Below are 57,671 nucleotides of genomic sequence, written 5' to 3' on the forward strand. Positions count from 1 at the left end.
GCTCACGAACCCCAGCCGGGCCGGCTCATGCCCCAAGAACACGTTCTCGGCCACACTCAGCCCGTCCACCAGGTCGAGCTCCTGATAGATCGTGGAGATCCCGAGCCTGATCGCCGCGATCGGGCTCGACAGCCGCACCTCCTCGCCGTTCAGCGTGATCGTCCCCTCGTCGGGCTGGTGGGCACCGGCCAGGGTCTTGATCAGAGTGGACTTCCCGGCACCGTTCTGGCCGAGCAGACAGTGCACCTCGCCGGCACGGACCTCCAGGTCGACGCCGTCCAGGGCGCGCACTCCGGGGAACTGCTTGACGATCCCTCGCATTACGAGGAGGGGTGCCGAGTCGGTTGACGGCTCGGGCATGGGGGGCCTCCGTGGATCTTTACGACTGAATCTCGATGGGGACTTCGCTGGGAACTCGATAGAAGGGGACGATTGGGATCCCGCCCGTCCGGCCGGGCCGGACAGCACCAGCGTGGCGCCGCCGAGGTCGGCGTGAACGACGGCGTCACGAATCCGGTTCTCCAACCGGACGGACGGGATGTTCGTGGGGGCGATACCGGGTCTCACGAGATATGGCGTCTCATTCGCGCTCCTTCTCGGGTGCCGGTGCCGCCAGGCGGACGTCGATGGCAGTGGGGTTGGAGAGCACCCTCTCCGTGACGATCCCGGCGGCGCCGCGCGAGGCGGCGCCGAAGCCGAGATCGGAGGCGACGAATTCGCAGCGGGCGGCGGATCCCTCCACGCCCAGCCGCTTCAACTCCGCCTGCGCCACCGGGATGAGCCGGTCGGCGAGCTTGGCGAAGTAGCCGCCGATGACGATGACGCGCGGGTTGAAGAGGTTGACCAGGGTGGCCGATCCCCGCCCGAGCCAGCGTCCCACCTCGCCGATGGCCAGGTCGACCCGGGGGTCACCCGCGGCCCACCGCAGCTCGATCTCGGCCAGCCGCTCCTCCGGGTCGCGCATCACCCCGTCGTGCATGCCGTAGGCGTGGTCGGGGGTGGCCATCCGGACCAGCGCGGCCAGGCCGACCTTCGTCTCCCAGCAGCCGATCCGGCCGCAGCCGCAGCGCTCGCCCGAGGGGTCGACCATGACATGGCCCACCTCTCCCGCGAAGCCGTCGGCGCCGCTCAGCAGGCGTCCTCCGGAGATCACGCCGCCGCCGATGCCGACCTCGCCGGTGAGATAGACGAGATCGGACGTACCGGAGGCGATTCCGCCGGTGAACTCGGCGAGGGCCGCCAGGTTGGCGTCGTTGTCCACGCTGATCGGTACGTTCGGGGGAACTCCGGCGCGTACCAGCCACTCCGCCACCGGGACGCCGTACCAGCCGAGGTTGGGGGCGACGTCCACGGTGCCGGTGGCGGTGTCGACGAGACCGGGAACGGCCACGGTGATTCCGGCGACCTTGACCTCCAGGAGGTCGAGTTCGGCCATGGCCTCCCCGATCACCCGGGCCAACTCCGTCAGGGAACGCTCGGAGTCGCAGCCCATCGCGTCGAAGCTCACCCGCCGGTCGATCAGCACCCTGCCGCCCAGATCGGTGGCGAAGGCGGCGATGTAGTCGACGTTCACCTCAAGGCCGAGGGCTCCGACCCCCGCCCCGTCCAGCGCGAGGGCGAGCCCGGGGCGGCCGACGGCACCGGCGTGCTGGGGCCCGATCTCCTTGAGGAGGCCTCGGGCCTGCAGCTCGCTGACGAGGCTGGTGACCGTGGTCTTGTTCAGGCCGGTCTCCATGGCGACGACCGACCTGGACCGCGGACCGTACTCGCTGACGTGACGCAGCACCAGGGACAGGTTGGACCGGCGCACGGTGGCCTGGTCGGCGGGTGTACCGGCCGACCTGTTCGAGCTCGTCGAACCGCCGTTGCGACTGCCGGTCCAGCTACGGTGCACGTCACTCCCCTCAATTAATTTGCATGACTGGCCGAATTAAAGGCTCAGTCCAGGTTGGGGCGCAAGGTCCGAAACGTTTCGATCTGCGTAACGTTTTCGTAACACGGTCGCGCGTTTACGCGTGTACGTCACACGAACGACAGATACCGAGTCGTTACCGTCCCCCCCGGTGCGCGACAGGACACCTGTGTGTTACAAATCCAATTAATTTCTATCCGAGACAAATAAAAGCCAGGTGGCCGTGTGACCCAGGAGCAGCACCAGGCCCGCACGGTGGGCGGCACGCCTCAGGCCGCGGGTCCCGCCCTGCTCCGCAGGACGAACCTCTCCCTGGTCCTGCGCCACCTGCGCGAGCACGGGTCCACCTCCCGGTCCGACATCGCGGAGGCCACGGGCCTGCACCGGGCCACCGTCTCCAACCTGATGGTCGAGCTCCTCGACCGGCGGCTCGTCCAGGAGGTGGGCGTCGACCACGCCGGCACGGTCGGCCGCCCCCGGCGGGCGGTGGCGCTGCACGGCGCGCACATCGGTGCCCTCGGCCTGGAGATCAACGTCGACTACGTCGCCGTCCACGGCGTCGACCTCGGCGGCAACGTCCTGGTCGACCGCCGCCTGGGCTTCGACGCGGCGGGCAGCGGCGCCAGCCGCTCGCTTCGCGAACTCGGCCTGACGGCCCGCGAGGCCATCGAGGAGATGGCGCGCGCCGGGGCCGCGCCGGCGGGCATCGGAGTGGCGGTCCCCGGCCTGGTCGACGTCGACCACGGGGTGGTCGCCTTCGCCCCCAACCTCGACTGGCACGACGTGCCGCTCGCCGCCCGGCTCTCCTCCGCCCTCGGCCCGCTGCGCGTGCCGGTCACGGTCGACAACGACGCGAACCTCGCCGCTCTGGCCGAATACACCTCGGGAGTCGCCGCCGGTACGGCCGACATGGTCTACCTCACCGGCGAGGTCGGCGTGGGCGGCGGCATCGTCGTGAACGGCAGGCTGCTGCGCGGAGCGGACGGCTTCTCCGGCGAGGTCGGGCACCTGCCGGTCGACCCGAGCGGCGGGCGCTGCGGCTGCGGGCGGTTCGGCTGCTGGGAGACGAAGGTGGGCCTGGCCGCGCTGGTGCGCATGGCGACCCCCGAGCGGGCGTACGGGCTGGAAACGGTCCCGGTGCCCGATCCCGAGGAGCGGGTGGCCGAGATCGCCCGCGACCTGGCCGCCGGCGACCAGCAGACGCTGGTCGCGGTCGCGGAGGTCGGCCGCTGGCTCGGGCTCGGCGGCTCGATCCTGGTCAACCTCTTCAACCCGCGCGTGATCGTCGTAGGCGGTTACTTCGCCACCCTGGCCGCATGGCTGCTCCCCTTCGCCCAGGCGGAGCTGGAGCGTCTGGTCGTCGCCGGCCCCGCGGCCCGCTGTCGTTTCATCGCCTCCGACCACGGCTTCGGCGCCGCCTCCCGGGGCGCCGCGAACGTGGTGATCAACCAGATCGTCAACGACCCGGCCGCGATCATGCCGCCCGCCGGAGCCTGACAGCCCCGGCGGGCGGGCGGTCTCTTCTACGATCGAGGACGTGACCGCCCCGATCTCACGTCCCAGTGCCCGGATCCTGCTGGTCGACGCCGACGAGCGCCTCCTGCTGTTCCGCTGCCCGGCCCCCGCGCAGTGGCCCGCCGAGCACTGCTGGATCACCCCTGGCGGAGGGGTGCACGACGGCGAGACACTGACCGCCGCCGCGGTCCGCGAGATACGCGAGGAGACAGGGCTGGAGATCACGGAAGAACGCCTGGGGCCCGTCGTGGCCCGCTCCTCCGGCCTCACCTGGTTCGGAGACGTCCGGATCGCCGCGATCGACTCGTTCTTCTTCCTGCGTGTCGGCGAACACGCCGTCGACGTCTCGGGACAGGAGGAACTGGAGCGTTCGCTGATCTCGGCGCACCGCTGGTGGACCCGTCACGATCTCCTCACCACCGATGAGACGATCTTCCCCCTCAACCTTGGAGCCCTGTTGTCCGATCTCCTGGACGGAGACCTCCCCGCCGAACCCGTCCCGCTGCCCTGGCACCACGACGAGTAGTCCCCTGCCGACGGTGACGGGCGGGTGTGCCCGCCCGTCACCGTGTACGTGCCGCCCCGGGGATTCGAACCCCGAACCTCCGGTTCCTGAAACCGGCGCCTCTGCCGTTGGGCCAGAGCGGCCGGGCGTGCCGTACGCACGCCGATGTCACCGATGTCACCGATGTCACTGTGTCGCCTGTGTCGCCTGACCGTTCTCGCTCGACGTCCCGGAGCACTGCGCGTGGTGAGTGGTCGCGCCTCAGATCGTCGCGTCCGGGGTCGCCTTCGCTGGAAGTCACCGCTTCGTCGGAACGGCAGGGCTCGAACCTGCGGCCTTCCGGTCCCTGACCGGATGCTCTTCCTGCTGAGCTACGCTCCGTCACGCGTCCGGTCCGGTTGGCGTGGGCCGTACCGGACGCGCCGCGGGCCTGCGAACCGGGCGGGGGTCGCCACTCCCGTCGCCGAGTCCCAGTCCCATGCCCTTCTCCTGCCAGGGCAGAGCCGCAGCGGGGGTTCGAACCCCGTCCTGCCGGGTGGAAACCGGCTGCCTTACCGATTCGGCCTCTGCGGCGTGTCTTCCGAGATGAATCCTTTCCCCTTCCCACGAGAAGGCGTGAAAGCGTTAAACGTGCTGCGCCGTGAATTTATGGAGAGCGGGGAAACCAGCTTCCGCGCACGCTGGTCGAAGCAGCCTCCCATGGTTCAGGAAATGAAGAAGCCGCCTGGACCGATGTCTTGGGCGGCTCGGCGGTTTCCCTCGCAAGGACTAGCCGCCTGCCCCCTCGGGAGCCGGAGCACTGTCATTGAGCAGCGAAAACATCTCAAGGCTTCCCTGCCGCACCGATGACGCGCCGTACTTCATCGTCGATCCTTTCCGAGGTGCGGAGCGGATGCCCCGGCCTTTTCTCCATTGAAGTACAAAGGCGGCCTTCGATGCCAGTGGTTTTATCCGCGCTTTCCTCCCCCGAGGTTTTCGACGGCCGTTTTCCGCGGCTCGCGGAGAATTCGTCGTTCGTCGCGCGCCGGGCTTGCCGGGCCCGTACTCGCGTTCTTTCCGCCGCGAATCCGGGTGGCCCGATCCGTCCCGCCGATGCCCGGCCGCCCGAACGTCACCTCCTCACCGGGCTCCCACCGCGTGGGTGGCAGGCCGCGGAGCCGGGTGACGGCCTCTCGTCGCGACCACCTCGCGGTTGTGCGGCTGCGCGGGATCCCGTGTGATCGATGAGAGAGCCGATCGCGTGAACCGGCGTCCCTCGTCTTCTGGTTAGGTGAGCGACATGGCACTTCACCCCAATCTCGATCCCGGACTGGCCGCCGCCCTCGAGGCGAGTCCCCTGCCCGCCGCCGATTTCGGCGCCATGCGACTGGAGGACCTGCCCGACGTCCGTCTCCAGCTGGACGCGGCGCGTGCGGCGATGCCCCCGCTCGCTCCGGACGAGCGAGTCGTGATCGAAGACCGGACCGTACCCGGCCCCGAGGGCGATCCCGACATCCGGTTGCGGATCTACCGGCCCGCCGGGCAGGAGGGCGCCGTCCCCTGCCTGTACTGGATCCACGGCGGCGGGATGATCCTCGGCGACGTGGAGACGGAGGACGCGCGCCTCAACGAATACGTCGCGGCGCTGGGATGCGTGATCGTCTCGGTCGACTATCGACTCGCGCCGGAGAACCCGGACCCGGCTCCGGTCGAGGACTGCTACGCGGGTCTGCTGTGGACCGCCAAGAACTCCGCCGAGCTGGGCATCGACCCTGAGCGCCTCGCGGTGGGCGGGGTCAGCGCGGGAGGCGGGCTCGCCGCGGGCACCGTGCTGCTGGCACGCGACCGCGGCGGCCCGGCCCTCGCGTTCCAGCTCCTGATCTGCCCGATGCTGGACGACCGCAACACCACTCCTTCCAGCCACGAGTTCGTCGAGGCGGTCGTGTGGAACCGGTCGGCGAACCTCTTCGGATGGAGGGCACTGCTCGGCGAGCGATCGGGCGGCGACGATGTCTCCCCGTACGCGGCCCCGGCGAGGGCGACCGACCTGTCGGGGCTGCCCCCCGCGTACATCGACGTTGGCGAGCTGGAGGTCTTCAGGGACGAGTGCTTCGACTACGCCCTGCGGCTGGTGCGGGCGGGTGTCTCCACCGAGTTCCACCTCTACCCGGGGGCCTTCCACGGCTTCGACGGGATAATCCCCGAGGCGGAGATCAGCCGCAGGGCCGCCGCCGAACGGGTGGTCGCGCTACGCCGGGCCCTGCTGCGCTGACCGGGCCGGGGATCGAACGTCCCGCTCAGCGCAGCACCGGGTAGTTGGCGCGGATGAGGCCGTGCGGGTCGCGGGAGCGCTTGAGGTCGCGCAGCCGGGCCAGCACGTCGACGGGGAACGCGGCCGTGGCCCGCTCACCGGGACTCAGCGAGGTGTAGGGCTTGCGTCCGCTGCTCCACGGGACCAGGTCCGCTGAGATCTCGTCCTGGCGGGCCCGTACGGCGGTGGCCGCCTCGGGTGAGGGGGCGAGGCCCAGCATGGCCAGCATGTAGGGCTCGGCCAGGTGGCCGCAGGCACCACCGTTCGCGGCCGGGCGGGACAGGGCGCCGCCGAGGTGGCGGATCTGCACGCTCAGCAGCGGAGCGATCGGCGCGGTGAGCAGCGTCGCCACGACCTCGTCGGCCAGGTCGGTCAGCAGCTCTCCCCGGTTCACCCCCGCTCCGGGGGCGGTGGGCTCGGCGCAGACGGAGTCCAGCTCGGCCACCCGCAGCGGGCCCCTGCTGTCCGAGATCACTCCGTCGATCTTGTCCAGGCGGCGCAGCAGGTCCTGGGCCTCCCCTGTCTCTCCCAGGAACGTCGCGTCCACGGCGACCATGGGCGCCGCTCCGGGAAAGTGCAGCAGGTCGAACCAGACGCTCAGCTCGTCGGGGGCGTCGGCGGTGATCTCCCGGAACGCCTGGAGCACCAGCGGGGCGCTCTCACCGGGCCACATGACGCGTCCCCCGTACAGGTGCGGCGCCGGGTGCAGGTCGAACTCGACGGCGGTCACCACGGCGAAGTCGCCGCCGCCTCCTCGCAGCGCCCAGAACAGCTCGGCGTCGGACTCGGCGCTGACCGTGGCCCGCACGCCGTCGGCGCCGACCACGTCGAAGGCGCGCACGCTGTCGGCGGCGAAGCCGTGGCGGCGGCCGAACCAGCTCAGGCCCCCACCCAGGGTGTAGCCCACCACGCTGGGGCCCGAGGAACTGCCTGCCAGCCCGGTCAGCCCGTGTGGTCCGGCGACGGCGAGCACCTCGCCCCACCTCACCCCCGCCCCGACCCGCGCGGTGCGCTGCCGCGGCCGTACGTCCACCCCGCCCAGCCGCCCGGTGCGCAGCAGGATCACTCCCTCCACGTCGCCGCTCGCGCCGTGCCCCAAGGGCTGGGCGGTCACGCACAGCCCGGCGAGGCGCGCCCAGGTGACCAGCGCGGCCACGTCGTCGGCGTCCTCCGCCTCGACCACCGCCGCCACCGGCTGGTCGACCGCGAGGTTCCACGCCCGCCTGGCCTGCTCGAACCCCTCGTCTCCCGCCGCCAGCACCGGCCCCCTGACCGCGCGCCGCAGATCGTCCCCGATCGTCATGATCGCCTCTCCCCTTTCACCGTTACCGATCCCCACTGTCGAACGAGTCGGCTGAGATCGAGCTGAGGTCGAGTTGAGATCCGGGATCCGCTCGCACCCGAGCGGATCCCGTGCAACCTTCCGTCTCGTCGCAGCGTCTATAGGGGTCAAAGCGGGGCATGCGCCACGGGGAGAGACAGGCGTGTGAGCCCGGAAGCCTGCGAGAAGGGGACCCCCACAGGTGCGTGCACTGACGGGCAAGGCCAAGAAGGCGATCTACCGGCTGTTCGAGGCGAGGAACCGAAGGCGTGAACGGACCGCGCCACCTCCGTCCACACACCAGATCAAGATCCTGATCCTGCACGCGTACGGCATGGGCGGCACCATCAGAACGGTCTTCAACCTGGCCGGCTACCTGGCCTCGACCGGACACGACGTGGAGATCGTCTCCATCCTCAAGGAGGCGGAGGAACCGTTCTTCCCCATCGACCCGAGGGTGAGGTTCCGCTTCCTCGACGACAGGCTGGTCCCGCCGACCGGCCTGCGCGGCCGGCTGTCGAAGATGCCGAGCAGGCTCATCCCGCCGCAGGAGGCCGCCTACCACCGCTTCAACGTGTGGACCGACCTGCGACTGGCCCGCTGGATCCGCTCGGTCGACACCGGCGTCGTCATCGCCACCAGACCCGGGCTCAACCTGGCCCTCGCCCAGCTGGCCCTGCCGAGCGTCATCACCATCGGCCAGGAGCACGTGGCCCTGCGGGGACAGTCACAGGAGGTACAGAAAGTCATCAGACGGCGTTACCGCAGGTTCGACGCCCTCGTCACCCTCACCAAGGCCGACATGCGCGACTACCGCGCGACGCTGCGGCGAAAGCCCCGGAAGCTGGCGAGGATTCCCAACGCCGTACCGCCCATGACCGGCGGGATCTCCAAGCTGGAGGACAAGGTCGTGGTCGCCGTCGGCCGCATGACCAAGCTCAAGGGGTTCCACCGCCTCATCGCCGCGTGGGAGACCGTGGCGGCCGCCCATCCCGACTGGACCCTGCGCATCTTCGGCGCGGGACCGCAGGAGGACAACCTGCGCACCCAGATCGCCGAGGCGGGACTGCAGGGGAGGGTCGAGCTGCCCGGTCCCACCTCCGACATCGGCGCCGAGTTGGAGAAGGCTTCGATCTTCGTACTCAGCTCCCGCCACGAGGGCTTCCCCATGACGATCCTCGAGGCGATGGCCAAAGGGCTGGCGATCGTGAGCTTCAACAGCCCGCACGGCCCCAAGGAGATGATCACTGACGAGGTCGACGGGCTGCTGGTCACGCCGCGCACCGAGGCCAACCTCGCCGCCGCCCTCAGCCGCGTCATCGAGGACGGGGAACTGCGTCGCCGGCTGGCCGAAGGCGCTCTGGCGACCGCCGTCACCTACGACGTGGAGTCGGTCGGCGCCAAGTGGGACGCCCTTTTAGCGGAGTTACTGGCCCGCCGAGACGGCACCTACGAACGGCCCTCCTGAGTCTTCGACCGATACGGTGCGGCTCGGATGCTCCTGGACTCGGCACGGCGGACGGCCGCACCGTTCCCGGCCTCCTCGGCACCGGGTACCCCGAGACCTGGTCGACATCACGCTCGGAGCCTTCCCTCCCCGGCGGGCCTGGGGAAGAGCGGAACGGCTCACTGCCTCTCGGGGCCGTGGGGCCCGCCGGTCACCGGATCCACCGGCCACGAAATTGACGGTGGGAGAACGTAGGCTTCCGGCTGCCATGAAGAAAGAGGACCCACCGACGCACCTGACCTTCCGGCTGCTGGGCCCGCTGGAGGTCACCGATGAGACCGGTCACCCACTCGACCTCGGCACCAGGAAGCAGCGTGCCCTGGTGACGATGCTGGCGCTGGAGCCTGGCAGGGTGGTCTCGCTGGACGGCCTGATCGACAGGCTGTGGGCGGGCGAGCCGCCCTCCGCCGCGACGAGGACCCTGCAGTCCTACATCGCGCACCTGCGCAGGGTGCTGGAGCCCGGCCGCAGGCCGCGCACCCCGCCGAGGGTGCTGCTCACCCGCGAGCCGGGATACCTGCTGGCCGTCGCCCCCGGTCAGGTCGACCTGGCGCGCTTCGCCGCGGGCGCCGAGGAAGGCAGCAGGGCACTGGCGCGCGGCGACCACCGGGAGGCACTCCGGGTGCTGGAGGAGACGCTGGCGCTGTGGCGAGGTGAGCCGCTGGGCGAGTTCGCCGATCAGGAGTTCGTCCGGCCCGTCCTCACGCGGCTGCGCGAGCTGCGGGCCACCGCCGAGGAGGACGGATTCGAGGCACGGCTGGCGCTGGGCGAGAGCGGCGCGTGCGTGCCGGACCTGGAGGCCCTGGTCGAGGCCCACCCCTACCGGGAGCGGCTCTGGGAGCTGCTGGTGCCGGCGCTGTACAGGAGCGGCAGGCAGGCCGACGCGCTCGCCGCGCTACGCCGGGTCCGCGCCCTGCTCGCCGACGACCTCGGCATCCAGCCGGGGCCGCGGCTGCGGCGCCTGGAGCGGGCGGTGTTCGAGCAGGCCGTCGAACTGGAGACCTCCGGCCTCGCTCCCGGCCCGTCTCCGGGGGCGGACCCGGTGCCGTCTCCCGCCGCGCTCATCCCGCCCGCACCGGCCCGCGCCGCGACGGGAGACGGGAGCGGTGACCTCGTGACCGCCGAGACACTGGTCGCCAGGGATGCGCAGCTGCGCCTGGTGGCCGAGCGGCTGGCCTTGGCGAGGCGCGGGGAGGGCGGGGTGGTGCTGGTGACCGGGGAGGCCGGGATCGGCAAGACCCGGCTCGCGCGGGCCGCGGCCGACGAGGCCGCCGGACGGGGTTTCCGGGTGGCCTGGGGGCGCTGCGTCGACGGCGCGGCCCCCGCGTTCCGGCCCTGGATCCAGGTGTTGCGCGAGTGCGGCGGAACGAACCCGTTCCACGGCGAGGCGACGTCACCGGTCCGCGGCCCGAGCCCCGAACCCGGCCCGGACCGTCCGGGCCCTGAGCCTCGCCCGGCCCTTCCGAGTTCCGGACCCGGTCCGGGCAGCGCGGGCTCCGATGCTCCCCTCTGTCTCGATTCCGGCCCCGGTCCCGACGGTGATGTCTCCGCGGGCTCCGATGCTCCCCCCGGTCTCGATCCCGACGCCGCCCTGTTCGAGCTGTACGAGCGGGTGACGGCGACGCTGACCTCCACCGGCGGCCCGCTCCTGGTGGTGCTGGAGGACCTGCACTGGGCCGACGCCTCCTCGCTGCGGCTGCTCACCTTCGTCGCGGGCGAGCTGGCCCGCCACCCGGTGCTGGTGATGGCGACGCTGCGTCCCGAACCGGGCGACCACCCCGCGCAGCTGCGCGACACCCTCGGCGCGTTGTCCGGGGAGCCGGGGACCACGCACCTGGAGCCGTCCCCGTTTCGCGCGAAGGACGTGTCGTCCTATCTGCGTCTGCGGCGGATCCCCGACGATCCCCTGCTGGTCGACGTGCTGCTGGAGCGGAGCGGCGGCAACCCCTTCTACCTGGGCGAGCTGCTGCGGCTGCGCGAGGGCGAAGGTGAGCACTGCCTGGTGGCGGGACTGCCCGCCGGAGCACGTGACGTCATCGAGCGCCGGGCGGCGAGGCTTCCCGAGGAGACGCGGGAGCTGCTGCGGGCTGCGGCGGTCACCGGGCGCGAGGTGGACATCGACGTGCTCGAAGCCGTCACGGGCATCCCCGCCGAGCGGGTGATGGCCCTGCTGGAACCGGCGGTGGCGAGCGGGCTGCTGGCCGAGCCGCCCGGCGGCCCCGACTACCGTTTCTCCCACGCCCTGGTGCGCGACGCGCTGCTCGCCGGGCTCGGCCGCCTGGCGCGGGCCCGGCTGCACCTGCGTACGGGCGAGTGCCTGGAGGCCAGGCCGAGCGCCGAGCCCGCCACCCTGGCCCATCACTTCGCCTCGGCCGCCAGGGTCGGCGGCGCGTCCAAGGCGGTGGAGTACGCCTCCCGCGCGGCCCGGCGGGCCGCGGCCCAGCTCGCGTACACCGAGGCCGTCGAGCTGTGGGAGCTGGCTTTGAACTCACTGCCCGCCGACGGCGGCCGTGGCGACGACGGCAGGTCCAGGTGCGCGTTGCTGACGGAGCTGGGACAGGCTCGCCGTACGGTCGGTGACGCCGTGGCGGCCCGCCGGGACCTGGAGGAGGCGATCGAGCTCGCCCTGCGGCTTGGCGACAGGGAGGCCCTGATCTCCGCGATCACCGTCTCCGGCGGACTCGCCCTGTGGTTGTGGCGCCCCTACGGGGTGGTCGACACCGCGATGGTCGCCGTGCTCGAGGACCTGCTGGCCGGGCCGCTCGACGACCGCGACCGGGCCGCGCTGCTGGGCACCCTCGCCGTCGAGCTGCACTACGGCCCGCGTCGCGCCGAGAGCGAGCGGCACGCGGCGCGAGCCGTGGAGATCGCCCGCGGTCTGGACGACCCCGCGCTGCTGGCGCGGACCCTGAACAACTACCTGCTCGCCTGCTGGGTGCCGGGCCGCAACCCCGAACGGCTGCGGGCCGCGAAGGAGATGCTGTCCCTGCCGCACCTGCCGCGCGCCACCGAGTTGGTGGCCCGGGTCTTCCGGATGGCCTGCCTGATGCGCGCCGGCGACCTGACCGGCTGGGATCTCGATCTGGCCCGCTGCGAACGGCTGGTCGAGGAGGTACGCCGCCCCGAGCTGGAGGCCATGGTCCGCATCGCCCAGACCGCCAGGTGCACCCTCGAAGGCCGTTGGGCGGACGCGGAGTCGCTCGTCACCCGTTTCGGGAAGATGGGCTACGGCTCAAGCGTCTGGGGGCAGGAGTTCCGGCTGCTGCTCACGATGTTCACCTGCGACCGGGGGCGCGGCCGGGTCGCGGAGACCCTCGACGGGCTGCTCGCCTCGGCGGAGGACCCGTCGCTGGTGCCGCTGCGCCCGATCGCGGTGCTGGCCGCCCTCGACTCCGGCCGTCCGGATCTCGCCCGCGAGCTGGTCGCCCGCTGGGGCACCGAGGTCGCGGACGACTGGATCGCCGACTTCCTCATCCCCGTCTGGGGCCTGGTCGCCGCCGGGCTCGGCGTCCCCGACCCCGAGGAGCTGTACGACAGGCTCGCCCCGCACGGCGACCAGCTGATCGTCGCCGGGACAGGCAGCACGGCGTGGGGCTCCACCCACCTGGTCCTCGCCGAGCTGGCGGCGCGGCTGGGCCGCGCCGGCCGGGCTCGTGAGCACGCCCGCGAGGCGGTCGAGACGCACCGGCGGCTCGGCCTCTCCCACCTGGAGGAGCGGAGCCTGCGATTGCTGGCCCGCCTGAGCTGATCCGGCCGGTCACGGTCAGGTCACCGGCCACCGGTTCACCAGCGCTGGTGGACCTGCGGGCGGATCAGCTCGTCGTAGATCTCCCGCACTCTCGCGAGGGTCGTCTCGGGCAGCGCGTCCACGGCGGCGGCGGCCGCGTTGGCGCGGGCCTGCTCGGGATTGCGGGCACCGGGGATGACCACGGAGACACCGGGCTGGTCGATGATCCAGCGCAGCGCGAACTGCGCCATGCCGGCCTGCGGCGGCACCAATGGTGCCAGGCGGCGGACCGCCTCCAGGCCGGTGGCGAAGTCGACCCCGGAGAAGGTCTCGCCGACGTCGAAGGACTCGCCGTGCCGGTTGAAGGTGCGGTGGTCGTCCGCGCCGAAGACGGTGGACTCGTCGTATTTGCCGGACAGCAGGCCGCTGGCCAGCGGGACCCGGGCGATGATGCCGACCCCGGCCTTGGCCGCCGCCGGGAGCACCTTCTCCAGCGGCTTGAGCCGGAAGGCGTTGAGGATGATCTGCACGGTGGCCACGCCCGGCCGGGCGATCGCGGTGAGCGCCTCGTCGCAGGTCTCCACGCTCACCCCGTAGGCGGCCACGCGGCCCTCCTCGACGAGCGTGTCGAGGTCGTCGAAGACCCTGTCCGTCGCGTAGACCGGGGTGGGCGGGCAGTGCAGCTGCACCAGGTCGAGGGTGTCGACGCCGAGGTTGGCGCGGGAGCGGTCGGTCCACGCCCGGAAGTTGTCCAGGGTGTAGGCCGAGGGTTCCTGCGCGACACGGCGGCCCATCTTGGTGGCCACGGTCAGCCCGGGCCTGGCCTTGATCAGCCGCGAGACGATCCGCTCGCTGCGCCCGTCACCGTACACGTCGGCGGTGTCGACGAAGGTGACCCCCGCCTCCACCGCGGCGTCGAGGGTGGCCAGGGCCTCGTCCTCGCCGACCTCACCCCAGTCGGCCCCCAGTTGCCATGCGCCGAGTCCGACGACGCCGACCTGCCTGCCCGTTCTTCCCAATTCGCGCTGTTCCACATCAGTGATCGTAGCCCGCACGGCGCGGCGGGAATCACCCCGGGCGGAGCAGGTCGGCGGCGCGGTGTCTCCCTTCTACCGCGACACGCTCGGTATCACGTGGGCGTCGGGACCGGGGAAGACGAGGCTTTCGTGCTCGTCGCCCTCCCAGCGGACCATGTAGGGCGGGCTTCCGTCCTCGTTGCGCAGTTCGATGATCAAACCGACCTTGCGAGGATCGCCGTTGCGGGTGCCCTCCACGATCAGTTTGTCGCCTATGGTGGCCTTCATAGTGTCCTCCGGATGGGAGGATGCTGCCCCCGTGGCCATCCTCCCTTTCCATGGGATCACTCTGCGGCGCATTCGTCCAGGTGGCAGGCGCATTGAAGCCTGCCGGAGCATCCCGTCGGCGTCAGACTTTACTTATATAAGTCGATACTGAGACAGTGAGGCCATGCACGCGCTCGACGTTCTCGGCGACCCGGTCCGGCGCCGGATCCTGGAGTTGCTCGCCGACGGCGAGCGGGCGGCCGGTGAGATCAGCGCCGTGGTGCAGGAGGAGTTCGGGATCTCGCAGCCCGGCGTCTCGCAGCACCTGCGCGTGCTGCGGGACAACGGGTTCGCGACCGTACGCGCTCAGGGGACCCGAAGGCTGTACGCCGTCGACCCCGCCCCGCTGCGGGAGGTGGACAGGTGGCTCGACCGCTACCGGCACTTCTGGAACCAGCACCTCGACGCCCTGGGCACCGAGATCGCGCGGGGTAAGCGGGAGCGTCGTGTCAGGGAGGCAGAGTCCCCGCCGTCCCCGCCGTCCTCGCCGTCCTCACTGACCTCGCCGTCCTCACTGACCTCGCCGCCTCCGGGCGCCGGCGCCGACACCGGCCCGTGAGACCGGCCGCGCCGCTCCCGCCGTCCCTGCCGCCCGGGGGCTCAGGGTGAGCCACGCTCGAAGGGGCGTCCCAGCGCCCCGGGTTCGCGGCTCCGGTTCGTGAGCAGCAGCATCGCGAGCAGGGCCAGCAGGTACGGCGCCGCGATGAGCAGTTGCGCGTTCAACTCCACCCCCAGCGCGGGCAGCGCCAGGCGCATCGCGTCGGCGAGCCCGAAGATCGCGCAGCCGAGCAGGGTGCGTCCCAGCCGCCAGCCGCCGAAGATCACCGCCGCGACGACGATGTACCCCCGTCCGGCCGTCATGTTCTGGTTGAACGAACCGACCTCGCCGACCGCGAGGTACGCGCCGCCCAGCCCGGCCAGCGCGCCGCACCACAGCAGTGCCTGACGGCGGCGCGCGTTGACCCGGATGCCGGTGACGTCGGCGGCACGCGGCCGCTCGCCGACCGCCCGCAGCTCCAGGCCCCACCTGCTGCGCTCGACCAGCCACCAGGTCAGCGGGACGACGACGACCAGCAGGTAGGCAGGCCAGCGCTCGACGAACAGCGGGGGGCCGATCAGCGGTATGTCGCGCAGCCAGGGGACGCTGACCTGTGACACCTGGTGGGAGTCGAAGTCGCTGACCGTGATCAGGTAGCCGGTCAGCCCGAGGACGAGGGCGTTGAGCACCAGACCGGCCACGAAGGTGTCGATCTCCAGCCGGTGGGAGAGGTTGCCGTGCACGAGGCCGATGAGGAGACCGACCAGCACGCCCGCGACCAGCCCCGCGGTGGCGCTGCCGGTGGCACTGGCCACGGCGATCGAGCCGAACGCGGCGCCCAGCATCATCGCCTCGACGGAGATGTTCATGGCACCGGCCCGCTCGGCGAGATACTCCCCGCACGCCGCGAAGGCGAGCGGCACCGTGAGCCGTATCCCGCTGGACAGGATGGTGGAGACGTCGTCCGTGCCGATCATGGGGCCGATCATGGGGCCGATCATGGGGCCGTCCTCTCCGCGACGGGCGCGGCCCCGTGCCCGTCGCGTGCGACGCGGACGCCGGTCCCGCGGCGCCGGAGCGCGGCGATGACAACGGGCGGGGCGACGAAGGCCAGCACCAGCAGGGCCTTCACCACGTCCACGACGAACGAGGGCACGCCGGTCGCGGCGAGGAAGCCGCCGCCGGAGCGCAGCGCGCCGAACACCAGGGCGACCGCCACGGCCGGCACCGGCCTGTTACGGGCGACGAGAGCGACGAGCAGGCCGTCCCAGCCGATGTTCATCGCCATGCCCGGCTGCAGCCGGTGGACGCCCACCGGGCTGGTCAGCAGCACGGCCCCGGCCAGCCCGGCGAAGGCACCGGAGACGGCCAGCGCCGCGCCGCCCAGCGCGCCGGCGCGTACGCCCGCGTGCCTGGCGGCGAGCGGGTTGAGTCCGAGCACGGTGAGCCGGAACCCCCAGCGGGTGCGGGTGATCGCCGTCGCGATGATCGCGGCTCCGGTCACCGCGATCAGCAGGCCACCGTTGACCTGCAGGTCCGGGTATTCCCCGATCGAGCCGAGCAGCGCGCTCGCCGGCAGCGGGTTGGACTGCGGCGCGACGACGGCGTCACCGACCCGCGACTCCTGCAGCAGCCACGGCGTGTTCACCGCGAACGCGACGAGCTGCTGGGCGACGAAGGTCATCAGCAGCGTGCTGACCACGATGTTCACGCCCCGCAGCCGGTACATCAGCGCGCTGAGGCCGGCCCACGCGCCACCGGCCAGCGCGGCGACCGTGAGCACGACCGCCAGCAGCGCCGGGCCGGTGACCGCGAGGCGCAGTCCCACCCAGGCGGCGAAGAGCGCCCCGACGAGCACCTGGCCCTCCTGCCCGATGTTGAACACGCCGGACCTGGCGCTGACGCACGCGCCCACGGCGACGAGCAGCAGCGGCGCCGTGTACAGCAGGGTGGAGGTCCAGGCCGTCGGGTCGGCCACACTGCCCTGGAAGAGTGCCCGCACCGAGGCGAGCGGGGAGCCACCGGTCACGGCGATCAGCAGCGACGACAGGGCGAGCGCCACGACCACGCCCGCGACGGTCGCCACGCCGGTCCTCCAGCCGGACGCGCCGGGACCGAGGGGGAGGAGGGCGAGCAGGCGCCCGGACGGGTCCCGGCCGGCGTTCGGGGGGGTTTCTCTCACGCGCCCGCCCCGCCCACCAGCATTCCGAGCCGCTCGGCCGTGGCCTCCCCGCCGGCGAGGACGCCGGTGATCCTTCCCGCGGAGATCACCGCGATCCTGGAGGCTAGGGTCATGACCTCCTCCAGTTCCGTGGAGATCAGCAGTACGGCCACCCCTTCGGACGCTGCGTCGCGTAGCCGCCGGTGCATGTCCTCTACGGCGCCCACGTCCAGCCCCCGCGAGGGCTGGGCCACGACCAGGACGGCCGGGCGGGCCGAGAGTTCGCGGGCGAGCACGACCCGCTGCCGGTTTCCTCCGGAGAGGTCGCGCACCGGGGTGTCCGTCGACGGGGTGACGATGCCGAACTCGGCCACCATGCGGCGGGCGACGGCGTGCATCCTCCTCCGGTCGAGGAACACCCGGCCGCTCACGGCGTCCAGCGACTTCATGACCAGGTTCGCCGCGACGCTCATGTCCAGCACCAGCCCGAAACCGTGCCGGTCCTCGGGCACGATGCCGAGCCCGGCGGCGTGCAGCGCACCCGGGCGGTTCGGATCGACCGGTCTGCCGGAGATCTCGACCGTCCCCGAGTCCGGTACGGCGAGCCCGGACAGCAGGTCGCCCAGGCTCGACTGGCCGCTGCCCTCGGCCCCGTACAGGCCGACGATCTCACCGGGGGCGACGTCCAGCCCGAGATCGGACAGGACGGGCACTCCGTCGACGGTGAGGGTGAGGCCGCGCAGCCGTAGCGCGGGCGCCGGGGGGTCCTGGACGCCCGTGCCCGCCTCGTCCGCCTTGATCTTTTCTGCCCTGAGCTCCTCGGGCCTGAGCTCGGTCATCGTGGCTTTTCCCGGCCCGGCCTCCCCCGTCGCGGCTTCTGTGGCTCCGGCCTCGGGAGCGGTCTCGGTCATCGTGGCCTTCCCGGGTCCGTCACCCCTCGCGGCCCCGTACGTTCCCGGCAGCACGCCGAGGGCGGCCTCGGCTCCCGGGGAGACCTCCCTGCCGACCATCCACCTGGCCAGCTCCCGGGGACCCGTCCGCGCGGTCGCGCCACGGAAGACGACCTTTCCCCCGCGCAGCACGGTCACCCGGTCGGTGGCCGCGGTGATCTCGTCCAGCTTGTGGCTGATCAGGATGACCGCGCGGTTCTCCGAACGGACCGCGCGGCGCAGCACGCCGAACAGTTCGGCCGACTCCGCCCGGGTCAGCACGGACGTCGGCTCGTCGAGGATGAGCACCGACGGGTCCCCGCGCAGGCACTTGATCAGCTCGACCCGCTGCCGCTCGCCCGCGGAGAGCCCCGCGACCCTGGCCAGTGGGTCGACCGGCAGACCGTAGCGCCGGGAGACCTCCAGCACCTGGTCACGGGCGGCGGCCCTGTCGATCCTCCCGGTGTCGCCCAGGACGACGTTCTCCCAGACCGTGAGCGGTTCGATCAGGCTGAAGTGCTGGTGCACCATGCCGATGCCGAGCGCCGCGGCCTGTCTCGGGCTGCCGATGTCGACGGGCTCGTCATCGCGCAGGACGGTTCCGGCGTCCCGCCGGACGAGTCCCAGCAGGATCTTCATGAGTGTCGACTTGCCGGCCCCGTTCTCACCGAGCAGGCCGTGGATCTCTCCCCGGTACACGTCGAGATCCACGGTGTCGCAGGCCACCACCTGGCCGTAGCTCTTGCTCACTCCCCGCAGCCGCAGCGCGGGCACCGGCGGTGGGGAGAGCTCCCCGGCCTGTTCGTCTTCCCGCATCTCAGGAGCCGAGCCTCCGCACTTCCGCCTTGGGGTCGATCTTGCCGCTGCCGACGTCGGCGATGAACGTCTCCAGCCTCTCCCTCTGCTCGGGGGTGGGCTCGCAGATCCTCACGGTGGGGAACGGGTCGACGCCGAGCTTCCAGACCTTCTCCACGCCCATCCGCAGCTTCGCCGCGGCGAATTCCTCCAGCGCGGCCCTGAAGTAGTCTCCGGGACTGAAGAGCACCGAGATGTCGAAGGTGGGCGCGGTGGAGGCGCACCGGTCGGTGCCCGGGGTGAGGGTGAGCACGCCGTTGGCGTCGGCCAGCTCCGCCGACGCGTCGGTGGCGCCGCCCAGGTAGGGGTAGACGACCTTGACGCCCTGGCTGATCTGGGCCTGGGTGGCCTCCTTGGCCTTGGCCGAGTCGTTGAGGTCGCCGCTGTAGGTGACCGTCAGCGTGGCCTCGGGGACCACCAGCCGGATACCCGCCCTGAAGGCCCTCGCCGCCGCGGTGGTGAAGTCGACCTCCGGCCCGGTCACGAACCCGGCCTTGGTCTCGCCTTTCTCCTTCATCAGCAGGCCCGCCGCGTATCCGGCGGCGAGCAGGCTCTGGTCCGCCTCGTCGGTGGAAAGCATGATCCTCGGGGTCTGCGGGACGTTGTCCGAGGAGGGTACGTACCAGGCGGTGTTCGCGCACACCGGCTCCTCGGCGGCGGGGATCGCGTCCCTGAGGTCCGCGGCGCCCAGGGCCACCATGTCGACCTTCTGGCGGCACAGCGCTCGCGCGGCGTTGAGCGCCTCGCTGGTGTTGACGCCACCGCGTTTGATGATCGTCCAGCCCTTCGAGGTGGCGAACTCCTCCGCCGTGTCCACGAAGCTCTGGTAGTAGCCCTTGTCGTTGATGTCACCGGGGCTCAGCACCCCGATGACGACCCGGCCGTCGCCGTTGACGTCCGGCTGGCCCGGGAGCACGGTGCCGCCGTCCGTCCCGGCTCCCGTACCCGCCGGGACGGGGGTGGCCGCGCGGGGCGCCGTGGCGTCGCCGCTCGCGCATCCGGTGAGCGCCATCGCGGCGAGACAGGCGGTCAGCGTGGCCGTGACCCGGCCCGTTCGATGGTGTGCGGACATGACGATCCTCTCGATCCGATGCCCACGGGGCGCGGGTGGGGAACGAACCTTGGTCGCGGACAGGGGGTACGGGCTCGTTGGGGGGCAGGTTGGGACGCTGCCATGTGGACGCTGCCATTTAACCGCCGTCGGCGTCCATCGTGTTCACCGCCTGCCCAAGACCGCCTGCCCGAGAAGGGAGAACTCCCCGGCAGAAAAACCTCCCGTTCCGTCCCACCCGGCCCGTGCGCATCCCCGGCAGGCGAGCCACGCGCTCGTCGACACCCTCTTCGCCCGCCCCACCGCCGCCCCACGCCGCCCGCGCGGATCCTCGGGCAGGTGGGCCCGACGCTCCTCGGCACCCTCTTCAGCCGACCCGTCATCGCCTCGCACGACCCGCGCGGATCCGGCGTACGATGCGGGCATGCCGAACATCGGGCCCACCGAGCTGCTGATCGTCGCCGTCCTGCTCGTGGTGGTCCCGGCGATCGTCGTCGGTGCCGTCATGGCGGCCAGGAAGGGCGGTCGCGCGGTCTCCGGCGGGGTGCCCGCCGCGCCGCTGACGCCCCAGGGGCTGCATGAGACCGTCACCGGGCTGACCCGCCAGGGGCAGAAGATCCAGGCGATCAAGGAGCTGCGCCGATACACCGGGCTCGGCCTGAAGGAGGCCAAGGATGTCGTCGACGCCGTGGCCATGGGGCGCGACCTGTGGAGCCATCCCCTCATGGCGCGCGCTCGCGCCGCCCATCCCGTGGAGTCCCCGCGCACCGTCGCGATCACCGGGCCCGACCTCGCCACTCGCGTGCGCGAACTCAAGGCCGCCGGCCGCGCGGAGCAGGCGATCCACCTGGTGCGCGGCGAGACGGGCATGGGCGAGCGCGAGGCCGAGCTCTTCGTCGAAGCGCTCTGACCCTTCCCGAGCCCTTCAAGCCTCCTTCCCCGGGTCCCTCCGGCCCTCTTTTTCCGGCCGCTGCGAACCGGGGCATTCCGCGGTGAAGCCCTCGGCCCAGGCCGGCGAACAGGATTCGGGCGCTGTCACACCTCAGGGTGTGGTGCGGGCGGTCAGCCGGATGTTCCGAGCATGCCGTTCGGGTCGAGCACGAACTTGGACGCGGCGCCCTGGTCGAACTCCTCGTACCCCTGGGGAGCCCGCTCCAGCGGGATCGGCACGGCGTTGACCGCCTTGGCGATCTGCACCCTGTCGTGCAGGATCGCCTGCATCAGGTAGCGGTTGTAGCGCATGACGGGGCACTGTCCCGTGGTGAAGGCGAGCGACTTGGCCCAGCCGAGGCCGAACCTGATGGACAGCGACCCCTGCTTGGCCGCCTCGTCCGGGGCACCCGGGTCCCCGGTCACGTACAGGCCGGGGATGCCGAGCGCGCCGCCGGCGCGAGTGATGTCCATGAGCGAGTTGAGCACGGTGGCGGGCTGCTCCCTGTCGGCGTCGCCACCGTGGCCGCGCGCCTCGAAGCCGACGGCGTCGACGCCGCAGTCGACCTCGGGCTCGCCGAGGATCTGCTCGATCTGGTCCTTCGGGTCGCCCAGCGACACGTCGACGGTCTCGCAGCCGAAGCTGCGGGCCTTTTCCAGCCGTTCCTTGTTCAGGTCGCCGATGATGACCACGGCGGCCCCGAGGAGGAACGCCGAGACGCCCGCGGCGAGCCCGACCGGTCCCGCGCCCGCGATGTAGACGGTCGATCCCGGCTTCACCCCGGCGGTGACGCAGCCGTGGAAGCCGGTCGGGAAGATGTCGGTGAGCATGGCGAGATCGAGGATCTTCTCCATCGCCTGCTCTTTGTCGGGGAACGTGAGCAGGTTCCAGTCGGCGTAGGGCACCAGGACGTACTGCGCCTGCCCGCCGACCCAGCCGCCCATGTCGACGTAGCCGTACGCCGCGCCTGGCCGGCCGGGGTTGACGTTCTCGCAGACCCCGGTCTTGCCCTCCTTGCAGTTGCGGCAGCGGCCACAGGCGATGTTGAAGGGGACGGAGACGAGGTCGCCCTTCCTGACGAACTCCACGTCCCGGCCGAGTTCGACGACCTCGCCGGTGATCTCGTGCCCCAGGACGAGGCCGATGGGCGCGGTGGTGCGGCCACGGACCATGTGCTGGTCGCTGCCGCAGATGTTCGTCGCGACGGTCTTGACGATCGCGCCGTGCTGCACCTTGCGGCCCACGTTCGCCGGGTTCACCCCGGGGCCGTCCTTGAGCTCGAACCCGGGATAGTCGATGTCCCGGACCTCCACCTTGCCTGGCCCCTGGTACGAGACGGCCCTGTTGCTCGGCATGGCGTCCTCCCTGTTCGTTTCCTCGTGGTGTGCCCTTCCGCGTGACGCCGGCGGAGCGGCCCGCCACCGTCGGGGGGACGTGAGGGGAACGGTGACCACCGCATCCGAACCGAAGATGATTTTTCGCCTTTTTTCACCATATACCTGCTGGTTGCAGCGATATCAGGAGCCATCCCCCTCCGAGATTCGCCTCCCGATTCCGCCGGATCCGGTGACCGGCGTGATACCGCGAGATCCCTGTCCCGCGTGGGGCCGGCAGCGGCGGTGGATCTCGTCGACCCGCTCGGTGAGTCCTCTTTCGTCGAGGTGTTCCAGGAGCGGCACCGCGACCCTGCGGCTGGTGCCGAGGGCCTGCCTGGCCTGACTGACCGTGAACGGCTGCGGCAGCCGGGCGAGCACCCGGCCCGCCAGGACGTCCGCGCCGGGCAGCAGCACGATCCCGTCGGCCACCCGGAGCAGCGCCCCCGCCCGTACGGCGGCCGCCAGCTCCCGGGGCCCCAGCCCCAGCTCGGCCAGCCTGCCCGCCTCCGGGGCCAGGAAGGGGTGCGCGGACAGCTCGGCGCCGAGCCGCTCGACGGCCCGGACGACCGGCGCGGGCAGCACCGGGCGAGCGGAGGAGCCGCTCACGATCCGCCCGGCATCCAGGGCGAGCGGCGGGCGCAGGAGCGCCGCGACCAGCCGACGGTCGGGCAGGGCCAGCTCGTGGCGGGCCGCCTCCACCGGCATGCCCGGCTCCAGCGGATGCGCCGAGGCGTGGCGCCGCACCACCTCGGGGAGACGCTCCTCCAGCATCGACCAGTGCGCCGGATCGGCGTGCCAGTCACCGCACACCGGCCTGCCCGGAGCACACCCCATCGCCACCAGATCCCTCGTACGCAACAGCAGGTGGGTCCGCAGCAGGGAGGCCGCGTCCGGCGAGGCCGCCGCCAACTCGGCCGCCCGTTCCCGCGCCGCGCCCCGGCGGCGCAGGGCGGGCGGGCGAGGATCGAGCACGCTCGCCCGCGCGAGGACCCGCACCCCGCCCCGGTCGCGCCCGGGATCGCGCAGCAGCAGCATGTCGCCCGCGTGCAGAGGGAGCCGTCCTGCCAGGCGCAGCCGGGCGATCCGCCCACCGAGCGGCCGCACGTCGCACACCACCGCCGCGGAGCCGATGTGCGCGGTCAGCCGCCCCGGAAGATCACCGGCGTCCCAGCCCTCGGAACGTCCTTCGCCTCCGAACGCCCCCGGGATGTGTTCCCAGGAGCCCTCCGGCCCGGTATCCCCGGCGGGCACGCGCGAGCCACCGCCTCCGAGGCCGTCCACCTCGGGCTCACCAGGCCACCGCGGGCCGTCGCCCTCGGGTCCCGACGGGTTGAGGCGCACGTCGACCAGGTCGGTGTACGTCCACGCGTCCGGGGTGACCAGGGCGAGGCCACGGCGGGGATCGCCCCGGCCGCGCATCCCCCGCAGGTTGAGCGCCACCCTGGCCACACCGGTCACCGAGGCCACCGGCTCCTTCAGGCACTCCAGCGCCCGCACCCGCGCGGGCACGCCGTCGAGGTCCAGCTCGTCCCCCACGGCGATCGTGCCCGCGGGCAAAGTCCCGGTCACGACCGTGCCACTGCCGCGTACGGTGAACGCCCGGTCGATCCACAGCCGAACCGGCGCCCGGTGATCGGGTACGGGCAGTCCGGCCACCAGCCGGTCCAGTGCCCGGCGCAGTTCGTCGAGGCCCTGCCCGGTGCGCCCGCTCACGACCAGCGCCTCGGCACCGCCCAGGCCACCCGCCGCCAGACGGGCCCGCGCCCGCTCCATGGCCGCAGCCGGCTCCGCGAGATCGGCGCGGGTCACCACGAGCAGGCCGTGCCGCACCCCCAGGGTCTCCAGCGCCACCAGGTGCTCCTCGGACTGCGGCATCCAGCCCTCGTCGGCCGCCACCACGAACATGACGGCGGGCGCCGGACCGGCCCCGGCCAGCATGGTGGCGAGAAAGCGCTCGTGGCCGGGGACGTCGACGAAGGCGAGCCGCTCCCCCGAGGGCAGCTCCGTCCAGGCGTAACCGAGCTCGATCGTGAGCCCTCGCCGCCGCTCCTCGGCCAGCCGGTCGGGTTCCATCCCGGTGAGCGCCCGCACCAGGGTGGACTTACCGTGATCGACGTGACCCGCCGTGGCGACGACGTGCATCAGCCACGCGCCGACCGGCCGCCGTGACGGTCACCCACGGCGGTGCTCCACCTCGAGAACGGCGCTCAGCACATCACCGTCCCGGTCCGCGGGCACGGCACGCAGGTCGAGCAGGAGACGGCGACCCTCCACCCGGCCGACGACCGGGACCCGCCCGGTCCGCATCGGCACCGCGAACCGCTCGGGCAGACTGATCGCGGCGCTCGGCAGCCTCACGCCCGGTGCCCCGCCGCCGCCCACCGCCGCCTCGCTCGGCACGGCCCTCGCGTCGACCCCCGCCTCGGCCAGGCTGCCCGCGAGCGCGGCGGCACGCTCGCCTAGCAGCCCGGCATCGGCGTACAGGGCCTGGTGGACGGGGGTGGCGGGGCCTCGCAGGGTGGCCTCCAGCGCGGCCAGTGTCAGCTTGTCCACCCGGAGCGCACGGGCCAGCGGGTGTCTCGCGCACCGCTCGACCAGGTCGCGCCGGCCCAGCAGCAGCCCGGCCTGCGGGCCGCCGAGCAGTTTGTCGCCACTCGCGGTGACGAGATCGGCTCCGGCCTCCAGGGCGCTCGCCGCGTCGGGCTCGCCCGGCAGCAGTGGTTCCCGCGTGAGCAGGCCCGAACCGATGTCGGCCACCACGGGCACACCGAGCGCGGACAGCTCGGCGACCTCGACCGAGCCGGTGAAACCCTCGACCAGGAAGTTCGACGGGTGCACCTTGAGGACGAAGCCCGTCTCCGGTCCCACCGCCGCCCGGTAGTCGGCGTAGGAGGTGCGGTTGGTGGTGCCCACCTCGCGCAGCCTGGCGCCGGTGGAGACGAGCAGGTCGGGGATGCGGAACCCGTCGCCGATCTCCACCAGCTCGCCGCGGCTGATCACGATCTCCCGCCCGGCGGCGAGCGCGGTGGCGACGAGCACGAGCGCGGCGGCGTTGTTGTTGACCACGTGCACGCCCTCCGCGGCGGGGACGGCCCGCGCGAGCGCGTCCATCGCGCCCCGTCCCCGGCGGGCGCGGGCTCCGGTGGCGAGGTCGAACTCCACGTCCGTGCAACCCGCCGCGGCGGCCGTGGCCTCCACCGCCGCGGCCGAGAGCGGCGCGCGGCCCAGGTTGGTGTGGACCAGCACCCCGGTCATGTTGATCACCTGCCGCGGGCTCGCCGGATACGGCGGGAGCGCCGCCACGGCCGCGTCCGCGACCTCTCCCGGATCGAGCACGCCCTGCCGTACGCGCCGCTGTGCCCGCGCCACGGCGTCCTTGACGACCGTCCGCCCGAGCCGCCCCGCCGCCGCGACCAGCCGGGGGTCGGCGAGGACGGCGTCGGTACGCGGCACGAGCCTGCGTGGGTCCACTCTCCGAACATAGGCGAAGGCGGGAGGAAATCGAATCCGCCAGGCCGATGACCTGGGCCTTTGAAACCCGTCCTCCCATTCCTACCGCCGGGCGTTCCGGCGAGCGCGTCTCCTCTGGGCGTCGTCGGTCAGGACTTCCCGTCTCCGGTCTCGATGATGTGAAGCGCGCCTCACATGGCCAAATATTGCCGCCAGCGATCTCCGCACACCCTCGGTCCTCATTCTGAAACCTTGATAGGTCGGATGTCTAGGGGCGACGAACGACGCATGGGCGGATTTTCGTTGGCTTTTGTTACGGCTATTGACGCGATACATCAAATCTTTTAACTTGACCGAAACCCCCCCAGCCCCAAACCTCACCACGCTGCCGATTCGACCGGACTCCCGAGTTGACCTGTTGTCGAGTTCGTCGTCGCATGCGCGATTTCGGTTGCCGGCGAGGCTGCACCACGCTTGGAGAAACACCATGCCAGACCTGTCCCGCAGGCAGTTGATGTCGATCAGCGCAGCCGGAGCCGGAGCTCTGCTGCTCCCCATGCAATGGACGGCGGTGGCCAGAGCCGCTTCGGTGGCGCCTCCGGAAGTGCTCGCCGCCAACGACCTGGCCCTCTGGTACGACCGGTCCGCCGGCACCGACTGGCTGCGCGCGCTGCCCATCGGCAACGGACGCCTCGGCGCCATGGTCTTCGGCAACGTCGACCAGGAGCGGCTGCAGCTCAACGAGGACACCGTGTGGGCCGGCGGCCCGTACGACCAGAGCAACCCGAGGGGCGCCGCGGCGCTGGCGGAGATCCGGCGGCTGGTCTTCGAGGACCAGTGGGCTCAGGCCCAGAACCTCATCGACCAGGCGATGCTCGGGAACCCCGTGGGCCAGCTGGCCTACCAGCCCGTCGGCAACCTCAGGCTGAGCTTCCCCGGCGGCACCGGCTCGACGGAGTACAACCGCCAGCTGGACCTCACCACCGCCACCACGTCCACCACGTACCTCAAGAACGGGGTGCGCTTCCGGCGCGAGGTGTTCGCGAGCGCCCCTGACCAGGTCATCGCGATCCGGCTGACCGCCGACCAGCCCGGCTCGATCACGTTCTCCGCGACCTTCGACAGCCCCCAGCAGAACACGCGCTCCAGCCCGGACGGCGCGACGGTCGCGCTCGACGGCCGGTCCGGCAATCACCGGGGCATCACCGGCTCGGTCCGGTTCCAGGCACTGGCCCGGGCCTTCGCCGAAGGCGGCACCGTCTCCAGCTCCGGCGGCACGCTTCAGGTCTCCGCCGCCGACAGCGTGACGGTGCTGGTCTCCATGGGCTCAAGCTACGTGAACTACCAGGACGTGAGCGGCGACTACCAGGGCATCGCGCTCGGGCACCTCAACGCCGCCCAGGGCAAGACCTTCGCCGAGTTGCGCAGCCGGCACGTCGCCGACTACCAGAAGCTGTTCGGGCGTACGAATCTCGAACTCCCACGCACCTCGGCGGCCGACCAGCCGACCGACGTCCGGATCGCGCAGCACAACGCCGTCGACGACCCGCAGTTCTCCGCGCTGCTGTTCCAGTTCGGCCGGTACCTACTGATCTCCTCTTCGCGTCCCGGCACGCAACCGGCTAACCTGCAGGGCATCTGGAACGAATCGATGTCCCCGTCGTGGGACTCGAAGTACACCATCAACGCCAACCTGCCGATGAACTACTGGCCCGCCGACACGACGAACCTGTCGGAGTGCTACGAGCCGGTGTTCAGCATGATCAACGACCTCACGGTCACCGGCGCCCGCACGGCGCAGGCGCAGTACGGCGCCGGCGGCTGGGTCACCCACCACAACACCGACGGGTGGCGGGCCACCTCTGTCGTGGACGGCGCGTTCTGGGGCATGTGGCAGACCGGCGGCGCATGGCTGGCCACCATGATCTGGGACCACTACAACTTCACCGGCGACGTCGACTTCCTGCGGAAGAACTACCCGGCCATGAAGGGCGCCGCCCAGTTCTTCCTCGACACCCTCGTGGAGGAGCCGAGGCTCGGATATCTGGTCACGAACCCCTCCAACTCCCCCGAACTGGCCCACCACGCGAACGCCAGCGTCGCCGCCGGTCCCACCATGGACAACCAGATCCTGCGCGACCTCTTCCACGGGTGCGCCGAGGCGAGCCAGGTCCTCAGTGTGGACGCGAGTTTCCGCGCGCAGGTCCTGGCCGCCGCGGACCGGCTGCCGCCGATGAAGGTCGGCTCGCGCGGCAACATCATGGAATGGCTGTACGACTGGGTGGAGACCGAGCGGAACCACCGGCACGTCTCCCACCTCTACGGCCTACACCCCAGCAACCAGATCACCAAGCGCGGCACCCCGGAACTGTTCCAGGCCGCCCGGCGGACGCTGGAGTTGCGCGGCGACGACGGAACGGGCTGGTCGCTCGCCTGGAAGATCAACTACTGGGCGCGGATGGAGGAGGGCAAGCGCGCGCACGACCTCATCCGCTTCCTCGTGACGCCGGCCAGGCTCGCCCCCAACATGTTCGACCTGCACCCGCCCTTCCAGATCGACGGCAACTTCGGCGCCACCTCCGGCATCGCCGAGATGCTGCTGCAGAGCCATGCCGGTGAACTGCATGTGCTGCCCGCGCTGCCGGAGGCGTGGCCGACCGGGCGGATCGAAGGCCTGCGGGGTCGCGGGGGTTACACCGTCGGCGCGGCGTGGAGCGATTCCCAGGCCGACGAATTCCTGATCACGCCCGATCGCGACGGCGCGATCAAGGTACGCGGCCAGATGTTCGCCGGACGCTACCGGGTGCTCGACGCCACCCGCGGCGGCACCGCTCGCACCAAGCGGACCGACGAGCCCGACCTGCTCGAAATCACCGGACAGGCCGGTCACACCTACCGCGCGTACGCCTTGCAGAAGGTCAGGCTCGACGCGCCCGCCGAGGTCGCGCTGGGCCAGGAGGCGACGGTCACCTTCACGCTCCGTGCGATCGACATGCCGATCGCGCCCAGGACGAGCGTGTCCCTCGAAGTTCCGGACGGGTGGACCGTCACTCCGGCGCAGGTCGTGTTGAAGCCCTTGCGGCCTGACTCCGAGGCCACCGCCGAGTTCAAGGTCACCCCCGCCGCGACCGGCTCGGCGACCACCGTGGTCCTGACCGCCAAGGCGACCGGCCGTGACTGGACCGCCTCCGCCAAGACCTCGGTCCGGCTGTGGGACGGCCGGGAGACGCCGCTGGAGCAGAACTTCACCAACGTCGCCGTGACCGACAACGGCAACACCGCCGTCGGCACCTTCGACGGCAACGGCGGCAGCATCTCCGCCCAGGCACTGGCCCAGGTCGGCGTCACCCCCGGCAGCACGGTCAGCAAGGGCGGGATCGACTTCAAGTGGCCGGCCGTCCCGGTGGGCACCGCCGACAACGCCATCGCCTCCGGCCAGTCCATCAAGCTGAGCGGCTCGGGCGCGAAACTCGGCTTCCTGCTGACCGGAACGTACGGCGCGGTGTCCGGGCCGGCCACCGTCGTCTACAAGGACGGCACGAGGCAGACCTTCACCCTCAGCTCCCCCGACTGGTACGGCGCCCCCAGGCCGGAGGGCGACGCCGCCATCGTGGCCCCCTACCAGAACCGGCCGGGAAACCAGCAGTTCAACACCCCCGCGACCATCTACTACGTCGGCGTGGCACTGCAGGACAAGGAGGTCTCCCGCCTCGACCTGCCGAACATCAGCGCGAGAGCGCAGTCGGGCGTCGCGACCATGCACATCTTCGCCATCGCGATAGGCGGATAGCACCCCCGGACAACCGCCGAGCCTGACCGAAGGGCCGCGGCGTGGCCACACCCGGCCACCCCGCGGCCCTTCCTGACATGCCGGAAACGTCAGGCCCGCACGCTGAACGGCGGAGGCGGACGGGAATCGAACCCGCCAGGCCGAGAACCTCGGCCTCGACGATTTTGAAGACCGCGGGGGCCACCAGGCGCCCATACGCCTCCGGGGGAGAACATACCCCCGAGCGGGTATGTGCATCGGGGCGGCGTGCCGGACGGCGGCGTGCCGATCTACCAGGGGAGACGCGGCATGGCGGAGAGCACTGTGGAGCGAGGCGCCTCTCCTCCCCGGCAGGACGCGGTGCGGCTCACCCAGTACGCGCACGGGGGCGGCTGCGCCTGCAAGATCCCTCCCGGTGAGCTGGAGTCCGTCGTCGCCGGACTGCTCCGGGAGGCGGACGGGCCACGCCGGGACCTCCACGGTGAGCTGATCATCGGGTTGGACGACGGCGACGACGCCGCCGTGGTCCGCGTCGAGGGCGGCCGGGCGATCGTGGCCACCGCGGACTTCTTCACCCCCGTGGTGGACGACCCCTGCGACTGGGGGCGGATCGCGGCGGCCAACGCCCTGTCGGACGTGTACGCGGTGGGCGGGGAGCCGCTGGTGGCGGTGAACCTGCTCGGCTGGCCCCGGGACGTGCTGCCGATGGAGCTGGCCGGGGAGGTGCTGCGCGGCGGCCTGGAGGTGGCGCGGGCGGCGGGCTGCCACGTGGCGGGCGGCCACAGCGTCGACGATCCCGAGCCGAAGTACGGGATGGCCGTCACCGGGCTCGCCGATCCTGAGCGGCTGCTGCGCATCGACGGCGGCCGGGCGGGCCTGCCGATCTCCCTGACCAAGCCGCTCGGCGTCGGCGTGCTCAACACCCGGCACAAGGCGACCGGCGAGGTCTTCCCGCAGGCGGTGGCCGCGATGACCACGCTGAACCGGGACGCCTCCCGGGCGGCGCTCGCCGCGGGTGCCGGGTGCGCCACGGACGTGACCGGGTTCGGCCTGCTCGGCCACCTCTACAAGCTGGCCAGGGCGAGCGGCGTCACGGCGGTGCTCGACGTGGCGGCCGTGCCGTACCTGAGCGGGGCTCGCGAAGCCGTACGGGACGGCTACGTCAGCGGCGGCACCCGGCGCAACCTGGCGTGGGTGGCACCGCACCTGGATCCGGGCCGCTTCGGCGAGGAAGACCTGCTGCTGCTCGCCGACGCCCAGACCTCAGGCGGCCTGCTCGTGGCGGGTGAGATCCCTGGCGCGCCGGTCGTCGGCGAGCTCGTCCCCCGCGAGGGTTCGGCCCTGCGACTGCGCTGACCTGCCCGGACACGGCCCGGACAAGACCAGTCAGGCAGGGGCGGATCGGACCGGACTGGACTGGAGCGGACGACGGAGGTCTCTCCATACGACCGAGAACAGACGGGGCCTCTCCATGCGACCGGGAACATCGGTAAAAGACGTCGTAGCTCAGGGGTTCTCACCCTCCCGTCTCCTCAGGCGCTCCCGTTGGGGCACCACCGTGTACTTCGGGTCGGCGGCCGAGGCCTTGCCCACGGCCAGGACGCCGAAGCGGGTGCAGAGGGCACCCGCGGTGAGGGCGAGACCGGACAGCGCGCCGAGGGCACGGCCGCGCCCGGCGACCGTGGCGAGCAGGGCGCCGCCCACCGTGAGGGCTCGGGCCGTCCGCATCAGACGGCCCGGCCTGCCCAGCCGGTAGGGTTCGCCGACCAGGCCGAGCCGGTGCTCCATCACCGCGCCCGCGACCGTCTCGACGGCGGCGCCCAGCATCGCGGTGACGCGGGCCGGGCCCGCCTCACGGCGCGGGGTGGCCAGCATGCCCACGGCGCCCGCACCGGCCAGCGCGCTCCCCGCGAACAGGAACGGCAGCTCGCGGTGGGCCTCGTGCCAGGCGGGCACGGCGGTGTCGGCGACGAGCACGGCGGTGTACGTCGCCATCAGCGGCCCGGTCACCACTGCCGCCCAGGCGGCCGCGTCACCGACCGCGGGCAGGGCACGGGTGGCCTTCACCGGGAGCACCGGAATCCGCAGGACGAACCGGGCGGGGAACCGCGTGGCGAGCCCAAGGGTGCCCCCCGGGACAGGCCGGGCCGGAACCCGCAGGGCCGGCCAGGCGGGGAACCACGGGATGGACCGGGCGGGGATCTCCCTGACGGAGCCGGCGGTGACGAGCGCGGAGGCGGCCGAGACGGCCGTCAGGGCGCTGTGGGCGGCCAGGAGCCAGGAGCCGACGCTCATCGGCGAGGTGGGCTTGAACACGCGCAGCATGTTGAGGAACCGTTCCGGCCTGCCGAGTTCGGCGACGAGGAAACCGGCGCCGGCCACGGCACCGGCGGCCGCGGTGACCCTGGCGGTGAGCGCGAGCCGGTCACGCCCGGTGAGCGTCGCCACGGCGGAGATCACCGACGCGGCACCGGAGGTTCCGCCCAGATAGAGGTAGAGCGGCATGTGGGGCTCGTGCCAGATCGGGGCCTTGATGATCGGCTGCCCGTAGTAGGAGCGGAACTCGGCCCCGGGCACCATCGTCTCCTCGCCGCGCCTCACCGCGACCACCCCCGCCCGGAAAAGGACACCGCCACCACTGCGACCATGGAGAGCGCCGCCCCGGCCGCCCAGCGCCACATGGCGGGCAGATCCCTGGTCGTGACCACCGGGTCGGGAGGCAGGCCGTACACCTCGGGCTCGTCGAGCAGCAGGAAGAAGGCCCCGTCCCCGCCCACGCCGTCGCCGGGGTCCGCCCCGTACAGGCGCGCCCGCGGCCTGCCCTCGCCGCGCAGCAGCTCCACCCGTTCCTCGGCGCGGGCCCGCAACTCCTCCAGCGGTCCGAACTGGATGGAGTCGGTGGGGCACGCCTTGGCACAGGCCGGTTCCAGCCCGCCGAGCTGGCGGTCGTGGCACATGGTGCACTTGAACGCCCGGCCGTCGCGCTCCCTGCGGTCGACCACGCCGTACGGGCAGGCGGGCACGCAGTAGCCGCAGCCGTTGCAGACGTCGGCCTGTACCACCACCGTGCCGAACTCGGTGCGGAACAGCGCCCCGGTCGGGCAGACGTCCAGACAGGCGGCGCGCGTGCAGTGCTTGCACACGTCCGACGACATCAGCCATCCCTCGATGCCCTGCCCGCCGTCCCCGCCCGGCTGCTCGATGAAGGCCACGTGGCGCCAGGTGTCGGCACCGAGGCCGCCCGTGTTGTCGTACGAGGTGGCGCGGAAGACGAACCCGTCGTCGGGCACGTCGTTCCACTCCTTGCAGGCGACCTCGCAGGCCTTGCACCCGATGCAGATGCTCGTGTCGGTGAAGAACCCCATCCGCTCAGCCATCGCGGTACTCCTCGATCAGGCCGAGCAGCGCCCTGCCCGTGGGGCGCCTGCCCGGCCGCAGGTCGCAGGTCATGGCCTTGCCCTCCTGGATGTAGACGTTCGGGTCGAGCACGAGCGGCATCAGGTCGTTCACGACGTCGCCGGTGACCAGGCCGCCGCTGCCCCAGCCCCAGTGGTAGGGCAGGCCGATCTGGTGGATCGTCGCGTCCCGCAGGCGCAGCGGGCGCACGCGCGAGGTCACCAGCACACGGGCCTCGATCGCGGTGCGGGACGTCACGATCGTCGCCCACCCGCCGTTGACGAGCCCCAGCTCCGCGGCGAGCTCCGGCGACACCTCGCAGAACAGTTCCGGCTGCAGCTCGGCGAGATAAGCCAGCGGCCTGCTCATCCCCCCGGCGGTGTGGTGCTCGGTGAGCCGGTAGGTCGTGAGCACGTACGGGAAGCGCGGTGAGCCCGGCGGGTTGTAGGGGCTCTCCGGGCGCGGGTAGGTCTGGCGCGCCGGGTTCGCCCGCTGCTCGTACAGCGTGTTGCGCACCGGCGACTCGTGCGGCTCGTAGTGGGTCGGCAGCGGCCCGTCCGCCAGTCCCGCCGGGGCGAACAGCCAGCCCTTGCCGTCGGGCTGCATGATGAACGGGTCGGTCCCGGCCAGCGCGTCCTCGGCCAGGGCTCCCTCGGGCGGCAGGTACCCGGGCGGTTTGTCCCTCTCGAAGTCCGGCACGTCGAGCCCGGTCCACTCCCCCTTCTCCTCGTCCCACCACAGGTAGGCCTTGCGCTCACTCCACGGGCGGCCCTCGGGGTCCGCGGAGGCCCGGTTGTAGAGGATGCGCCGGTTGGCGGGCCAGGCCCAGCCCCACTCCGGCGCGACCCTGTTCTGCTCGTTCCCCGGCCTGCGACGGGCCGCCTGGTTCACCTCGTCGGCGTACACCCCGCAGTAGATCCAGCACCCGCACCGGGTGGAACCGTCGGACCTGAGCTCGGTGTAGGCCGACAGGGTCCGCCCTTCGGGACCGGTGCCGTTGATCTCACGCAGCACCGCCCGCGCCGACGGCTCGGCGTGTTCGCCCTCCTCCGGGTAGTCCCAGGTCAGCTCGCGTACCGGCCGGTCGATCTCGTCGTCGGTCATCCGCCGCCTGATCCGCTTGCCGAGGTGGTAGTAGAACGACAGGTCGCTGCGGCAGTCGCCCGGCGGTTCGACCGCCTTCTCCCGCCACTGCAGCAGCCGCTGGGTGTTGGTGAAGGTGCCGTCCTTCTCCACGTGGCTCGCGGCGGGCAGGAAGAACACCTCGGTGGCGATGTCCTCGGTGCGCGTCTCCCCGGTCTCCAGCTCGGGGCCGTCCTTCCAGAAGGTGGCCGTCTCCACCAGCGTCAGGTCACGCACCACCAGCCAGTCGAGGTTGGCCAGGCCCAGGCGCTGTGCCCGGCCGCCCGAGGAGCCGACCGCGGGGTTCTCCCCCACCACGAAGTAGCCCTTGACGGTGCCGTCGATCTGTCCCATCACGGTGGTGAAATGGCCGTGGTCGCCGGTGACGCGGGGCAGGTTGTCGAAGCGGAAGTCGTTCTCCTCGGTGGCGGCGTCGCCCCACCACGCCTTGAGCAGGCTCACCATGTAGCAGCGTTTCCTGCCCCAGAAGCCGGTCTCGGCCCCGGCCTTGGCGAGATAGTCGTCAAGCCCCTCGTGCCGGTGGGCGTGGGGCATCGGCAGGTAGCCCGGCAACAGGTTGAACAGGGTGGGGATGTCGGTGGAGCCCTGGATGCTCGCGTGGCCGCGCAGCGCCAGGATGCCGCCGCCGGGGCGGCCGATGTTGCCCAGCAGCAGCTGCAGGATCGAGGCCGTGCGGATGTACTGCGCGCCCACGGTGTGCTGGGTCCAGCCGACCGCGTACGCCCAGGCGGTGGTGCGTTCCCTGCCCGAGTTCACGGTGATCGCCTCGGCCAGCTCCGCGAAGTCCTCCGGGGAGATGCCGCACAGTTCCGACACCGTCTGCGGGGTGTAGCGGGCGAAGTGCCGCCGCAGGATCTGGTAGACGCAGCGGGGGTGGCGCAGCGTCGGATCCGTGAGCGGCCTCGACGGCGCGGCGGCGCCACCGGAGCCGTACTGCTCGGGGCCCGCCGCCTCGGCGTGCCGGGGACCGCCCTCCATCCGCTCGCCGCCGACGTCGGACGCCTCATCCTCCTCACCGCGCTCGTAGGCCCAGCTCGACGGGTCGTACGCGCGTCTTTCCCGGTCGAATCCGGAGAACAGCCCGTCCAGGTCCTCGGTGTCCTCGAAGTCCTCGGAGATGATCGCCGAGGCGTTGGTGTAGGCCACCACGTACTCGCGGAAGTCCAGCTCGTTGGAGAGCACGTGGTTGATCAGCGCGCCGAGCAGCACGATGTCGCTGCCCGCGCGGATCGGCAGGTGGCGGTCGGCGATCGCGCTGGTGCGGGTGAAGCGCGGGTCGATGTGGAACACCTTCGCCCCGCGCGCCTTCGCCTCCACCACCCACTGGAATCCCACCGGATGGCATTCGGCCATGTTGGAGCCCTGGATGACGATGCAGTCGGACTCGGCCAGATCCTGCTGGAAGTCCGTGGCACCGCCACGCCCGAAGCTGGCCCCCAGACCGGGGACGGTGGAGGAGTGTCAAATACGGGCCTGGTTCTCCACCTGGATCGCGCCGAGGGCGGTGTAGAGCTTCTTCATCAGGTAGTTCTCTTCGTTGTCCAGCGTCGCCCCGCCCAGGCTCGCGATGCCCATGGTGCGCCGGACCGTCCTGCCCTCGTACTCCTGCTGCCAGGTCTCCCTGCGGGTCCGCACCACCCGGTCGGCGATCATGTCCATCGCCGTCTCCAGGTCTAGCGGCTCCCAGTCCGTGCCGTGCGGCCGCCGGTAGAGGACTCGGGTCTGCCGGCCGGGGTGGGTGACGAGCTGCTTGCTCGCCGCCCCCTTGGGGCAGAGGCGCCCGCGTGAGATGGGCGAGTCGGGGTCACCCTCGATCTGGGTGACCCTGCCGTCCTTGACGTAGACCAGCTGGCCGCAGCCGACCGCGCAGAACGGGCAGACCGAACGCGCGACGCCGTCGGCCTCCTCGGTGCGGGGCCGCAGGGCGTCGGTGCGCGCCGAACGCGCGGCGTCGCCCCTGCCGTCCTCTCCCATCAGCTGCCGGATCACCGGCCAGCGGGAGAGGCCCCTCCCCCGTGTCATCCTCGGGGCTTACCCCGGCTGACCTGCCCTAATCACCGTCAGGGTTCGCAGAGCGCCATCTCGCGGTCCGGCGCGGACAGCGCCCGGTAGCTCCCCGAGTGGAAGACCAGCGGCTCGCCCTCCTGTCTCCGGAAGTGCTCGACCTCCCCGACGAAGATCAAATGGTCACCTCCGTCGTACATGGTCACCGCGCGGCAGGCGAAGTGGGCGACGGTCCCGGCGAGGACCGGCACCCCGCCCGGCGCGAGACGGGTCTCCACCCCGGCGAACTTGTCGGGCAGCGGCGTGGCGAACCGCCGTGACAGGTGCTCCTGGCCGGCGGCCAGGACGTTGACCGCGAACCGCTCCGCCTCGGCGAAGGCCGGCGCGCTGGGGGCCCGCCGGGACAGGCACCACAGGACGAGCGGCGGGTCGAGCGAGACCGAGGTGAAGGAGTTGACGGTCACGCCCAGCCGGTCACCCCGCGAGGTGACGGCGGTGACCACCGCCACCCCGGTGGCGAACTGCCCGAGGGCGTCGCGCAGGGATCTCATGGCGCCGCCTCACTTCCCGGCCCGCGCCAGGTACTCGGCCGCGCCGGCCGGGTCCAGGAACCAGTCCGCGTAGTCGGACGGGTCGTCGAAGCCGTTGACGAAACGGGAGGCCACCTCGGGCAGCCCACCGGCCGCTCCCAGGAGCTCCAGCACGTGCGGCGGCGGGGGCGCGAGCAGCGCGTTCGTCCAGGTGGTGGCGTGCCGGGCGTCTCGCCAGTAGTGCTCGAAGACCCGCTCCATCCAGGCCGCGTCGTACGGCAGCTCGCCGCGCTCCAGGATGTCGGACAGGTAGGAGGCCGCGCACTTGGCGGCGTTGTTGGACCCCTGCCCGGTGATCGGGTCGTTGAGCACGACCACGTCCGCCACGCCCAGGACCGGGGCGCCCGACGGGAGCGTCGCCACCGGCCTGCGCACGACCGGCGTGAAGCGGCCGGACAGGACACCGCCGGCGTCGGTGAGTTCGACGTCCGCGGCGCGCTCGGCCTCCCACGGCAGGAAGGTCTCCAGGATCCGCCTGCTCATGGCCAGATGCTCGGCCGGGGTGGCGACCTCCGCCCAGCGGTCCATCGGCCCGCCGGGGACGCCCTCGAACACCATGATCTCGCAGGGGCCGGTGACGGTGAGGGCGGGGAACACGAAGTACTCGCCGACCCCGGGGATCATGTTGAAGCACACCGCGGAGTGGCCGGGCCGCGGTGTGAGGCCGTTGACGTAGGTGAGGGCGAGGGCCCGCTGCGGGGCGTGGTACGGCGAGCGCGACGCGTCCCGCTCGAAGAGCGAGGCGATCGACCCCTTGCCCGCGGCGACCATGACCAGGTCGTACTGGGCGGCGTAGCCCTCCAGGTCCTCCACGGTGGCGTCATGAATGACGATCTTCCCGCCGAGCCGCTCCACCTCGGCCATCCAGGCGGGCATCTTCAGCCGCTGGTCGACCGAGCGGGCGGGGGCGTCGAGCCGGGCGGCCCAGCGGATCACCGGGTCCCCGCCGGGGCCGGCCACCGCGAACTGGATCCCGTCGATCGGCGGGCAGCCGTCCGCCCACAGGTCCAGGCCGAGGTCACGCTCGTGGCCGAGGGCGGTGCCGAACATGGCCTGGCTGGACATGACCCGGCCGTCGCGGATGTCCTCGGGGGTCCGGTTGGAGACGACGGTGACGTCGTAGCCGTTCCGCAGCAGGCCGAGGGCGAGGTGGAGGCCCGCCTGACCGGCGCCGACGACAAGGATTCTGCGCATGGTGAGGTGTCCTTTCGAGGAGGTTTCGAGAGCTTCGGGGAAGCCTTGAGAGGGCTTCCCCGAAGCGGGGAACGATCGAGCGGCGCCTGGTGAAAAGGTACGACGGCCGCCCCCGCCCATGCCATCCGCTCAGCGCGGGTTCCATCCGTCTGGCGCGGGATCCTTCCCCCGCCCCTCCCCGATTCGTCCCCACCTCGACGTCATGGCCGTCCGACCGCCGGGCCGAGCGCCGTCAGTCGCCGCGTAGCGTCTGGGACGGCGTCCGGCCGTAGCGCGCGCGGTAGAGGGCGGCGAAGCGCCCCTGGTGCGGGAAGCCCCAGTGGGCCGCCACCTTCGTCACGGTGCACCTGGCCGGATCGCCGGCCGCCAGTTCGTCGTGCACCCTGCCCAGGCGCACATCCCTGAGGTAGGTCATCGGGGTCAGGCCGAGATGGCGGCGGAAGCCCTCCTGGAGCGAGCGTCCGCTGACCGCCACGGCGCTCGCGACCTCGTCCGTCGTGAGCGGCAGATGGGCGTGGTCGTCGATGTACCGCATCGCCCGGCGCACCACCTTGGGCAGGGCGGGAGGCCGGGGGGCGTTCAGCCGCTCCAGGTAGTTGGACGGTTGCCCGGTGAGCAGGGAGGAGAGCATGGCGTTCTCCAGGTGGGCGATCGCGAGCGGCTGCGCGGCGAGCCCGTCGCCGTACTCGGCCTCCCTGACGATCAGGTCGGCCATCGCCTTCCAGGCCCTCGCCCAGCCGGCGGTCATGTCCATGCCCAGGTCGAAGACGATCGGCCGGTCGAGCCGCTCCCCGAGCATCCGCTCCATGGCGTCCTCGACGACCGGCCGGTCGAATTTGACGATCAGCTGGGGGCAGCCGGCCGCCCAGCGCATGTCGAGGTGTTCCGACGGCGACGGCAGCGAGGCCAGGTCCGGCGTCGACACGATCTCCTGGCCGCCGCACCGGATCAGGCTGCGCCCGGCCAGCGGGATCTGCACCAGGAAGAAGGATTCGAGCTCCCCGGGCTCGATGCGGACGTCCGCCCCGTAGTCCAGGTAGTTCACCCGCACGGTGCCCAGCTGGACCGAGTTGAGCCGCGCGGCCAGCCGGGAGGTGCCACCGGTGAGCTCCAGCCGGTGGGGGCAGAACACTCCGGCCACCAGCTCGCGGGCCTCGTCGAGGTCCGCGGTGTCGAAGACCGGCCGGTTACCGAGCGGGACCGGCGCTCCACCCTCGCCCATCACCCCTCCAACCCTCCGCAACCCTCTATAACCGTCTGTAACCATCTGTGCTCGTGCATCTCCGCACGTGCCGCCGCGTGCGTACGACGACGCGAGGTCGCGCACGGCCGGTCCTCACATGATCTACGGATCGGAACCGGCCGACCATGGAGAAATACGCAAAAGCCCGAGGGAGCGTGTCCAGTAGTGGACAAGGTCTCGCGGGCGAGGCCGGCGGCGTCCTCACGGGCACGTGGAATCCGCGTGGGTCACCGCGGAGGAGGCATTCGGGAGACCCTCGTCGGAGGCCGCGCGCTCCCCGGTTTTCGGGTGGCGGCACGTGGTCCGGCTTTGCCGTGGCTTTCATCCGCCGGTCCTACCGTGTGCTGGTGACGTCTTTTCACCGGTACCTCGCGGAGGAGGTCGCGGTCGACCACGCGGCGGGGCTCGTCCCCCGGCACGAGGCGCTGCACCGCCTCACCCTCCTCGGGCTGGAGGCACCCGCCGCCGTCGCCCTGCTCGCGACCTGGGAAAGCGGCGGAGGGAACGCGACCGCGCCGTCCGCCACGGGATCCGACACGGCGACGGCGTCCACCGTGCCACCGGGCGGCGAACCGCCCCCGATCTCCTCGCCCCTGCCGACCGAGGAGATCATCTTCCCCGGCACCGAGAGCGGCGTCACCCTCAGGGGCGCCTGGGCGGCGCCCGCGGACCCGCGAGGCGCGGTGCTGGTGATCCACGAGAACCGCGGGCTCACCGACCACATCCGGTCGGTCGCCGGGCGCCTGGCGGCCGACGGCTACTGCGCGCTCGCCATCGACCTGCTCTCCCGCGAGGGCGGGACCGCCTCCTTCGAGGACCCGGCTCAGGCCACCGCGGCGCTGGGCGCCCTCTCCCCCGAGCGCCTCGCCGCGGACATGAAGGCCGCCCTGGGCGAGCTGGAGCGGGGCGCCCCCGGCAAGAGGCTCGGCGTCATCGGCTTCTGCCTCGGCGGCGCCATGACCTGGCTGCTGCTCTCCTCGGACGAACCGCGCCTGTCGGCGGCCGTCCCGTTCTACGGCCCGTTTCCCGGCGACGCCGACCTCTCGGGGGCGAGGGCCGCCGTCCTCGCGATCTACGCCGAGCGGGACGACCGGGTCAACGCCACCCGCGAGGAGGCAGGAACCGCCCTGGAGAGGGCGTGCCTGGAGCACGAGATCGTCACGTTTCCCGGCGTCGGCCACGCCTTCTTCAACGACACCGGCCCGCGCTACGACGCCGGCGCCGCCGCCGAGGCCTATCGGCGTGTCCTGGACTGGTTCGGCCGCCACCTGGGCTGAGCGTCCCGTCCGGCGGCCGACGGACCGTGCTGCGGCGGTCGGCGAACGCCCTCTCCGGGAAGCCTCCCGCCGCACGTCCCGCCCATCCGCGTGCCCCCACCCGCCTGCGCGGTACGGTGACACGCCCGGCTCAGGTCCAGGCACGCCCGGCTCAGGTCCAGGCACGCCCGGCTCAGGTCGAGGCGCGCTCGGTGAGGATCCCCTCGGGCAGACCCGTCACGACGACCTCGCCCTCCCGGTCGACGGCCGCGCTCACCTCCGCTCCGGCGACCCGCAGACCTCCCGCGAAGACCGCGCCCAGGGGGGCACCGGCGAGCGGGCGCAGCAGCATCCGCCCCTCGGGCACGTCGGGATAGAGGCCGAGTGCCGCGTGCACGACGGTCACCGCGGCGGCGGCGGACCACGCCTGCGGGCGGCAGGCCGCCGGGTAGGGAACCGGACGCCCCAATGCCGACCGGTCATCGCCGCCGAACAGCTCGGGCAGCCGGTAGCCGAACGTCTCGCCCGCGGTGAGCAGCCCTTCGGCGAGGGTCGCCGCGTGCGTGGCGAACCCGGCGCGGGCCAGTCCGGCGACCACGATCGCCGTGTCGTGCGCCCAGATCGACCCGCAGTGGTAGGACAGCGGGCTGAAGCCACCCGCGTCCGCCGACATCGTCCTCAGGCCGAAGCCACCGGCCATCTGCGGGGAGACGAGGAGGTCGGCGATCTCCGCCTCCTCCGCCCCGGTGAGCAGGCCGGTGCCGAGCAGGTGCCCGATGTTGCTGGTGAGCGCGTCGACGGGGCGCTTGTCCCGGTCCAGGGCGAGGGCGGGGAACCTGCCCTGCGGTCCCTCCACCCAGAACCTGGCTCGAAAGCGCTCGGCCAGCGCCGCGGCGTGCTCGCGCCAGCGGGCCGCGCCGGGGCGGCCGAACGCCTCCAGCAGGTCGGCTCCCTGCCTGGCCGCCTGGTGGGCGTAGCCCTGCACCTCGACCAGGGCGATCGGCGGCTGGGCCTGGCGGCCGTCGTGGAAGCGCAGCGCGTCGCCGGAGTCCTTCCAGCCCTGGTTCGCCAGGCCCCGGCCGCTGGTGTCGATGTACTCGATGAAACCGTCCCCGTCGGGGTCGGCGTGGTGGCCGAGCCAGCCGAGGGCGGCCTCCAGGTGGGGCAGCAGCGCGGCGACCTCCGTGGCGGGGGCGCCCCAGCGCCAGGCGTCGTGCAACAGGGCGATCCACAACGGGGTGGCGTCGATCGTGCCGTAGTAGGCGGCGGGCAGGTGCAGGTCGTTGCCCTCGACCGTGAAGTCGTGCCGGCGCAGCTCGTGCATGATCTTCCCGGGGGCCTCGCCGGAGCCCGGATCCAGCCTGGTTCCCTGCCTGCGGGCCAGCACCCGCAGGGTGCCCATCGCCAGTTCCGTGCCGAGCGGCAGCAGCATGCGGGCGGCCCAGATGCTGTCGCGGCCGAAGAGGGTGAGGAACCAGGGCACTCCGGCGCCGAGGAAGACGTCACCGGGGGCCGCGGTCTCGGCCAGTCGCAGCGAGCGCAGGTCGTCCATGGACTGCTCGAAGAGCCTGCTCAGCCGATGGTCGGCGGCGACGACGCGGGGAGTTCCCTCACCCGCCCACTCGGCGGGGCGATCGGGCGCGGTCACCACGGCCTGGGGGTCGCGCACCTCGACCCGCCACGACAGGGTGACCCTGGCGCGGGGCGCCAGCTCGACCGGCCAGCGCAGGAAAGCCGTGCGCGCGGACCCGGTGGACCCGGCGGACTCGGCCCGCGCGCCCGTACCGGTCGCCACGACGCGGACGCCGCCGGAGTTCCAGGAGATCTGATCGGGCGCGGTGCGCTCGGCCGCCGCCTCCGCGGTGTCGCCACCGGACTTGACCACCTCGATGGGGGCGAAGTCGCAGCCCAGCTCCAGGCTCACGACAGCGGCGACGGGAACGGTCGCGCTGGAGACTATCTCGACGCGTTCTTCCATGCCACCCGGTGTGACCTGCCGGAACCGCTCGATCCGTACAGTGGGATCGGGGACGGGGTCGCCCAGCCATCGGGCCAGCGTGACGAACCCGGTGGCGCCAGGCCCTCTCTGGGCGTGGCCCACGGCCTCGGGCTCTCGGCCGTCGATCGTCAGGACGGCCCGCGACAGAGCGCGGGAGTCCGCGTGGAACACGCCCTGGACACCGGCCGGGCGGATCTGCCCGTCGCCCCCGCTCAGCGCGACGGTCGGCGCCAGCACGGTGCTGACGAGATCGTGCAGCAGGGGCTGGAGGCGGTAGGCGTCGGCGGAGCCGCCCACCGCGACCGCCTGTGGGCTGGGGGATGAGGCGTCGTCGAGCACGACTGACTCCCTGAGATCGTGTCGAGCCGGTGACGTCTTGACAGAAGACGGCCGGGGGGTGCACATTGCGAAACACTCTCTTTACTTGAACGATCCAACCATTACGCTCCGTTTACTTGAACGATCCAATCATGCCTCATACCCCTTTGAACGTTCAAACCCCTAGAAGGGTGCAGATGGCTGCAAAAGTGACGATCACCGACGTCGCGCGCCGTGCAGGGGTGTCGCGCCAGACGGTGTCGAACGTGCTCAACAGCCCCGAACTCGTCCGCGAGGAGACCCGCGACCGGGTGCGGGAGGCGATCGAGACGCTCGGCTACCGGGCCAGCCAGGCCGCCCGGCAGATGCGAACCGGCCGATCACGGCTGATCGCGACGCGTATCGAACCCGACCGGGACGGGATCAACGGCTCGGTCCTGGACCGCTTCCTGCACGGGCTGACCGCCTCGGCGGCCCGTGCCGGATACCGGATCCTGCTGTACGCGGCGGGCGACGAGCGTGCGGAGATCGACACCTTCGACGAGCTGGTCGGAAGCCACGAGCCGGACGCCTTCGTGCTCACCAGCACCTACCACGGCGACGGCCGCCCCGCGTGGCTGCGCGAGCGGCGGCTGCCGTTCGTCACGTTCGGACGGCCCTGGGGAGACGCGGGAGACGCGGGAGACGCGGCGGACGGCGACGCCGCTTCCGGCGGGACGACCGCGGATCCGGGGTACCCCTGGGTGGACGTGGACGGCGCGGCCGGCACCGCGGCGGCCACCCGCCACCTGCTCGACGCCGGTCACCGGCGGATCGGCTTCCTCGGCTGGCCGCGAGGCTCCGGTGTGGGCGACGACCGCAGGTCCGGCTGGGCGAGGACCCTCGCCGCCGCCGGGATCGACCCGGCCGGCCTGGACCAGGCCACGGACGACGGGGTGGCCGACGGCGAGAAGGCGGCCCGTGAACTGCTGCGTGCCGAGCGGCCGATCACCGCGCTGGTCTGCGCCAGCGACTCGCTCGCCCTGGGCGCGCTGCACGCCGTCCGCTCCCTGACCGCCTCGGGACAGCTGATCGCCTCGGGACGCCTGACGGCCGAGGGGCGTCTCACGGTCGCGGGACGGGCCGGCGACGAGGAGGGCCTCCCGGTCAGCGTGATCGGTTTCGACGACACGCCGGTGGCGAGGGCGGTGGGGCTGAGCAGCGTGAGCCAGCCGCTCGCCGAGGCCGCGGCCGGCTGCGTGGGCCTGCTCACCCGGCTGTTCGACCCGCCCTCCCCCGGCGACCCCGGCACCTCTGCGGCCTCCGTGATCTCCGCGGCCTCCCACACCCCCGAGGCCGGCGCGCACCTCCTGCTCCAGCCGTCCCTCGTCCTGCGGCAGTCCTCGTGGCCGCATGACCACCCGGCCGGATGAACACCTGACTCCTTTCCGGATCACCCCCCCAGAAAGATTGGAAAAGCACGATGAAACAGCCGACCAAGCGACACGGCCTCCGGAGCGCGGCGCTCGCCGCGCTCGCCGCGGGCGCCCTCGCCACCACGGCCGCCTGCGGCAGTGGTTTCGACGACTCCGCCGGGCAGAGCAGCGCCCCGCAGAGCAGCGGGCCCGCCAACCTGCAGGTGCTCTTCGGCTCCTCCGGCGACGCGGAGACGAACGCGTTGCGCGAGGCCGCCCAGGCGTGGTCGGCCTCCTCGGGCAACACCGCGACGATCACCCCCGCCCAGGACCTGACCCAGCAGCTCGGTCAGGCCTTCGCCGGGAGCAACCCGCCGGACGTGTTCTACGTCGACGCCGCGCGCTTCGCCGACTACGCGAGCGTCGGAGCCCTGGAGCCGTACGCGGACAAGATCTCCGAGGCGGCCGACTTCTACCCGAGCCTGCGCGAGACGTTCACCTACGACGGCACCTTCTACTGCGTGCCCAAGGACTTCTCCACGCTGGCGCTGATCGTCAACGACGACCTGTGGAAGAAGGCCGGGCTCACCGACGCCGACGTGCCGACCACCTGGGAGCAGCTCACCTCGGTCTCCAGGAAGCTCAAGGAGAAGGTTCCGGACGTCACACCGCTCGTCATCGGCGACACCCGCGACCGGCTCGGCGCGTTCATGGTGGAGGCCGGTGGCTGGATCGTGAGCCCCGACGGCAAGAAGGCGACCGCCGACACCCCCGAGAACGTCGAGGCTCTGAACTACGTACGGGGCCTGCTGAAGGACAAGCTCGCCCAGTTCCCCAAGCAGGTTGACGCCGGCTGGGGCGGCGAGGCCTTCGGCAAGGCCAAGGCCGTGATGACCATCGAGGGCAACTGGATCAAGGGCGCGATGAAGGCCGACTACCCGGACGTCAAGTACAGCGCCCACGAGTTGCCGGCCGGCCCCAAGGGCAAGGGCACCCTGTCCTTCACCACCTGCTGGGGCATCGCCGCCAAGAGCAGATACAAGGAGCAGGCGATCGCCTTCGTCGAGGCGATGACCAAGGCCGACCAGCAGATGACCTTCGCCAAGGCGTTCGGCGTGATGCCCTCGCGCCAGTCGGCCAAGGACGCCTTCACCCAGGCCTTCCCCGACGACGCGCCGTTCGTCGACGGCGCCGAGTACGCCCAGGGTCCGGTCAACGCCCCCAAGATGGACAGCGTGCTCGCCGACTTCGACACCGCGATCCAGCAGCTGCCCGCGGGTGACCCCAAGAAGATCCTGGCGAACCTGCAGAAGAACACCCAGGCCGCGCTCGGCGACTGAGTCAGATCGGTGCGCGGCCCCGGCCCGGGACAGGGCCGGGGCCGCGCACCGGGCATGAGGGAGACTTACGTGGCCGAGACAACGACCGCATCACGGCGACCCGCGCGCCGCCTTGGTGACAGGACCAGGGAGAACATCGCGGGCTGGCTCTTCGTGGCGCCGGTGGTGGTGATCCTCACCCTTTTCATGCTGCTGCCGATCCTGATGGCACTGTGGGTGAGCCTCACCGACTGGAACGGGCAGGGCAGCCCGTTCCGGGCGCAGGTGCCGTTCGTCGGCGTGGACAACTACACCGAGCTGTTCGCGCGGGACAACCTGACCCGCCTGAACTTCATGACGAGCCTTCGCAACAACTTCTACTACGTGCTGATCGTGGTGCCCGCCCAGACGGTCCTCGCACTCGGCCTGGCGTTGATCGTCAACCGCCGGATGCTGAGGGGAAAGACCTTCTTCCGCACCGCCTTCTTCTTTCCCTCGGTGACCAGCTCGGTGGCGATCAGCGTCCTGTTCCTGTTCATCTTCAGCAACTCCGGAGCGGTCAACAGGCTGCTCGCGTTCGCCGGCGTGAGCGGGCCCCCGTGGTTCTCCGACGCGCGGGGCGTGCTGCATCTGCTGCTGGGCTCCGTCGGCCTCGTCGACCCGGAGGCACCTCCCGAGGCGCTCACCGGCGGCGGCCCGTTCGGGCTCTCGTGGTGGGACTGGCTGTCCGGTCCCAGCGTGGCCATGTGCACGATCATCATCCTGGTCGTCTGGACCACCTCGGGCACGTTCATGCTGATGTTCCTCGCCGCGCTCCAGGACATCCCGGTGACCCTGGAGGAGGCGAGCAAGCTGGACGGCGCCACCTCCCGTCAGCGCCTGCGCCACGTGACGCTGCCGATGCTCAAGCCGACCCTGTTCCTCGTTCTCACCCTCGGACTGATCGCCACCTGGCAGGTCTTCGACCAGGTGTACGTGATGAGCCAGGGCCAACCCGCGAAGACCACCCTGACCCCGGCCTTCCTGTCGTACCAGACGGCTTTCAAGGAGCTCGACTACGGCTCCGGCGCCGCCATCTCGTTCGTCCTGTTCGTGCTCATCGTGGTGCTGGCGGCGTTCCAGCGGTGGGTCATGCGCGACAGGGACGCCGGGAGCGGCGGGGTCGCGAAACGCCGCGCGCCGCACCGAAGGAGGGCATGATGTTCGCGGTCACGACTCGTCCCACCCGCGCCGAGGATCCGCCGAGGCCGGGCGGCCTCCGCTCGCTGTTCTCCACCTTCAGCGGGTACGCCGTCCTGGTCTTCTTCTCGCTGGTCTTCCTCTACCCGTTCGTCATCCAGGTCGCCAGCTCGTTCAAGACCGAGCCCGACGCCGCGGCGAACCCGCTCTCGCCGATCCCCGACCCGGCGACGCTGGCCGGCTTCGAGCGGGTGTTCGTCGACACCGGCATGCCGCTGTGGCTGGGCAACTCGCTGCTGGTGACCGTCGTCATCACCGTCGGCCGGGTGTTCTTCGACTCCCTCGCCGGATACGCGCTCGCCCGGCTGCGCTTCCGGGGACGCAAGGCGCTCTTCACCTCCATCGTCGCGATCATGGCGGTCCCCGGGGTGGTGCTGTTCATCCCGAAGTTCCTGGTACTGAACCAGCTCGGCATCTACGACAGCTACACCGCGCTGATCCTGCCGATCATCGCGGACGCGGCCGGGGTCTTCATCATGAAGCAGTTCTTCGAGTCGATCCCGGTGAGCGTGGAGGAGGCGGCGCGGATCGACGGCGCGGGCCGTTTCCGTACCTTCTGGTCGGTGGTGCTGCCGATGGGGCGGCCCGCCGTGATCACCCTGACGATCATCTCCTTCCAGAGCAGCTGGAACGAGTTCCCGCACACCCTGGTGGCCGTCCAGGATCCCAGCCTGTTCACCCTGCCGCGGGGCCTCGCCGACCTGGTCAGCGGCTCCCTCGGCAAAGGCAGTCAGTATCCGCTCAAACTCGGCGCGGCGGTGCTCGCCACCATCCCGGTCGCGATCATCTTCGTGATCTTCCAGCGTTACTTCATCCGGGGCGCCAACGAGGGCGCGGACAAGGGGTGAGGAGGCGGGACGGGGAGTCTGCCGGGCGCTCAGGCCCGGCGGACTTCGTCGGGTGACACGGGGCGAGGCGTAGCACGCTCGTACCGGGTATGTCTGGATGATGCTCATCTTCGGTCTGCGTACGGTGGCCCATCGGCTCGGGGTGGTAACCCTGACCTGTCGCAACTGCGGCAACACGGCGGCGCAGGTGCTGTCGCGTCGGGTCACCAAGTTCAGCCTGTTCTTCGTCCCGCTGTTTCCGGTACGGACGAGATACGGGATGCAGTGCACCTTCTGCGCGGCCTCGTACGCCATCACCAAGGACGAGGCGAACCGGCTGGCGGCCCACTGACCCCCTTCTCCACCTGCACATATATCGACCTATCAGATGAAAGAAGGGATTTGTCTGAAACAAACAAAGAAGTGTTAATTATTTACACTTGTCGCGTTTCTGCTTTACGGTGCCGAATCAGCCGGTGTCCGCAGGGGACCCGGACCCCCGATTCCTGAGGAGACTCCGTGCAGAACGCCCGGCCGCGCCCGCACCGCCGGTCAGCCGCGATCCTGTCCGCCGTTCTCGCCCTCCTGCTCCTCGCGCCCGCCCAGGCGGCGAGCGCCCGGTCCGCGGGCCCCCTGGCGGACGCCTTCGCCCGAGCCTCCGCCGGCTACGACGTGCCGCGCGACCTGCTCGTCGCCCTCGCGTACGCGGAGACGCACCTCGACGGGCACGGCGGCGAGCCGAGCGCGAGCGGCGGGTACGGGGTGATGCACCTTCTCAGCACCCCCGCCGTACGCGTCCTGGAACGCGCGGCCGAGCTGACCGGCACACCGGCGGCGACCCTGAAGAGGGACGACGCGGCCAACATCCTCGGCGGCGCCGCGGTGCTGCGCTCCTACGCCGACGCGCTCGGCCTCGACGCAGGCGCCAGGAAGGACGCCGGACTGTGGTACCCGGCCGTGGCCAGGTACGGCAACGCCTCCGGTTCGGAGACGGCCAGGCTGTACGCCGACACCGTCTACGACCTCCTCGGCAAGGGCCTTGTGGCAGGCGTCGCGGGCGGCGAGGTCGTCACGGTCGCGGCCGTGGAACTGCAGGTGGATCGCGGCGCCTACGAGGGCGTGCGGGAACTCGCCGCCAAGGCCCCGAGCCCCGACTACCCCGCCGCGAGCTGGGTGGCCGCCCACGCCGGCAACCGGGCCGTCGCGAACAGGCCGAAAAGCTCAAAGATCGATCGAGTCGTCATCCACGTCACCCAGGGGGCGTACGCGGGCACGATCTCCTGGTTCCAGAACCCCGCCGCGAAGGTCTCCGCGCACTACGTCGTCCGTTCCTCCGACGGTGACGTCACCCAGATGGTCCGCGACAAGGACGTCGCCTGGCACGCGGGGAACAGCTCGTACAACGCCAGGTCGATCGGGATCGAGCACGAGGGGTTCGTCAACAACGCCTCCTGGTTCACCGACGCGATGTACCGCGCCTCGGCGGCCCTGACCCGCGCCCTCTGCGACAAGTACGGCATTCCCAAGGACCGCTCGCACATCATCGGGCACAAGCAGGTTCCCGGCGCCACGCACACCGACCCCGGCTCCCACTGGGACTGGGCCAAGTACATGCGCTACGTCACCGGGGACACCGCGCCCTGGTCGGCGACCGTCGACAACTCCACCGCCGGCGCGTTCACCGCGAGCGCGAACTGGACCACCTCCACCCAGGCGGCCGGGCGCCACGGCCCCGACCACCGCCAGGCCACGCCGGTGACCTCCAGTGACGTCGCCTGGTACCGGTTCACCGTCCCCGCCGCGGCCACCTACCAGGTCGAGGTCTGGTATCCGGCCGCCCCCGGCCACAACGTGTCCGCCCCGTACATCGTCGCCACCTCCTCCGGCAGCAAGACGGTCTACGTGGACCAGCGCGCCGGGGGCGGCGCCTGGCGGAGCATCGGGACGTTCGCCCTGAAGGCCGGGACGTACAACGCCGTCGGGGTGAGCCGCTGGACCTCCGGCACGGGACTGATCGTCGCCGACGCCGTACGCCTCACCCGGCTCTGAACTCCCCGGGGCTCCCCTTGCTAACCCGCGGCGCGTTCCGTGAGCGGGCGCCGCCGCCGCGCGGTGTCGGTCAGCGAGGGCGGGCGCCAGGCTCCGTCGGGCTGGTACAGGTTCGTCCCCGGCGGCACGATCTCGTCGATCCGGTCGAGGGTCGCGTCGTCGAGGGTGAGCGAGGCGCCCTTCAGCAGCCCCTCCAGCTGGTCCATGGTCCGCGGCCCGGTGATCACCGAGGTGACGGCGGGATGCGCCGCGGCGAAGGCCACGGCGAGCTCGGGGAGCGAGCAGCCGATGTCCGTCGCGAGCTCGACGAGCTTCTCGACGACGTCGAGCTTGGCGGCGTTCTCGGGGATCGAGGGGTCGAAACGGGCGGGCGTGAGCGAGGCGCGGCCGGTGGAGAGGTCGACGGGCTGCCCCTTCCGGTACTTGCCGGTGAGGAACCCCGAGGCGAGCGGGCTCCAGGTCAGCACCCCCATCCCGTAACGCAGGCAGACCGGCAGGACGGCGGCCTCGACTCCCCGGGCGATCAGCGAGTAGGGCGGCTGCTCGGTCCTGAAGCGCTGCAGCCCGCGGCGCTCGGCGACGTTGTGCGCCTCGACGATCTCCTCGGCCGGGAAGGTCGAGCAGCCGAAGGCGCGGATCTTCCCCTGGTGCACGAGGTCGCTCAGCGCGGAGAGCGTCTCCTCGATGTCGGTCGAGTGGTCGGGGCGGTGGACCTGGTAGAGGTCGATCCAGTCGGTTCCCAGCCGCCGGAGGCTCTCCTCCACCTCCTTGATGATCCAGCGCCGCGAGTTGCCGCTCCGGTTGGGGCCCTTCCCCATCCGGAAGTGCACCTTGGTGGCGAGCACGACGTCGTCACGGCGCCCCTTGAGCGCCTTCCCCACGATCTCCTCGGACTCTCCGGCGGAGTACATGTCCGCGGTGTCGACGAAGTTGACGCCCTGGTCGAGGGCGGCGTGGATGATGCGGACACAGTCGTCGTGGTCGGGGTTGCCGACGGCGCCGAACATCATGGCTCCGAGGCAGTGGACGCTCACCTCGATACCGGTGCCGCCGAGGACGCGATAACGCATGGGTCGTGCTCCCTTGATGGTCGTTCCGGACGTGGTGTCGCGACGCCCCGCATCGTAGGATCTAGAGTCGACTCTAGGTCAAGTCCGTATTCTGGCCGGCATGGGCACAACGGGTCTGAGCATCGGGCAGGTCGCCGAGCGCACGGGGTTGAGCGTTCACGCGCTGCGTTTCTACGAGCGCGAGGGCATCCTGGCCAGTCCCGTCCGGCGTGACCCCGGCGGCCGCCGCGTCTACGGCGAGGACGACGTGGAGTGGCTCACCCTCTGCGTCATTCTCCGCGCCTCCGGCATGCCCCTGCCCGCGATCCGCCAGTACACGGAGATGGTGAGGCGGGGAGACGGAAACGAGGAGGAGCGGCTCGCCCTCCTGCGCCTGCACCGGGAGCGGGTGACCGCCCAGATCGACCAGCTCTCCCGCTGCCTGGACCTGATCAACCACAAGGTCGGGGTGTACGAGGACATCATCGACCGGGGAGGCGCCGGCCACGAGTGCGTCGCACCGCCGTCATCGGAGAACAAGCCGGGGCGCGCGGAACGGTCCTGAGGGAGAGCGGTTCCGAGGAAATTCCGGGGAAAGGGAAAACAGGGCGAGGAACAGCTCCCGCGCGTGAGAGTTCGCGCGCATGATGGCGTACGTCCACCACCACCCCGGCTCGGCCCCTCCCGCGCGTGACAGCTCGCGAGCACGATGGCGTACGCCCCGCCCCGGGAGCGTCCTCCCGGGCCGTCCGGCGACACCGTGCCGAGGAGCCGCTCGGGTCCGGTCAGTCCGTACGCCGCACGCGGATGCCGTGGGCGTCGGCCCGCTGGACACCGCCCGCGTCCACGTTGGAGATCCGGATCAGGCCCTCGACCGTGCCCTTCTTACCGTTGCCGGTCAGTTTGAGGATGAGCATCCCCGGGTCGCTCCCGTGGGAGGAGTGCGGGTCCCCGGAGAGCGGGTTCGGCCCCCGCGTCGAGGCGAAGGCCCACTTGTGGTCCGGGGAGACGGCGAAGAGGTCGACCGTCGGATCCGCGCTGAACGGCGAGACGAGGTCGACGGTGCCGACGTGGGCGCCGCTCGCCCCGTCGAAGACCTCCGCGACGTTGGCGTCACGGTCACCGGCCCACACGTGACGCTCCCCGGCGGAGGCGAGGACGCCGTGGGCGTCGCGCTCGGGCGAGTCGTCGTCGAAGAGCGCCTGGACCGCCGGGGTGTTGGGCGGGTTGGCGGGCGAGTAGCCGCCCATCGGCAGCCTGAAGACGGTCAGCTTCTCGGCCGTAAACGACCGAGCTTGCAACTCCTCGCCGTCGATGGCTTCGACGGTCCGGTCCGCGTCAGGCAGCGTGACTCACTGCCCAGCCCGTCTCACCGCGTGCGGCGATGTTGCGGGCTGCGTTGACGTCCGCGTGCTCAGCGAAGCCGCACGACGTACACGAGAAAGAGGCTTGATCGAGCCGGTTCCTGCGGTCCACCTGCCCACATGAGGAGCACTGCTGGGAGGTGAAAGCCGGATCGACGTGGATGACGGCGACCCCGGCCCGGGCCGCCTTGTAGCCGATGAAGCTCCCCAGCTGGTGGAAGCTCCAGGAATGCAGCGTGACCCGCTGGGGCTTGCGAAGCCGTACCCGGTCCCGGATGCCCTGGAGGTCTTCCAGGGCGATACCGGAGCCGGTGCGTTCCGCCTCGGTCACGATCTGCTTGGCGATGACATGGTTGGTGTTGGCGGCGAACCGCGCTTCTTTGCGACGGCGCCGTTTGAGCAACCGCTTGGCGGACTTGGTGCGTTTGGACTGCAGGCGGCGGCGTAGCTCGCGCCGGCGGTGCCTGACCGCGTTCAGCGCTTTGCCGCAGTGACGGGTGCCGTCGCCGGTGGTGGCGAGGTTGACGATGCCCAGATCCACCCCCAGGAAGGCGGCCGGGTCCTTGACGTGGGGGGCGGGCACCTCGCAGGTCGCGATCAGGAACCACATGCCGTCGCGGTAGGTGAGATCGGACTCGCCCCTGCGGTGGGCCGACAGGGTCTTGAGCTGTTGGGCGGACGCGGTGAACCGAAGGTTCTTCAGCCTCCCGGCCACCGACCAGATCGACACCGTCCGCGCGTCGAGCTGCCAGGACAGGCAGCGGTCGTCGAACGGCTGGGCGGCCTCGGCGATGACAACCGCCGCCGGTGCGATGGAGACGGCGGCCGATGACCCGGCGCGCCGCGGTTCGGGGCGGCGTGCCGGAGATCGTGGACTCCCCGTGCCCGAACGCTCCGAAAGCCCCCGAGCGCCGTGGTCGCTATATTGGGTGCAATGAACGCGCTGGTCCGACGCCCTCTGGGCCAGACCTCCCTGTCCGTGACGCCGCTCGGCCTGGGCCTGGCGGCCCTCGGCCGCCCCGCCTACATCACGCTCGGCCGCGCCGAGGACCTCGGCGAAGGGCGGGACGTCGCCACGATGCGGTCACGCACCTGGGCCGTGCTCGACGCCGCGTGGGCGGCGGGCGTGCGCTACCTCGACACGGCGCGCTCGTACGGGCGGGCCGAGGAGTTCCTCGCCGGGTGGCTGCGCGAGCGCGGGATCGCCCCGGGAGAGGTCGTGGTCGGCTCGAAGTGGGGATACGCCTACGTCGGCGACTGGCGGCTGGACGCCGAGCGGCACGAGGTGAAGGAACTCACCGCCGACCGGCTCCGCGCCCAGCTGGACCAGACGCGCGCGCTGCTCGGTGAGCACCTGTCGCTCTACCAGATCCACTCGGCCACGATCGAGAGCGGGGTGCTCGACGACGAGGGCGTGCTCGACGGTTTGCGCACACTGCGGGCGGAAGGGGTCGCGGTCGGGCTGTCGACGAGCGGGCCGCGCCAGGCGGACACGATCGAGCGGGCGATCGGGGCCGGGCTGTTCGACACGGTGCAGTCGACGTGGAACCTGCTGGAACGCTCGGCCGGCGAGGCGCTCGGGCGGGCGCACGAGGCGGGAATGGGGGTGATCGTCAAGGAGGGCGTGGCGAACGGCCGGCTGACCGCTCGCGCGGCACCCGCCGCGCTCGCGGCCGTCGCGCGTGAGCGGGACACCACGCCGGACGCGCTCGCGCTGGCAGCCGTACTCGCCAGGCCGTGGGCGGGCGTGGTGCTGAGCGGCGCGGTCTCGGCCGGGCAGTTGCGCGACAACCTCGGCGCGGCCGAGATCGAGTGGGACACGGAGCTGGACGAGCGGCTCGCCGGCCTGGAGGAAGACCCCGAAGGCTACTGGGCACGGCGCGGCGCACTGCCCTGGAGCTGACGGCGACGGAGCGCGGACGGAGCCCTATCGGGTCCTGAGCTGGTTGAGGGTGTAGCCGGTGGCCCGCTTGAACAGGTATTCGGCCCGTTCGTAGGAGAGCCTGCGGCGACCGGTCTCCGGGCACAGGTCGGCGGGTGCGGGAGGCCGGCCGGGGCCGGGTCTGCGGTCGGACAGGAACAGCGGGCCCCGGCGCCGGCCCGCGACGAGGGCGGGGATGAGTTCGGCGGTGCCGGAACGCCAGTGGATCCAGCCGGACCCGGTGGCCACCTTGCCGCGCATCCCCGCCAGGTCGAGGTCCTCGACGTTGAGCGAGAGCGCCGGGCCCGCCCCGGCCCCGCTCTCGTACAGCAGCGACCACAGGGCGCGTTCGCGCGGGGCGATGTCCGGGCGCTCCCAGAGCGCCTCGACGTGCGGCCTGTCGATGGGACGGGTGCGCCCCCTGGGCTCGGGCCTGCGCCCGAGCGCGGCGGCCAGGTCGCGGGGCACACCGCCGGTCAGGTCGCCGGACTGCCCACTGCCCGCCTGACCGGCCGGCCCGCGATCCGGCCCGTCGAGCGGGCCACGATCCGGGCCGCCCCCCGGGCCACCGACCAGCGTGCCCCGGGCGGCGATCCAGGTACTGAAGGAGCGGACGGCCCCGCGGTGGCGGTTCCACGTGGCGGGGGCCGCGTTGCCCCACGCGTCGGTGAAGACCTCCGCGACCCGCGCGGAACTCACGTCCGACAGCGGGATGTCGTCTCCGAGATCTCGGCGCAGCCGGTTCATGGTCTGACGGTAGGAGCGGACGGTCGCGGCGTCCAGGTCGCCACGGGCGAGGAAGGCGATGGCGGCCTCGGCCAGGGTGAGGCCCGCTTTCTGCCCGGCTCCTCCCGATGTCCCGGCCGGGGTGCCGGCCGCCCCCTGCGAGCCCACCGTTCCGGGTGTTCTCCGTGCGGCGATGTCGGCGCAGGCCGCGGCGCGTCGCGTGAGGATCGTGCGTTCCGGCACGTTGAGGGTGAGGGCCGCGGCGCGTTCGAACTCCCGCCGCGCCTCCTCGTGGCGGCCGAGCCTGGCCAGCAGATCGCCGCGCACGCTGGGCAGGCGGTGGTAGCCCTTGAGCGCGGGTGCTCCGACGAGCGTGTCGGCGAGCGCCAGACCCGCTTCGGGGCCGTGGGCCATCGCCAGCGCGACCGCGCGGTTGAGCTGCACGACCGGAGTGGGCAGCACCCGGACGAGCGCCGCGTACAGGGCGGCGATCTGCCGCCAGTCGGTCTCCTCGGCCGTACGGGCCTGCGCGTGACATACGGCGATGGCGGCCTGCAGCACGTACGGGCCGAGAGGCGCCTCACACCGCCTGGCGCGCAGCAGGGCCGCGATCCCCCGGTCGATGAGGAGACGGTCCCAGCGTCCGCGATTCTGCTCGTGCAGCGCGACGGGCTCTCCCGACGGCCCCGTCCTGGCCGCCGACCGCGATGCCTGGAGCTCCATCAGCGCGACCAGGCCGTGCGCCTCCGCCTCGCCCGGCGCGAGTGCGGCCAGCAGGCGGCCGAGGCGCAGCGCCTCCTGGCAGAGGTCCTGGCGCATCCAGTCGTCACCGGCGCTCGCCGCGTACCCCTCGTTGAACACCAGGTAGACGACCTCGAGGACCGACGACAGGCGCGCCGCCCGGTCCGGACCCTCCGGGACCTCGAACGGGATCCGGAGGGCGGCGAGGGTGCGCTTGGCCCGGACGACGCGCTGCGCGACGGTCGATTCCGAGACGAGGAAGGCACGCGCGATCTCATCGGTGCGCAGGCCCCCGAGCAGTCGCAACGTCAGAGCCACCCGGGACTCGGCGGGCAGCGCCGGGTGGCAGGAGACGAACATCAGGCGCAGGACGTCGTCACGCACCTCGTCGTCGAGGGCCGCGTCGACGTCGGCCCCGGCGGTGTCCTGCCGGGTGGCGAGGTCGTGGGCGAGCTCCTCGTGCCTGAGGTCGAGCCGCTTCTCCCGGCGCAGGTGGTCGACGGCGCGGCGCTTGGCGACGGCCATGAGCCAGGCGCCCGGATTGTCCGGGACGCCGGCCCCCGGCCACTGTTCGAGGGCGGCCAGGAGCGCGTCCTGCGCGAGCTCCTCGGCCATCCCCACGTCGCCCACCATCCGGACGAGCCCGGCGACGATCCTCGCCGACTCCATTTTCCAGACCGCGTCGACCGCGCGGTGGGCGTCCCCGGACATCACGCGCTCGATCAGAGCATTCGCCCGGCCGGGTACGCAAGCATCCGATCAGTCCTCCGGGCCGAAGACCTGCTGGATGTCTCCCTCGCCGTCGCCGACGATCTTCCAGAAGCGCCGGGACAGCTCGATCGCCTCCTCCTTGGAGCGCACCTCGACGAGCGCGAAGCTGACGATCGCCTCCTTCGCCTCGGTGAACGGCCCGTCGGTGACGGTGATCTCCCCGGCGGAGGAGGAGATGTGGGTGCCGGCCGGGTCCAGGCCACCGGTCGCGAGCACCACTCCCGCCTGGATCATCTCCTGGACGAAGGCGGCCATCTCGGCGTGCATCTCCTCGGTCGGAGGTGCCATGTCGTCGCTGCCCCTGGTCGTCATCAGAAATCGCATCGTCATATCTCCTTCGGGTGGTCAGGTGACCGATCCTCGCCGGTCCTCGGCTACGCGTCGAACGGATCGGCGGGAAATCGACACGCACCCTCTGACCAGGACAGTAGCCCGGATGTGACAGGGAATGCGATGCGGCGGTACGGGGAGGCGCGGGCCGATTCCGTGTTCGCGACGTGTTCGCGACGTGTTCGCGACTCGGGCGGCGGCGCGCTCACCGGTCGGCTGCCGGCGAATCAACGCCTCCACCCCTTGGTCCGCCTGGCCCACGCATTCGTCTTGGGGAAACCTCAATAAAGTCATAAGCTTTTTAACGATCGCGACATCGGCGTATTCTCCCCGGATATCCTGCACCTCCGCGGTAAGAGAACGGGACCTCGCGACGAGGCCCGGCAGAAACGGGCACACGTTCCGCGACGAGCGAATTCCCGCCCACGATCGCCGCGTTTCCGTCTCAGCGAGGACGCCGCGAGGGTGCCGTCCACCTTCCGGTCACCCGCGTTCCGGAATCGTGTGGATCACCTCGGTGACCGCTATGATCCCTGGGAGATTTGCCGTGAACATCACCATTGTGATCAACTACCTACTGTCTCATTCGATGCGAATTCCTCATGAACGGACCTGACCCCCATGAGCACCTCTCGCGAATCCGGCTGGCAGCCCGTGGAGCTCGATGCCGGTCGGCCACATTCGGCCCGTATCTGGAATTACTGGCTGGGCGGAAAGGACAACTATCCCGCCGACCGCGAGGCCGGGGACATGGTCGAGCAGCTCATCCCCGGCATCGTCGACTCGGCGCGGGCCGACCGGGCGTTCCTCGGCCGCTGCGTGCAATATCTCGTCGCCGAGGCCGGGATTCGCCAGTTCCTCGACATCGGCACAGGCCTTCCCACCGCCGACAACACGCACGAGGTGGCTCAGCGGATCGCCCCGGAGTCCAGGGTCGTCTACGTCGACAACGACCCGCTGGTCCTGGTCCACGCCCGCGCACTGCTCGTCGGCAACTCAGAGGGTGCCACCGACTACATCGACGCCGACCTGCGCGACCCCCAGCACATCCTGCGGGCGGCGGCGGAGACCCTCGACCTCACCAGGCCCGTCGCGCTGATGCTGCTGGGAATCCTGCACCACCTCACCGATGACGAGGAGGCGGGAAAGGTCGTGAGGGAACTGGTCGACGCCGTCCCCTCGGGCAGCCACCTGGTGATCGCGCACGCCACCGCCGAGGTTCACGGCGAGGCGATGCACGAGGCGATGCGACAGTTCATGGAGCGGGGCGGCACCCCGATCGTGGCCCGCGACCGCCACCACGTCGCCTCGTTCTTCGACGGCCTGGAACTCCTGGAGCCCGGCGTGGTCTCCTGTTCACGCTGGCGTTCGGAACGCACCCCGTGGGGCGATTCTCCTGAGGTGTCCCAGTTCTGCGGTGTCGCCCGCAAGCCCTGACAAGTCCTTCTCCGGCCTTTTGTCGTTTGCGTCCTTCCGGCCTCTCGGTGCGCACCGGCTTCGGTGCTCCGATTGCCGGCACATCGCCCCGTACGTCCCCTGTGGGGGCCGGATCGCGCCCCCTCGATGGCGCGGCGCGTCACGGAGAGCCCTCCCGCGCCCCCACCAGGGGGCGGAGTGC

Annotated in this window: 43 protein-coding genes and 4 tRNA genes; 19 read left to right on the forward strand and 28 right to left on the reverse strand. The window is 71.6% G+C overall.

What is annotated here, in order from left to right; translation table 11 throughout:
- Together ABT352_RS33540 and ABT352_RS33545 are read right to left on the reverse strand one after the other, a co-directional pair.
- A partial coding sequence (locus tag ABT352_RS33540; protein ID WP_350949029.1) for an ATP-binding cassette domain-containing protein occupies positions 1–360 on the reverse strand: 360 nt, incomplete at its 3' end.
- Positions 361–580: 220 nt separating this feature from the next.
- Positions 581–1,894: an ROK family protein gene (locus ABT352_RS33545; protein WP_350949030.1), complete on the reverse strand. Its 1,314-nt coding sequence runs from the start codon at positions 1,892–1,894 to the stop codon at positions 581–583.
- Between the two features lie 243 nt (positions 1,895–2,137).
- Between ABT352_RS33545 and ABT352_RS33550 the strand changes: the two genes are divergently transcribed.
- A complete protein-coding gene (locus ABT352_RS33550; protein WP_350949031.1) occupies positions 2,138–3,409 on the forward strand; it encodes an ROK family protein in 1,272 nt (423 codons plus the stop codon).
- A gap of 40 nt (positions 3,410–3,449) precedes the next feature.
- A complete protein-coding gene (locus ABT352_RS33555) occupies positions 3,450–3,953 on the forward strand; it encodes an NUDIX hydrolase (RefSeq protein ID WP_350949032.1) in 504 nt (167 codons plus the stop codon).
- Between the two features lie 49 nt (positions 3,954–4,002).
- Here ABT352_RS33555 and ABT352_RS33560 read toward each other — a convergent pair.
- The 3 genes from ABT352_RS33560 to ABT352_RS33570 form a co-directional block, all read right to left on the reverse strand.
- Positions 4,003–4,075: transfer RNA gene (locus tag ABT352_RS33560), tRNA-Leu, on the reverse strand.
- A 165-nt stretch (positions 4,076–4,240) separates the two neighbouring features.
- Positions 4,241–4,313 (reverse strand) — tRNA-Pro (locus ABT352_RS33565).
- A gap of 120 nt (positions 4,314–4,433) precedes the next feature.
- Positions 4,434–4,505 (reverse strand) — tRNA-Gly (locus tag ABT352_RS33570).
- A 706-nt stretch (positions 4,506–5,211) separates the two neighbouring features.
- Here ABT352_RS33570 and ABT352_RS33575 point away from each other — a divergent pair.
- Positions 5,212–6,183 (forward strand): alpha/beta hydrolase, encoded by a 972-nt coding sequence (locus ABT352_RS33575; RefSeq protein WP_350949033.1) that lies wholly within the window; start codon positions 5,212–5,214, stop codon positions 6,181–6,183.
- Between the two features lie 25 nt (positions 6,184–6,208).
- Here ABT352_RS33575 and ABT352_RS33580 read toward each other — a convergent pair whose 3' ends face one another.
- The gene (locus ABT352_RS33580; RefSeq protein ID WP_350949034.1) at positions 6,209–7,525 is read right to left on the reverse strand and encodes an FAD-binding oxidoreductase; all 1,317 of its coding nucleotides are present in this window, start codon (positions 7,523–7,525) and stop codon (positions 6,209–6,211) included.
- A 220-nt stretch (positions 7,526–7,745) separates the two neighbouring features.
- On the opposite strand from ABT352_RS33580, the gene ABT352_RS33585 reads away from it, so the two are divergent.
- Together ABT352_RS33585 and ABT352_RS33590 are read left to right on the forward strand one after the other, a co-directional pair.
- Positions 7,746–9,011, forward strand: coding sequence for a glycosyltransferase family 4 protein (locus ABT352_RS33585; protein WP_350949035.1), 1,266 nt, complete (start codon positions 7,746–7,748; stop codon positions 9,009–9,011).
- Positions 9,012–9,258: 247 nt separating this feature from the next.
- On the forward strand, positions 9,259–12,798 hold the full coding sequence (locus ABT352_RS33590; protein ID WP_350949036.1) for an ATP-binding protein: 3,540 nt from the start codon (positions 9,259–9,261) through the stop codon (positions 12,796–12,798).
- Positions 12,799–12,833: 35 nt separating this feature from the next.
- On the opposite strand, the gene ABT352_RS33595 is transcribed toward ABT352_RS33590, so the two are convergent.
- Positions 12,834–13,811 carry an aldo/keto reductase gene (locus ABT352_RS33595; RefSeq protein ID WP_350949037.1) on the reverse strand — a complete coding sequence of 326 codons (978 nt, stop codon included), beginning with the start codon at positions 13,809–13,811 and terminating at the stop codon, positions 12,834–12,836.
- A gap of 75 nt (positions 13,812–13,886) precedes the next feature.
- Positions 13,887–14,081 (reverse strand): DUF1918 domain-containing protein, encoded by a 195-nt coding sequence (locus ABT352_RS33600; protein WP_350949038.1) that lies wholly within the window; start codon positions 14,079–14,081, stop codon positions 13,887–13,889.
- Between the two features lie 163 nt (positions 14,082–14,244).
- On the opposite strand from ABT352_RS33600, the gene ABT352_RS33605 reads away from it, so the two are divergent.
- A complete protein-coding gene (locus tag ABT352_RS33605) occupies positions 14,245–14,679 on the forward strand; it encodes an ArsR/SmtB family transcription factor (RefSeq protein ID WP_350949039.1) in 435 nt (144 codons plus the stop codon).
- Between the two features lie 41 nt (positions 14,680–14,720).
- Here the strand turns inward: ABT352_RS33605 and ABT352_RS33610 are convergent, their stop codons facing one another.
- The 4 genes from ABT352_RS33610 to ABT352_RS33625 are packed head-to-tail and all read right to left on the reverse strand — an operon-like array spanning position 14,721 to position 19,675.
- Positions 14,721–15,659: an ABC transporter permease gene (locus tag ABT352_RS33610; protein ID WP_350949040.1), complete on the reverse strand. Its 939-nt coding sequence runs from the start codon at positions 15,657–15,659 to the stop codon at positions 14,721–14,723.
- On the reverse strand, positions 15,656–16,840 hold the full coding sequence (locus tag ABT352_RS33615; protein WP_350949041.1) for an ABC transporter permease: 1,185 nt from the start codon (positions 16,838–16,840) through the stop codon (positions 15,656–15,658). Before ABT352_RS33615 ends, ABT352_RS33610 begins: the two co-directional genes overlap by 4 nt.
- The gene (locus ABT352_RS33620; protein WP_350949042.1) at positions 16,837–18,564 is read right to left on the reverse strand and encodes an ABC transporter ATP-binding protein; all 1,728 of its coding nucleotides are present in this window, start codon (positions 18,562–18,564) and stop codon (positions 16,837–16,839) included. Before ABT352_RS33620 ends, ABT352_RS33615 begins: the two co-directional genes overlap by 4 nt.
- A gap of 1 nt (position 18,565) precedes the next feature.
- Positions 18,566–19,675 carry a BMP family ABC transporter substrate-binding protein gene (locus tag ABT352_RS33625; RefSeq protein WP_350949043.1) on the reverse strand — a complete coding sequence of 370 codons (1,110 nt, stop codon included), beginning with the start codon at positions 19,673–19,675 and terminating at the stop codon, positions 18,566–18,568.
- A gap of 403 nt (positions 19,676–20,078) precedes the next feature.
- On the opposite strand from ABT352_RS33625, the gene ABT352_RS33630 reads away from it, so the two are divergent.
- Positions 20,079–20,564, forward strand: a complete 486-nt coding sequence (locus tag ABT352_RS33630; RefSeq protein WP_350949044.1) for a ribosomal protein L7/L12 — start codon at positions 20,079–20,081, stop codon at positions 20,562–20,564.
- A 152-nt stretch (positions 20,565–20,716) separates the two neighbouring features.
- Here the strand turns inward: ABT352_RS33630 and fdhA are convergent, their stop codons facing one another.
- The 3 genes from fdhA to selA all read right to left on the reverse strand — a co-directional run bounded on the left by fdhA (position 20,717) and on the right by selA (position 25,432).
- Positions 20,717–21,940 (reverse strand): formaldehyde dehydrogenase, glutathione-independent, encoded by a 1,224-nt coding sequence (gene fdhA, locus ABT352_RS33635; protein WP_350949045.1) that lies wholly within the window; start codon positions 21,938–21,940, stop codon positions 20,717–20,719.
- Between the two features lie 162 nt (positions 21,941–22,102).
- The gene (gene selB / locus ABT352_RS33640) at positions 22,103–24,103 is read right to left on the reverse strand and encodes a selenocysteine-specific translation elongation factor (protein WP_350949046.1); all 2,001 of its coding nucleotides are present in this window, start codon (positions 24,101–24,103) and stop codon (positions 22,103–22,105) included.
- Positions 24,104–24,133: 30 nt separating this feature from the next.
- Entirely contained in the window at positions 24,134–25,432 is a 1,299-nt protein-coding gene (gene selA, locus ABT352_RS33645) for an L-seryl-tRNA(Sec) selenium transferase (RefSeq protein ID WP_350949047.1), read from the reverse strand.
- A gap of 466 nt (positions 25,433–25,898) precedes the next feature.
- Here selA and ABT352_RS33650 point away from each other — a divergent pair, with 466 nt between their 5' ends.
- On the forward strand, positions 25,899–29,201 hold the full coding sequence (locus ABT352_RS33650) for a glycosyl hydrolase family 95 catalytic domain-containing protein (protein ID WP_350949048.1): 3,303 nt from the start codon (positions 25,899–25,901) through the stop codon (positions 29,199–29,201).
- Positions 29,202–29,311: 110 nt separating this feature from the next.
- On the opposite strand, the gene ABT352_RS33655 is transcribed toward ABT352_RS33650, so the two are convergent.
- Positions 29,312–29,404: transfer RNA gene (locus tag ABT352_RS33655), tRNA-Sec, on the reverse strand.
- A gap of 85 nt (positions 29,405–29,489) precedes the next feature.
- Between ABT352_RS33655 and selD the strand changes: the two genes are divergently transcribed.
- The gene (selD, locus tag ABT352_RS33660; RefSeq protein ID WP_350949049.1) at positions 29,490–30,536 is read left to right on the forward strand and encodes a selenide, water dikinase SelD; all 1,047 of its coding nucleotides are present in this window, start codon (positions 29,490–29,492) and stop codon (positions 30,534–30,536) included.
- A 150-nt stretch (positions 30,537–30,686) separates the two neighbouring features.
- Here selD and nrfD read toward each other — a convergent pair whose 3' ends face one another.
- The 6 genes from nrfD to ABT352_RS33690 form a co-directional block, all read right to left on the reverse strand.
- Positions 30,687–31,781, reverse strand: coding sequence for an NrfD/PsrC family molybdoenzyme membrane anchor subunit (gene nrfD, locus ABT352_RS33665; protein ID WP_350949050.1), 1,095 nt, complete (start codon positions 31,779–31,781; stop codon positions 30,687–30,689).
- Entirely contained in the window at positions 31,778–32,557 is a 780-nt protein-coding gene (locus ABT352_RS33670) for a 4Fe-4S dicluster domain-containing protein (RefSeq protein ID WP_350949051.1), read from the reverse strand. Before ABT352_RS33670 ends, nrfD begins: the two co-directional genes overlap by 4 nt.
- Positions 32,550–35,741 (reverse strand): formate dehydrogenase, encoded by a 3,192-nt coding sequence (fdh, locus tag ABT352_RS33675; RefSeq protein WP_350949052.1) that lies wholly within the window; start codon positions 35,739–35,741, stop codon positions 32,550–32,552. Before fdh ends, ABT352_RS33670 begins: the two co-directional genes overlap by 8 nt.
- A 38-nt stretch (positions 35,742–35,779) precedes the next feature.
- Positions 35,780–36,274 carry a flavin reductase family protein gene (locus tag ABT352_RS33680; RefSeq protein ID WP_350949053.1) on the reverse strand — a complete coding sequence of 165 codons (495 nt, stop codon included), beginning with the start codon at positions 36,272–36,274 and terminating at the stop codon, positions 35,780–35,782.
- Between the two features lie 9 nt (positions 36,275–36,283).
- A complete protein-coding gene (locus ABT352_RS33685) occupies positions 36,284–37,507 on the reverse strand; it encodes a styrene monooxygenase/indole monooxygenase family protein (protein WP_350949054.1) in 1,224 nt (407 codons plus the stop codon).
- Between the two features lie 232 nt (positions 37,508–37,739).
- On the reverse strand, positions 37,740–38,729 hold the full coding sequence (locus tag ABT352_RS33690) for an AraC family transcriptional regulator (RefSeq protein ID WP_350949055.1): 990 nt from the start codon (positions 38,727–38,729) through the stop codon (positions 37,740–37,742).
- 368 nt (positions 38,730–39,097) lie between these two features.
- Between ABT352_RS33690 and ABT352_RS33695 the strand changes: the two genes are divergently transcribed.
- Positions 39,098–40,027: a dienelactone hydrolase family protein gene (locus ABT352_RS33695; RefSeq protein ID WP_350949056.1), complete on the forward strand. Its 930-nt coding sequence runs from the start codon at positions 39,098–39,100 to the stop codon at positions 40,025–40,027.
- Positions 40,028–40,199: 172 nt separating this feature from the next.
- Here the strand turns inward: ABT352_RS33695 and ABT352_RS33700 are convergent, their stop codons facing one another.
- Positions 40,200–42,344, reverse strand: a complete 2,145-nt coding sequence (locus tag ABT352_RS33700) for an amylo-alpha-1,6-glucosidase (protein ID WP_350949057.1) — start codon at positions 42,342–42,344, stop codon at positions 40,200–40,202.
- A gap of 176 nt (positions 42,345–42,520) precedes the next feature.
- On the opposite strand from ABT352_RS33700, the gene ABT352_RS33705 reads away from it, so the two are divergent.
- From ABT352_RS33705 to ABT352_RS33730, 6 genes are all read left to right on the forward strand, one after another.
- On the forward strand, positions 42,521–43,735 hold the full coding sequence (locus ABT352_RS33705) for a LacI family DNA-binding transcriptional regulator (protein ID WP_350949058.1): 1,215 nt from the start codon (positions 42,521–42,523) through the stop codon (positions 43,733–43,735).
- Positions 43,736–43,785: 50 nt separating this feature from the next.
- Entirely contained in the window at positions 43,786–45,057 is a 1,272-nt protein-coding gene (locus tag ABT352_RS33710) for a sugar ABC transporter substrate-binding protein (protein ID WP_350949059.1), read from the forward strand.
- A 69-nt stretch (positions 45,058–45,126) separates the two neighbouring features.
- Entirely contained in the window at positions 45,127–46,236 is a 1,110-nt protein-coding gene (locus ABT352_RS33715) for a carbohydrate ABC transporter permease (protein WP_350949060.1), read from the forward strand.
- Positions 46,236–47,123 (forward strand): carbohydrate ABC transporter permease, encoded by an 888-nt coding sequence (locus ABT352_RS33720; RefSeq protein WP_350949061.1) that lies wholly within the window; start codon positions 46,236–46,238, stop codon positions 47,121–47,123. Before ABT352_RS33715 ends, ABT352_RS33720 begins: the two co-directional genes overlap by 1 nt.
- Before the next feature lie 97 nt (positions 47,124–47,220).
- Positions 47,221–47,454: a zinc-ribbon domain-containing protein gene (locus ABT352_RS33725; RefSeq protein WP_350949062.1), complete on the forward strand. Its 234-nt coding sequence runs from the start codon at positions 47,221–47,223 to the stop codon at positions 47,452–47,454.
- Between the two features lie 167 nt (positions 47,455–47,621).
- Positions 47,622–49,151, forward strand: a complete 1,530-nt coding sequence (locus ABT352_RS33730; protein WP_350949063.1) for a golvesin C-terminal-like domain-containing protein — start codon at positions 47,622–47,624, stop codon at positions 49,149–49,151.
- 20 nt (positions 49,152–49,171) lie between these two features.
- Here the strand turns inward: ABT352_RS33730 and ABT352_RS33735 are convergent, their stop codons facing one another.
- Positions 49,172–50,221, reverse strand: a complete 1,050-nt coding sequence (locus ABT352_RS33735; RefSeq protein ID WP_350949064.1) for an aldo/keto reductase — start codon at positions 50,219–50,221, stop codon at positions 49,172–49,174.
- Positions 50,222–50,321: 100 nt separating this feature from the next.
- Between ABT352_RS33735 and ABT352_RS33740 the strand changes: the two genes are divergently transcribed.
- Positions 50,322–50,765 (forward strand): MerR family transcriptional regulator, encoded by a 444-nt coding sequence (locus ABT352_RS33740; protein WP_350949065.1) that lies wholly within the window; start codon positions 50,322–50,324, stop codon positions 50,763–50,765.
- A gap of 220 nt (positions 50,766–50,985) precedes the next feature.
- On the opposite strand, the gene ABT352_RS33745 is transcribed toward ABT352_RS33740, so the two are convergent.
- Together ABT352_RS33745 and ABT352_RS33750 are read right to left on the reverse strand one after the other, a co-directional pair.
- On the reverse strand, positions 50,986–51,501 hold the full coding sequence (locus ABT352_RS33745) for a hypothetical protein (protein ID WP_350949066.1): 516 nt from the start codon (positions 51,499–51,501) through the stop codon (positions 50,986–50,988).
- 37 nt (positions 51,502–51,538) lie between these two features.
- The gene (locus tag ABT352_RS33750) at positions 51,539–52,294 is read right to left on the reverse strand and encodes an RNA-guided endonuclease InsQ/TnpB family protein (RefSeq protein ID WP_350949067.1); all 756 of its coding nucleotides are present in this window, start codon (positions 52,292–52,294) and stop codon (positions 51,539–51,541) included.
- 204 nt (positions 52,295–52,498) lie between these two features.
- On the opposite strand from ABT352_RS33750, the gene ABT352_RS33755 reads away from it, so the two are divergent.
- A complete protein-coding gene (locus tag ABT352_RS33755) occupies positions 52,499–53,467 on the forward strand; it encodes an aldo/keto reductase (RefSeq protein ID WP_350949068.1) in 969 nt (322 codons plus the stop codon).
- Positions 53,468–53,491: 24 nt separating this feature from the next.
- Here the strand turns inward: ABT352_RS33755 and ABT352_RS33760 are convergent, their stop codons facing one another.
- Both ABT352_RS33760 and ABT352_RS33765 read right to left on the reverse strand, forming a co-directional pair.
- Entirely contained in the window at positions 53,492–55,663 is a 2,172-nt protein-coding gene (locus ABT352_RS33760) for a sigma-70 family RNA polymerase sigma factor (protein ID WP_350949113.1), read from the reverse strand.
- 48 nt (positions 55,664–55,711) lie between these two features.
- Positions 55,712–56,047 (reverse strand): YciI family protein, encoded by a 336-nt coding sequence (locus ABT352_RS33765; RefSeq protein ID WP_350949069.1) that lies wholly within the window; start codon positions 56,045–56,047, stop codon positions 55,712–55,714.
- 627 nt (positions 56,048–56,674) lie between these two features.
- Here ABT352_RS33765 and ABT352_RS33770 point away from each other — a divergent pair.
- Complete coding sequence (locus ABT352_RS33770; RefSeq protein ID WP_350949070.1) at positions 56,675–57,490, forward strand: SAM-dependent methyltransferase; 816 nt, start codon at positions 56,675–56,677, stop codon at positions 57,488–57,490.
- Positions 57,491–57,671: the final 181 nt, after the last annotated feature.

Source organism: Streptosporangium sp. NPDC000563 (genome assembly GCF_040299985.1).
GTDB lineage: Bacteria > Actinomycetota > Actinomycetes > Streptosporangiales > Streptosporangiaceae > Streptosporangium.

Excerpts from the sequence above, each read along its gene's own strand:
- ABT352_RS33670 (WP_350949051.1), bottom strand. The coding sequence starts at position 32,557 with ATGGCTGAGCGGATGGGGTTCTTCACCGACACGAGCATCTGCATCGGG.
- ABT352_RS33685 (WP_350949054.1), bottom strand. The coding sequence starts at position 37,507 with ATGCGCAGAATCCTTGTCGTCGGCGCCGGTCAGGCGGGCCTCCACCTC.
- ABT352_RS33710 (WP_350949059.1), top strand. The coding sequence starts at position 43,786 with ATGAAACAGCCGACCAAGCGACACGGCCTCCGGAGCGCGGCGCTCGCC.
- ABT352_RS33630 (WP_350949044.1), top strand. The coding sequence starts at position 20,079 with ATGCCGAACATCGGGCCCACCGAGCTGCTGATCGTCGCCGTCCTGCTC.
- ABT352_RS33725 (WP_350949062.1), top strand. The coding sequence starts at position 47,221 with ATGATGCTCATCTTCGGTCTGCGTACGGTGGCCCATCGGCTCGGGGTG.
- ABT352_RS33720 (WP_350949061.1), top strand. The coding sequence starts at position 46,236 with ATGTTCGCGGTCACGACTCGTCCCACCCGCGCCGAGGATCCGCCGAGG.
- ABT352_RS33735 (WP_350949064.1), bottom strand. The coding sequence starts at position 50,221 with ATGCGTTATCGCGTCCTCGGCGGCACCGGTATCGAGGTGAGCGTCCAC.
- ABT352_RS33765 (WP_350949069.1), bottom strand. The coding sequence starts at position 56,047 with ATGCGATTTCTGATGACGACCAGGGGCAGCGACGACATGGCACCTCCG.
- ABT352_RS33770 (WP_350949070.1), top strand. The coding sequence starts at position 56,675 with ATGAGCACCTCTCGCGAATCCGGCTGGCAGCCCGTGGAGCTCGATGCC.
- ABT352_RS33760 (WP_350949113.1), bottom strand. The coding sequence starts at position 55,663 with ATGTCCGGGGACGCCCACCGCGCGGTCGACGCGGTCTGGAAAATGGAG.
- ABT352_RS33590 (WP_350949036.1), top strand. The coding sequence starts at position 9,259 with ATGAAGAAAGAGGACCCACCGACGCACCTGACCTTCCGGCTGCTGGGC.
- ABT352_RS33705 (WP_350949058.1), top strand. The coding sequence starts at position 42,521 with ATGGCTGCAAAAGTGACGATCACCGACGTCGCGCGCCGTGCAGGGGTG.
- ABT352_RS33690 (WP_350949055.1), bottom strand. The coding sequence starts at position 38,729 with ATGGGCGAGGGTGGAGCGCCGGTCCCGCTCGGTAACCGGCCGGTCTTC.
- ABT352_RS33610 (WP_350949040.1), bottom strand. The coding sequence starts at position 15,659 with ATGATCGGCCCCATGATCGGCCCCATGATCGGCACGGACGACGTCTCC.
- ABT352_RS33620 (WP_350949042.1), bottom strand. The coding sequence starts at position 18,564 with ATGCGGGAAGACGAACAGGCCGGGGAGCTCTCCCCACCGCCGGTGCCC.
- selD (WP_350949049.1), top strand. The coding sequence starts at position 29,490 with ATGGCGGAGAGCACTGTGGAGCGAGGCGCCTCTCCTCCCCGGCAGGAC.
- ABT352_RS33650 (WP_350949048.1), top strand. The coding sequence starts at position 25,899 with ATGCCAGACCTGTCCCGCAGGCAGTTGATGTCGATCAGCGCAGCCGGA.
- ABT352_RS33575 (WP_350949033.1), top strand. The coding sequence starts at position 5,212 with ATGGCACTTCACCCCAATCTCGATCCCGGACTGGCCGCCGCCCTCGAG.
- ABT352_RS33625 (WP_350949043.1), bottom strand. The coding sequence starts at position 19,675 with ATGTCCGCACACCATCGAACGGGCCGGGTCACGGCCACGCTGACCGCC.
- ABT352_RS33755 (WP_350949068.1), top strand. The coding sequence starts at position 52,499 with ATGAACGCGCTGGTCCGACGCCCTCTGGGCCAGACCTCCCTGTCCGTG.
- ABT352_RS33600 (WP_350949038.1), bottom strand. The coding sequence starts at position 14,081 with ATGAAGGCCACCATAGGCGACAAACTGATCGTGGAGGGCACCCGCAAC.
- fdhA (WP_350949045.1), bottom strand. The coding sequence starts at position 21,940 with ATGCCGAGCAACAGGGCCGTCTCGTACCAGGGGCCAGGCAAGGTGGAG.
- ABT352_RS33605 (WP_350949039.1), top strand. The coding sequence starts at position 14,245 with ATGCACGCGCTCGACGTTCTCGGCGACCCGGTCCGGCGCCGGATCCTG.
- ABT352_RS33740 (WP_350949065.1), top strand. The coding sequence starts at position 50,322 with ATGGGCACAACGGGTCTGAGCATCGGGCAGGTCGCCGAGCGCACGGGG.
- ABT352_RS33580 (WP_350949034.1), bottom strand. The coding sequence starts at position 7,525 with ATGACGATCGGGGACGATCTGCGGCGCGCGGTCAGGGGGCCGGTGCTG.
- ABT352_RS33680 (WP_350949053.1), bottom strand. The coding sequence starts at position 36,274 with ATGAGATCCCTGCGCGACGCCCTCGGGCAGTTCGCCACCGGGGTGGCG.
- selB (WP_350949046.1), bottom strand. The coding sequence starts at position 24,103 with ATGCACGTCGTCGCCACGGCGGGTCACGTCGATCACGGTAAGTCCACC.